Raw genomic sequence first — 57048 nt, forward strand, 5'->3', positions numbered from 1 at the left:
AGCAGGTTATGCGCCATGGTGAAGAACGCGTCGTAGCGCTCGTGCCCGAAGTGCTCGAAGGCGCCGATGCTGACGATCCGGTCGACCGGCTCGTCGAACTCCTCCCAGCCCTGCAGCAGGATCCGGGCGGAACGGCGGCTCTTCGACTGCGCGATCAGCCGATCGACGTGCTCGGCTTGGTTGCGGCTCAGGGTGAGGCCGACAACGTTGACGTCGTATTTCTCCACGGCGCGCATCATGGTGGCGCCCCAGCCGCAGCCGACGTCGAGCAACGTCATGCCCGGCTGCAGCCCGAGTTTGCCGAGGGCGAGGTCGATCTTGGCGATCTGCGCTTCCTCCAGCGTCATGTCGTCGCGCTCGAAGTAGGCGCAGCTGTACGTCTGGGTCGGGTCGAGGAACAGCCGGAAGAAGTCGTCCGACAAGTCGTAGTGGGCCTGCACGTCGTCGAAGTGCGGCGTTAACTCAGTGCCCTCCGGGGGCTCCGACGTTGTGGGCATCAGCTCAGCCTAATAGCCGTGATGGCTATGTTGTAGACAATGAACGCTCCCGTTTTCGTCGACGTCGACACCGGCGTGGATGACGCGCTGGCCCTGATCTACCTGTTCGCCAGCCCGGACGCCGAGGTGATCGGCATCGCCTCGACCGGTGGAAACGTCGGCGTGGAGCAGGTTTGCGAAAACAATCTCGGCCTGCTGCGGCTGTGCGAGGTCACCGGCATACCGGTTTCGAGAGGCTCCGATGAAACCCTGACCGGACCGATGTGTTTGCCGTCAAAAGTCCACGGCCCCAGGGGATTAGGCTACGCCGAGCTGCCCCCGGGTGGGGACGGGCTCACCGACTACGACTCGGCGGACGCGTGGGTGCGGGCTGCGAAGGCCCACCCCGGGGAGCTGATCGGCGTGGCGACCGGCCCGTTGACCAATCTGGCGCTGGCGCTGCGCGCCGAACCCGCCCTGCCGTCGCTGCTGCGCCGGCTGGTGATCATGGGGGGTTCCTATGACCACCGGGGCAACACCACCGCGGTCGCGGAATGGAACATCAGCGTGGACCCGGAGGCCGCGGCCGAGGTGCTGGCGGCCTGGGGCAAGGAAACCGTTGGGCGCCAACGGCTTCCGATCCTGTGCGGGCTGGACTTGACCCGTAAGGTCGCGATGACACCGGAGCACCTGGCCCGGCTGGCGGCCACCGCCGGGTCGACGACCACGCCGCTGAGCGAACACGACGAACGCGCAACCCGGTCCACGGCGTCCAACCCCCTGATCAGGGTGATCGAGGACGCGACCCGGTTCTACCTGGAGGCCTACCACGACCTCGGCCACGGGTATCAAGCACACATGCACGATCCGGTCGCCGCCGCCATCGCGCTGGATCCGGGGCTCGTGACGACCCGGCCGGCGACGGTGGACATCGAACTGACCGGGACCCTGACCCGCGCCATGACGGTGACCGACTGGTCGGGTCGTCGAGAACCCAACGCGCTCATCGGGATTGACCTCAAGGGTGGGACCGCAGCGGCGTTCTTCGATCGGTTCATCGAGCGGGTGGGCCCCTTCGCGCGCCGGTTAGCCGATACCCCATGAAGTTTCGTGCCATCGAGCTGATCCGGGCGGGGTGGGGCGGCGTGCTGCTGGCCGCCCCCGCCGAGGTGCTGAGCCACATCCACGGGGTACGGGTCGACCGCAAGGCGATCGTCGTCACCCGGATCCTGGGCGCTCGCCATCTGGTCCAGGCGGCGTTGTCGGGGGTCGACCCCGGGCCGGAGGAGCTGGCGGCCGGGGTCTGGGTCGACACGGTGCACTCGGCGACCGCGCTCGGCCTGGCCCTCGTCGACCGGCGCCGGGCCCGCGGCGGGGTGACCGACGCCGTGGTCGCGGCGTCGTGGGCGGGCCTGGGGTGGCGCCACCTGCGCACCGGCCAGGCCAGGACCGGCGCTCTGCGCGGCCGCGACCGGCTGGCCCGCGCCGTTCTGCGGGCGTTGCCGGGCGGCCGCGCCCTGGTGGCGCAGGCGCAGGCGGTACGCGCCGATTAACGCCACGCCCTTGACGTCAGGGACAATGAGGGTTTGTGTTGGCATGATTTGGTGGGATGAGTGGGGCTCGGCGTCAATTCGTTAGCAGCTCTCATCAAATGAAAGGTTTCGGAAGTCATGGCGGAGCTGGTTACGGGGAAAACGCTGCCGAACGTGGTCGTCACGGGCATTGCCATGACGACCGCACTGGCGACCGACGCCGAGGCCACGTGGAAGCTGTTGCTGGACAGGCAAAGTGGTATCCGCAAACTCGAGGACTCGTTCGTCGAGGAGTTTGACCTGCCGGTGCGCATCGGCGGTCATCTGCTCGAGGATTTCGACGGCGGACTCACCCGCGCCGAACGCCACCGGATGGGCTACCTGCAGATGATGTCGACCGTCCTGGGCCGGCGGGTCTGGGAGAACGCCGGCTCGCCCGAGGTCGACAGCAACCGGCTGATGGTATCCGTCGGCACGGGTTTGGGCTCGGCGGAGCAAATCGTGTTCAGCTACGACGACCTGCGCGCCCGCGGGATGAAGGGTGTCTCCCCGCTGGCGGTGTCCAAGTACATGCCCAACGGGGCCGCCGCGGCGGTGGGCCTGGAGCGGCACGCCAAGGCCGGGGTCATCACCCCGGTGTCGGCGTGCGCGTCGGGTTCCGAGGGCGTCGCCCAGGCGTGGCGCAACATCGTCTTCGGGGAGGCCGACATCGCGATCTGCGGTGGCGTGGAGGTCAGGATCGAGGCCGTCGCGATCGCGGCGTTCGCGCAGATGCGGATCGTGATGTCCACGAAGAACGACGACCCCGTCGGCGCGTGCCGCCCGTTCGACCGCGACCGGACCGGCTTCGTGTTCGGCGAGGCCGGCGCGCTCATGGTGATCGAGACCGAGGAGCACGCCAAGGCCCGCGGGGCCAACATCTTGGCCCGCATCATGGGCGCCAGCATCACCTCCGACGGCTACCACATGGTGGCCCCCGACCCCAACGGCGAACGCGCCGGACACGCCATGACCCGCGCCATCCAGCTCGCCGGGCTGTCCCCCAGCGACATCCACCACGTCAACGCCCACGCCACCGGCACCTCGGTCGGCGACGTCGCCGAGGGCAGGGCCATCAACAACGCCCTGGGCCCCCACGGCGGCAACGCCGCCGTCTACGCCCCCAAGGCCGCCCTGGGCCACTCCGTGGGCGCCGTGGGCGCCGTCGAATCGATCCTGACCGTGCTCGCGCTGCGCGACCAGGTCGTTCCCCCGACGCTGAACCTGGAAAACCTCGACCCCGAGATCGACCTCGACGTGGTGGCCGGCAAACCCCGCCCCGGCAACTACGAGTACGCGATCAACAACTCGTTCGGATTCGGCGGACACAACGTGGCGACCGTCTTCGGACGCTACTGACGCGCGCATAGCGAAGCGCCGTCCGCGGCGGACCCGTGGGCGGCGCAACGCCTGGCCCCCAATACCTTTCGTCGGCCGCGCTGACCCCGCCCTTCGGGCGCCCGCTGGGGTGCGACGCGGCGCACCCGATAACCGCGACGACCCGCCCGTTTGACCTCCGCTGCGGAGGGTAAGCAACCGATCGTGGCCGCCTGCAACCGTTGCCACTGGCACACCCGTCGGTGGACGGTCGATGGCGTTGATCCGGTTGATCCACACAGCCGAAGGAATCGAACGGCGAGCTGGCCGCTGGCCGGACCGGAGGAGGGATCATGCCGAAAACCGCAGACTTCATCGTCGATCGCCTGCGCCAATGGGGCATCCACCGAATATTCGGCTATCCCGGCGACGGGATCCTGTCGATGCTCGGCGCGCTGGATCGGGCCGGCGGCGACCCGGAGCTGATCCAGCCCCGTCACGAGGAGATGGCCGCGTTCATGGCGACCGGGCACGCCAAGTTCACCGGCGAGATCGGTTGTTGCCTGGCCACGTCCGGCGGCGGCACGATCCACCTGCTCAACGGCCTCTATGACGCGAAGCTGGACCACCACCCCGTCGTCGCCATCATCGGTCAGCAGAAACGGATGTCGCTGGGCGCGGCGTTCCAGCAGGAGATCGACCCGCTGTCGCTGTACAAGGACGTCTCGTCGGACTTCGTACAGATCTGCATGGCGCCCGAGCAGGCGCGGCAACTCGTCGACCGGGCGTGCAAGGTGGCGCTGAACAACCGCACGGTGGCGACGATCATCCTGCCCGAGGATGTGGGCGAGTCCGAGGCGGTCCCCTCGCCGCCCCGGATGCACGGCGCGGTCTACACCAGCGTCGGCTGGACCAAGCCCAGGGTGATTCCGCCGCAATCCGAGCTGGAGAAGGCGGCGCAGATCCTCAACGAGGGCAAGAAGGTGGCGATGGTCGTCGGGCAGGGCGCCGCCGAGGCCGTCGACGAAGTCATCCAGGCCGCCGAACTACTCGGCGCCGGCGTGGCCAAGACCTCGCTGGGACGCGCCGTGCTGGCCGACGACCTGCCGTACGTCACCGGACCGATCGGGCTGCTGGGTTCGACCGCCAGCCACGCCATGATGTCCGACGCCGACACCCTGTTCTTCGTCGGCACCAGCTTCCCCTACGCCGAATGGCTGCCCGAGGAAGGCCAGTGCCGCGGGGTCGAGATCAACCTCGACGGCCGGATGATCGGGACCAGGTACCCGATGGAGGCCAACCTGGTCGGGGACTCCAAAAACACGCTGCGCGAACTGGTTCCGCTGCTGCAGCGCAAGGACGACAGGTCATGGCGAGACCGGATCGAAAAGGAGGTCTCCGAGTGGTGGGCGGTGCTCGACAAGCGGGCGCACGACAAGGCCGATCCGCTCAACCCCGAGCTGGTGGCCCACGAGCTGTCAAAACGACTGCCCGACAACGCCATCCTGACCACCGACGCCGGTTCGGTCGCCAACTGGTGGGCCCGGCACCTCAAGATGCGCCCGGGCATGGCGGCGTCGCTGGCCGGAAACCTGGCGACCATGGGGCCGGGGACGCCGTATGCGATCGCCGCCAAGTTCGCGCATCCGGGCCGTCCGGTGATCGCGCTGGTCGGCGACGGAGTGTTCCAGATGAACGGGCTGGCCGAGATGATCACCGTCAAGCGCTACAAGGATCGGCTCTCCGACGGACCGCTGATCTTCTGCGTCTTCAACAACGAAGACCTCAACCAGGTGACCTGGGAGCAGCGCGCGATGGGTGGCGAGCCGAAATTCGAAGGCTCGCAATATATTCCGGATGTTCCCTACGCCGAGTTCGCCAAGCTGCTCGGGCTGACCGGCATCCGCTGCGACGATCCGAAAAAGATCGGCGAGGCCTGGGACCAGGCGCTGGCGGCCAGCGGTCCGGTGGTGCTGGAGGTGATCGTCGACAAGGACATCCCGCCGGTCCCGCCGCACATCAAGAAGATGATGGCGAAGAAGACCGCCAAGGCCGTCGTCAAGGATCCCGACCGGGTGAGCATCGCCAAGAAGGGCGCCAAGCAGAAGATGCACGAGTTCACCGAATCCATCAAGAGCGTCGGCGGTAGGGGCGACAACGAATGAGCCTGCTCAAGGCCGATCAGTCGCGGACCATCCCGGCCCGCCCCGATACGCGCTTCGTCGCCGGGATGGCCACCGTCGACAAGGTCAACGTCACCGGCCTGGAAAAACAGCTGCGCCGCCACGTCAGCGGCGAAGTGCGGTTCGACACGGCCACATTGGCGATGTACGCCAACGACGCGTCGAACTTCCGGCAGGTTCCGATCGGGGTCGTGGTTCCCAAGACGATCGAGGACGTGGTGCAGACGGTTCGGGCCTGCCACGCCTACCACGCCCCGGTGCTGTGCCGTGGCGGCGGCACAAGCCTGTCCGGGGAAACCGTCAATGTGGCGGTGGTGATCGACTTTTCGAAGTACCTCACCGACATCATCGACATCGACGCGCCACGCCGGCTGGCCACCGTGCAGACCGGGGTGATCAACGAACAGCTCAACAAGGCCACCGGCGAGCACGGCCTGGTGTTCGGCCCCGACCCCTCGTCGCATTCGCGGTGCACCCTGGGCGGCAACATCGGCAACAACTCCTGCGGGGTGCATTCGGTCCAATCGCGCTTCTACGGACCGGGACCCCGCACCTCCGACAACACCCACGCGCTCGACATCGTCACCTACGACGGCGCCCGGTTCACCGTCGGCGTCAACGAGGAGAAGGACCTCGACGCCATCATCGCCGCCGGCGGCCGCAAGGGCGAAATCTATGCCGCGCTACGGGATTTGCGTAACGAGTACGCCGACGACATCCGCAAGGGGTACGCCGACGTCGAAGAGGTGCCCCGGCGGGTGTCCGGCTACAACCTCGACGAGCTGCTGCCCGAGCGGGGGTTCAACGTCGCCCGCGCCCTGGTCGGCACCGAAAGCACCTGCGCGGTGGCCCTGACCGCGACGGTGATGCTCACCCCGGCCATGCTGCACCGCACGGTGGTGGTGGTGGAGTTCGACTCCCTCGGCGCGGCGGGCGACCTCGCGCCGGAGATGATGGAGTGGAAGCCGATCGGGCTCGAGGCCGTCGACCACATGCTCGTGCACGACCAGGAACTCACCGGAACCAATGCCGCCGGCCGGGCCGCGTTGCCGCGCCCGGACTCCCACGGCGCCTGGCTGATGATCCAGTTCGGCTCCGACGAGCCGCACGAATCACTCGATCGGGCAGAGGAATTCGTTCGCTGGCTGAAGAAGAAGAAGCACGTCGAGGACGACCGCATCGTGCTGGCCCGCAGCAAGCAGGACGGCGGGAACAGCGCCGAGCTGTGGGCGATCCGCGAAGCGGGGCTGGGCTCGACGGCGTTCCCGGTGGACAGCGGCAATCACTGGCCGGGGTGGGAGGACTCCGCGGTCCCCTGGCGGCGGGTCGGTGACTACGTGCGTGACCTGCAGCAGCTCTACGCCAAACACAACCTGCGCGGCGCCATGTACGGCCACCTCGGGGAGGGCTGCATCCACTCGCGGGTCGGGTTCGACCTGCGTCACAAGGACGGTCTTGTCAACTACCGCAACTTCATGGAGGAGGCCGGTGACCTGGTCGCGTCCTACGGCGGGTCGATGTCCGGCGAGCACGGCGACGGCCAGCAGCGCGCCGAGTTGCTGCACAAGCAGTACGGTCCGCGGCTGATGGAGGCCATGCGCAAGTTCAAGCTGATCTGGGATCCCGAGTGGAAGATGAACCCCGGCAAGGTGATCGACCCGTACCGGTTCGACGAAAACCTCAAGCTGGGCACGGATTACAATCCCCCGCGGCCGCAGGTGAAGTTCGCCTACGCCGAGGACCACGGCGACTTCTCGCATGCCGCGTTGCGCTGCGTCGGGGTCGGCAAGTGCCGGGTGCCCGAGGCGCAGGACACCATGTGCCCGAGCTACCAGGTGACCAGGGAGGAGAAACACTCCACGCGGGGCCGGGCGCGGCTGCTGTTCGAGATGCTGCGCGGCGAGGTGATCACCGATGGCTGGCAGTCGGACGAGGTCGCCGACGCGCTGGACCTGTGCCTGGCCTGCAAGGGCTGCACCAGCGACTGCCCGGTCGAGGTGGACATCCCCACCTACAAGGCGGAATTCCTCTACCACCATTTCCGGTCGCTGCGCCGCTGGCGGCCGCGGTATGCGTACGCGTTCGGGTTCATCGACCGGGCCGCGCGGTTGGCCAGTGCCATCCCCGAGGTGGCGAACTTCGCCACCCAGACGCCAGTGCTCTCCCGAATCGCCAAGGCGGTGGGCGGAATCGACCGCCGGCGGCCGCTGCCCACCTTCGCGCCGATGACGCTGCAACAGTGGTTCTCAAAGCGCCCCGTCGTCAACCCCACGGGGCCGCGGGTGATCCTGTTCCCCGACACCTTCAACAACCGCCTGCACACCGACGTCGGGGTGGCCTGCGTGGAGGCGATCGAGGCGGCCGGCTGGCGCGTCGTCATGCCCACCGGCCACATTTGTTGCGGCCGCCCCCTGTATGACTACGGCTTTCTCGACGTCGCCGAACACTATCTACACGATGTGTTACGCCAGCTGCGCAGCGAAATACGCGCCGGCACACCGATCGTCGGCATGGAGCCGAGCTGCCTGGCCGTCTTCAAGGACGAACTCAAGAAGCTGCTGCCGCACGACGACGACGCGGACCGCTTGGCGCGCAACAGCTATCACTTCGCACAGTTCTTCACCGAGTTCGACCTCGGGCCGCCCAAGGTGTCCTCCAACGGGTCGGCCGCCCGGGCGCTGCTGTGGGGCCACTGCCACCAGCGGGCCACCGGCGGTGTCGACGCAGACCAGCAGGTGCTGCAGAAGATGGGCATCGACGTGCAGCCGGTCTCCGGCGGCTGCTGCGGGCTGGCCGGCTCGTGGGGATTCGAGCAGGGCAAGTACCAACTCTCGCTGGACTGCGGCGAACAGGCGCTGCTGCCGACGATCCGACAGAACTCAGATGCCCTGGTCGTGGCCAACGGATTCTCCTGCCAGACGCAGATCCGCGACTCCGGGACGGCGAACGCGCTGCACCTGGGCCAGATCATGGCCATGGCGAACACCTCGGCCGACATCGGTTCCACGTCGCCGCCGGCCCGGCCCGAGCCCGACTCACGAACGCGCGCCACCCGGATCGCCGTGCCGGTGGCCGCGGCGAGTGCGGCCGCGCTGGCCGGTGCGGCCGTGGCGCGACAGCTCTGGACGACGCGGGGCGCGAGGGGCGCTTAGGGACCGGCACGGGGGCTTAAGCCGTTTGGTGCACGGGGTGCGGGGTACTGGACCGACTATGGCCTTCGCCGACTATCAAAAAGAGCTGTACGACCAGTCGCTGCACGGAAACCAGCCGCAGTACCCGATCAGGTTCGAGGACCTGGAGAAAAAGGCGGCGGCGGCGATGCCACCGAAGGTGCTGCAGTACGTCGCGGGCGGCGCCGGTGACGAGCACACCCAGCGCGCCAACTGCGCGGCCTTCAAACGGTGGGGGCTGTACCCGCGGATGGGGATCGCCCCCGAGGAGCGCGACATGTCCGTCGAGCTGTTCGGCATGAGGTTTCCGTCTCCGATCTTCATGGCGCCCATCGGCGTCATCGGGGTGTGCGACCCGGATGGCCACGGGGACATGCTCTGCGCCCGGGCCTCGATCCGCACCGGCGTCCCGTTCTTCGTGGGCACGCTCACCTCCGACCCGATGGAAGATATCGCCGCCGAACTGGGCGATACCCCGGCGTTCTTCCAGCTGTACACGCCGCCGGACCGCAAGATGGCCACCAGCCTGGTGCACCGCGCCGAGGCGGCCGGCTTCAAGGCCATCGCGGTCACCCTGGACACCTGGGTCACCGGCTGGCGGCCCCGCGACCTCAGCGGGGGAAACTACCCCCAGGTGCCCAGCGGGTGCCTGGCCAACTACACCAGCGATCCCGTTTTTCGCTCCCGCTTGAGCCGGGACGAAGACGCCACCGAGGCGGCGGTGCGCAAGCTGCCCATTTTCGGCGGCCCGTTCCGGTGGGACGACCTGGAGTGGCTGCGGGCGGAGACCGACCTGCCGCTGATGGTCAAGGGCATCTGCCACCCCGACGACGTTCGCCGCGCCAAAGACATTGGCGTAGACGGCATTTACTGCTCCAACCACGGCGGCCGGCAAGCCAACGGGGGGCTGCCCTGCCTGGATTGCCTGCCCGACGTGCTCGAGGCGGCCGACGGGCTGCCCGTGCTGTTCGACTCGGGCGTGCGCAGCGGGGCCGACATCATCAAGGCGCTCGCGCTGGGGGCGACCGCCGTCGGGATCGGCCGCCCCTACGCCTACGGGCTGGCCCTCGGGGGCGTCGAGGGCATCGTGCACGTGCTGCGCTCACTGCTGGCCGAAGCGGACCTGATCATGGCCGTCGACGGATATCCCTCGCTCAAGGACCTGACCCCGGAGGCGCTGCGGCCCACCTACTCGTAGCTGCCCTCGAGGTACCAGCGCCGCTGGCGATAGCACAACAGCAACGCACGCTCGCTTTCCAGCAGGATCTGGGCGCGGGCGGTGCGACCCGACCCTTGACCGGCCGCACCGCCCGCGGGCCGGTCGTCCCACCACCGCTCGTCGACCGGCCAGGGGCCGGCCCACCAGCACAGCCGCTCGTCTCGGCCCTGGCTGATCATGCGGGCGGGGTCGGCGGAGAACAGCCCGCGGTTGGTCACCCGTATCGGGTTTCCTTGGGCGTCAAGCAATTCCACCGGATCGTCCAGCAGTACCGCCGGTGACGGCTCGGGCAGCCGGCCGGGCCACGGCAGATCGGGATCGGCCCGCGGCACCGGCTCGTCGCCCAGCGGGATCAGCGTGATGCGCTCGGCCGGCCCGCGACCACCGGACAGCACCGGCACTCGCACCGCCTCCGGGCCGAGCAACCCCTGCACCCGCACCAGCGCCCGGCGGGCCCGCAGCCTGTCCTCCTCCCCCAGCCCACCCCAGAGCGGCAACTGCAGCGCCTCGGCGGATACCACCTCCACCGCCTGCAGTCGCAACAGCGTCACCGCGGCGGTGGGCCGTGGATCGCGCGCGGTGCGATTGCTCAGCCACCCGTCGAGCTGCCAGCGCACCCGGTCGGCGGTGGCGTCCTCGGTCAACGGCTCGGCGCACCGCCACACCCGATGGCGTTCTTCGCCGTTGGCGGTGACGGCGTGAATGGCCAGCCGGGTGCATCCCACGCCGGCGGCCATCAGCGCCTGATGCAGCGTTCCGGCCAGCGAGCGCCCGGCGAACGCCGCGGCGTCGACCCGGTCGATCGGCGGATCGCAGTCCAGCACGGCCTCGAGCTCGGCCGGCGGCTCCCGCCCGGAGGGCGGCCGTTCGGGCTCGCCGCGGGCCAATCGGTGCGCGGTCACCCCGTCGGCGCCGAACCGGGAGGCCACGTCGCTGCGCGACAGCGCGGCGAACTGCCCGATGGTGCGAATCCCCATCCGCCACAACAGGTCCGTCAGCTCTTCCCGGCCCGGACCGGACAGGCTCGGCTCGGTGGCGAGTTGGCGGATGGACAGCACCGACAAAAACCTCGCGTCGCCTCCCGGCTCGACGACACGGCCCGCCCGCGCCGCGAAGACCGCGGTGGACAACTGGTCGGCGATCCCGACCTGACACTCGGCGCCGGCGGCGGCCACGGCATCGATCAGTCGTTCGGCGACGACGGTCTCGGACCCGAAATAGCGGGCCGCCCCGCGCACCGGCAACACCAGGAGCCCGGGCCGCAGCACCTCGGCGCGGGGCACCAGATCGTCCACCGCCGCGATCACCGCTTCGAAGAAGCGGGCGTCGCGGTCCGCGTCGGCGGTGGTGACATGCAGCTGCGGGCACCGGGCCGCCGCCTCCCGGCGTCGCAGCCCCCGGCGCACCCCCACCGCGCGGGCGGCCGACGAACAGGCGACCACCCGGTTGGCCAGCGTGACCGCGACCGGGACGGTCGCGGACAGATCCGCGGCCGCCGCCGCCGCGACCGCGGGCCAATCCATGCACCAGATCGCCAAAACCCTTGAACCAGAGGGGGTTACCACCGGAGTTCACCCCGCTCGCGCTTGGGTCATCACCCGTCGTCCCGCACACATCCCGCTGACCTGCAGCCGCACCCCGCTGATCCGCCCGAATCCGGGGGCGGGCGTTCCCCAGTGCGGGGTGATCTCATAGCCACAGACCCGGGCCGCCAGCCGCGTCGGCGCGCCCTGCCAATCGCCTCCGGTGACCAGCAGGGTGCAGCCCTTGCTGCGGGCCCGCGCCACCACCGCCCGCGCCCGCGTCGGCGGCACCCGGCGCCCGCCCAGCCCGAGGACCACCAGATCCATGCCGTCGACGAGCACCGCGGCCACCTCGACCGGATCGGTTCCGGGATCCGGTATCACCGCGAGCCGGCTCAGGTCCGCCCCCATCTCCGCGGCGGCCAGCAGCCCGATGTCCGGTTGGCCGACGATCGCGGCGTTGCCACCGGCCGCCGTGACCGCGGCGACCATGCTCAACAACAGCGACCGGGCACCCGAGAGCACCGCCACCGTTCCCCGCGGCAGTGGCGCCGGCAGCAGGTCCGCCAGCCACTGCGGCAGCGCCAGCTGGGACTCCGAGTCAAGCAGATCGTCGGGGACGGTCGGCCCGGCCTTTTTCGAGGAGATGCTCGCCATCCGCCGTCGAAGCGATTCGAGCTGCTCAGCGCGGGTTTCTTCGCGGTGGCTGGAGGCAAAAGCCGCGGTCATGACCTGCCTCCTTCACCGAGTGTTCGAAAGTATGTTCGAAGTAAACACCGGCCCTCTGACAACCGTCAAGCAACGTGAGGGGCTGCTTTATGCGCTCGGTGCCGGTGTGGCTGATGGTGTTTTTGGGCGTGATTTTTTCGCCGGCAGCGTCCCACTCCGTCGACGTTGACCATGTCAATGGGACGGCCGCCGGCGGCCCCGGCGGCGGCCGGCGTCGCCCCACGTCTCGTCCCACAAGTCCCATCGGCCACACCAGACCCTGGCGGAGGGCGCACCGCGTGTGCCCACCTCCGAGCGACAACACGTTTCCGCTGGTCATGGGCCCACCCGAGATTGTCGCTCGGAGGTGGGCACAACGCCTGTCCGCCCGCGCAGCGACTCCTGTGGCGCCCGTTACCCATGTTGTGCGGCGCCGCTCCGCGGCCAGAGTTCTTCGCTTCCGACACCAGCTGTTCGAGCTGCACGCCGACGAGACGATCGCCCACAACGGCAGGCGGCGGCTCAGCCCAGCACACGCACCGGCACGTTGTTCCAGCCGATGACGTTGGTCATGGCAACCCGGCGCAGCCCCTCCCGCACGATCGCGTAGCGCGGCATGTGATCCAGCAGCTTGTTCAGCGCGACGGCGCTCTCCATTCGGGCCAGCGCGGCGCCCAGGCAGCTGTGCACCCCGTAGCCCAACCCCAGGTTCTGCGCCTGGCTGCGGTCCCGGTTGATGTCGAAGATATCCGCGTCGGTGAACGCCCGCTCGTCCCTGTTGGCCGAACCCACACAGAGCAGGACGGGGTTTCCGGCGGGAATCGTAGTGCCATGCAACTCAACGTCTTTCATGGTGTACCGCACCAGGTACTGTGCGGGCGCCTCCCACCGCAGCAACTCCTCGACCGCGGCGGGAATCCGGCTGCGGTCGTCGAGCAACATCTGCCATTGATCTGGGTGCTCGGCGAAAGTGACCACCGCGTTGCCCACCAACTTGGTGACCGTCTCGGCACCCGCCCCGCCCAACATCGAAGCGAAGCCGGCGATCTCGACGTCGTCGAGTTTGGTTGCCACACCGTCGCGCTCGACTTCGGCGGCGATCAGATCGCTGATCATGTCGTCCTGCGGATTGGCGTGCCGTTCTTGGATGATGTTGTAGTAGATCAGTCCGGTCTCGATGCCGGCCCGAACGCCCTCTTCGGGCGTCGCGACGTTGCCGTACTCCCGCTCCAGCGTCTTGTCCAGGAGAAGGCGGACCTTCTGGCGGAGCTCGGCGGGAACGCCGAGCAGCCGGGTGATCACTTCCACGGGAAACAACGCCGAAAAGTCCTGCACAACATCGAATTCGACGGGATCGGCCGCGGCGAGAAATCGTTCGATCTGTTCGACGACCAGCCGTCGCTGGCGTTCGATGGCGCGCGGCGTGAACACCTTGTTCACCAGGTTGCGCATCCGGCGGTGCTGGGGCGGGTCCATCATGATGATCAGGGGCGGCACGGGATTACCGGACTGCACCATCTCGAGATCGACCCCGCGCGAGGACGAGAATGTTTCGAAGTCTTTGATGGCCGCCGCGACATCGGCGTGACGGGTCAGCGCATAGAAGTCGTAATGTTCGTTGTAATAGACGGGCTCCTCGTCGCGCAGGCGCCGGTAGGTGGCATAGGGGGCGTTGAAGAAGTCGTTCGAAAACGGGTCAAAGACAACTTTCGAGGCGGTCAACGCGTCCCCCTGGATCCACCGCCGGGCAGACCGGCCGCGGCGCGAATCTCACGGCGGGCCACCGCCGGGTCGGTGTCCGGGAATACATAGTGGCTCAACGCGATTCGCGCGATCGCCCCGGCCAGGTTGCGGCTGTTGACCGCGGTGTCGAAGCCGTCCTCGCGAGCGCATTTCTCCAAGACGGGCAGCAGCCCTTCGATGATCATGGGTAACGCACGGGCCATCTGTTGATGGGCGAAGCCGGGCTCCAAGTCGAGCTGACGCCCGGGTGGCTGCTCCTCTACGAACGTCGCCACGACGTCGATCGCGGCTTCCAGTCGCGCGACTCCGGTCACCCCGATCATCGCCCTTTCCATTGCGGTGCTGAAGCGCCGGTACTCCTGCTTTCCCAGCGCGTCGATGAGATCCTCTTTGCAGTCGAAGTAGCGGTAGATCGTCGGCCGCGACACCCCCGCCAGCGCCGCCACGTCCGACAACGACAATTTCCGGGCGCCCGTCCGCAACACGAGCCGTCGCGCGGCGTCGAGTATCCGATCGCCCAGATCGCCGTGCTCGGAACCGGATCGGCGCGTTTCGGCTGTCGACGCTTTCATGCGGCCACCGGATCGAGCCGGCCGAGTTCGCGCAGCCAGGGGATCAGCAGGCGCAGCCCGTCGTCGAAGGACATCGGGTCGTAGCCCAGCCGCCTGGTGGTCAGGTTGTCGTCGGCTCTGGGCTTGCGAACGTCCTTGGCCGCGGCCTCGGCGATGGCCATCAAGGTCGGTCCGAACTCTGCCGTCAACGCTTGCGGATCCGACCGATAATCGAGATCTTCGACGCGGTGCTCGATTTCGGCGATCTCGCAGGCCCGGTTGATGCCCGCGGCGGTGCTGACGGTGTCCTGTGGCTGGCCGATCAACAGATAGCGCTCACCGGCCACCCCACGGTCCAACGCCGCGATCGAGCCCTTCGCGACGTCCCTGCCCGCCACCCACGTCACGGGAAACGCGAGATAGCGCTTGATCTTTCCGCGCATGCCGGCCAACAGCACCCGGTTGAAGCTGGTCCGGTGCAGGGCCCGCTCCACCACCGGCGCCGGCCCGAAGATCGCGCCGGGGTGACAGGTCAGCACGTCCTCGCCGGCGGCGGCACGTTGGTGCGCCTCGAGGAACGCGGCGAGTTTGGTGACCGTATAGGGGTCGTCGGGCGGGTGCTGCAGAACGGGAGCCTCTTCGAAGTCGAGGTCCGTGCTCAAATCGATGAACGTGGCCGTGCTCAGGGCGACGACCCGACGCATGCCATGGCTTTTCGCCGCGTCGAGCACGTTGGTGGTGCCGATCATGTTGACCGCTTTGAAATCCTCGAGGTCCTGACTGGCCCCGCCCAGCAGCGCCGCGCAGTGGATCGCCGCCTCGGCGCCCTTGGCCGCGCGAAGCACGTCGTCGGCGTTGCTGATATCGCCCTTGACCAATTCGACGCCGATGGCGGCCAGCGCCGCGGCCTCGTCCGGGTTGCGAACCAGCGCGCGGACGTGGTCCCCGCGCTCGATCAGCTGTTCGCAGACGTTGCCGCCGGTCTGGCCGGTGGCACCGGTGACGAAGATGGTGTTGCCCATGGCGGCGCCCCTTCCCCTGACTACATATACAACAGATCAAGTAAAAATCGTAACGCTTGACTTGCTATTACTCTATGATTAGTCCATGGCGCTCGATCCGGCAAGCATCCTTTTGACCGACCGTGTCGCCGTCGTCACCGGCGGCGGCGCGGGCATCGGTCGCGGCATCGCCGTCGGATTGAAGAAATTTGGCGCGAAGGTGGCGATCTGGGAGCGCAACCCCGAATCGTGCGCGGCGGCCGCGGCCGAGATCGGCGCGCTCGGCATCCCCGCCGACGTCCGCGACAGCGCCGCGGTCGACGCAGCACTGGCGCAGACCACGGCCGAACTCGGTCCGGTCACGATCTTGGTCAACAATGCCGGTGGCGTCTTCTGGTCCCCGATCCTCGACACCAGCGAGAACGGCTGGGACGCGCTGTACAAATCCAACCTGCGCCACGTCTACCTGTGCACCCAGCGGGTCGCGCGCGGCCTTGTTGAGCGGGGCCTGGCGGGCAGCATCATCAGCGTCACCTCGATCGAAGGCGTCCGCGCCGCACCGGGTTACGCCACCTATGCGGCGGCCAAGGCCGGGGTAATCAACTACACCAAAACCGCGGCCCTCGAACTCGCACCGCACGGGATCCGGGTCAACGGCCTGGCCCCCGACATCACCTTGACCGAAGGGATCATGCACGTGGCGCCCCCGGGCTCCGAAGAGCGGTTCGGGCTCACGGTCCCGATGGGACGTGCGGGCCTGGTCGACGAGATGGCCGGTGCGGCAGTGTTTCTCGCGTCCGACATGTCCAGTTACATCACCGGCCAGACGATCCATGTCGACGGCGGCACCCACGCCGCCGGTGGCTGGTACCACCACCCCGAGACCGGCGCCTACGCCCTGGGGCCCACCAACAGCTAGGACGAACCCATGCCACGCATCGCGCCGGTCCCGATGGATCGATTGAGCACGGCTTCGCGGCGCATCGTGGAGGCGGGCGTGGCAGACGGCCGCTACGCCACACCGGTGCCCTTGCAGATATTCGCTTACCGCAGTGCGCAATTGGCCCAGGTGGATATGGCTAGAACACACCTGGGGGCGGACACGCTGCTGGGTGGCCGGATATTGGAACTGCTGCGCATACGCAGCGCCCAGCTGGGCGAGTGCGAGCCGTGCAGCCAATCACGCAAGCACGAGTCGATCACCGAGGACGACGTGGCGTGCCTGCTGGCACCACAGCACGACTCGTTGACGCCGCAGGAACGACTGGCCGTGGAATTCCTGGACCGCCTGTCGGGCGACCATCATTCGATCGACGACGAGTTCTATCGGCGATTGGGCGAGCATTTCACCGCCGCCCAGATCGTCGAACTCGGCTTCACCTGCGCCTCGACGATGGGGCTGCACCGCTTTCTGCACACGCTCGACGTGTACGGCGAATCGATCCCGGTCATCGACTACTCCCCTGACCAGGTCGATGCTGCCCATCCGCAAGGGCAGCGCTGATCGCTTCGGGCGTCAACCCCAGGCCGCCGAGGCAGAAACGCTGCACGCGATCCCGGATCTGGTCGGGGTCCCGGCTCGCCGTCGCCCAGTGCCGTTCGACATTGGACCACACCACGCCCTGGATGGAGAGCGCCTCAACATCGGGATCGATCTCGGGAAACATGCCCAGATCCCTTCCGCGCGCGAGTTCTTGGACAAGCGGGTGCAGTATTTCGCGGTACGCGGGAGCAACGATTTCGGGGGCGGCGAACATCTGGCGTTGCGCCTCGATCGACATCTGGCGTAGGTCCGCCCGGATCTGCTGATTGAAGGCGAGGTCGAGTCGGCCGGCGATCCACGCCAACACCGCACGAACCGGATCGACTCCCGACATGCGTTGCTGCAGCCGCGCGACCTCACCGCGGGCCATCTCCAGGAACACCGCCGCAACCAGCTGATCCTTGGAGTCGAAGTGGCGGTAGAACGCCCGGGTGCTCAGCTGCGTCCTGCTGAGCAGCGCAGCGACCGACAGCGCCTGGACCCCTTCGGTCCGAACGACTTCGGCGGCGGCGGACACGATCGCGGCGTGTACCTGCGGATCGGGTTCGAGTTTCTGGCGCCCGCCGGTCCGGTCAGGCCGAAGCATCGTAGGTGGCCATGTAGTCGCTGAACGCTTCGTGCACGCGTTCCGGCGTCAACCCGTAGTCAGCCAGGTCGTAGGTGTGGGTGCCGCGGTGACCGGGTTTGTGTTCGTCCGCCCACTGGCGAACCTTGGCCCGCGCCGAGTCGGTGAACGTCAGACCGAGCTTTTCGTAGCTGTCGGCCACGGTCGCGACCGGGTCGGTTTGCAGGGCGGCAAACGACACGTCGACAAACCGGTCGTCACCGAACTTCCTGCGGAATTCCATGGCCCGCCGCATGCCTTCGGCCCACCATGCCAGCTGCTCGGCGCCGAGCTCTTCGGGATCTTTTCGGTCGCTGCTCCAGCTGCGGACGTGGGCGATGAGGCTGCACACCGACCCCAGCACCCTGGCCGGATCACGGTGGCTCCACAGGAATTTCGCATTCGGATACGCGTCGACGAACGCGTCGAGGGCGAACATGTGCACCGGGGTCCGCAGGTGCCACAGGTTCGGCTTGCAATGCCACTGCAGCAATTTGAGCACATCCTTGTGGAAGGCGTACGTCTCGCGCATGTCGCTTCCCAGCAACCACTCCACGTAGCGGGGAACGCGCACCACGCCGTCGAAGTGGAAGGTGCGAAAACTCATCCCCATCAGGTCCTGGCATTCGGTCGCGGCCTCGGGCTCGTTACTGTTCATGGCCCGGAAGTCGGGAAACATCTGCTCGATCATCGCGATGCCCTCGGCGGCCTGCGCGATCCGCGGGTCGCTGCGCTGCGTGGCCGCCTCGGGCGGCGGGGTGGGCGCCTGAGATTCCCACACCCGCAGCGACCTGAATTGTGGGTCGGCAGAAACCAATTGGCTCAGGGCGGTCGTGCCCGTGCGCGGCAGACCGAGGACGACGACCGGGCCCTCGACCACCTCGTCGGCGATCTCGGGGTGCTGCTTGTAGGTTTCCACGATCTTCAGCCGCTGGATGAGGGCGTTGCTGATGGTGGCGTGCTGCATGACGCGGCCGAGGTCGTTGAGTTCGGCTTCGGTGTTCAGGGCGTCGACGGTGCGCTCGAGGCCCTCGCGGTAGTAGGACGAGCCGAAGTCGTCGAGCCCGGTGGCCGCCCGCGCGCCGTCTTCGAGTGCGTCAGCGGAAAAGCTCATCGGTAGAACCTTTGGTGTACGGCGCGGCGGCGGGCGTCGATGACGTGCGCGCGTTCGGCGGACGTGGTCATCGTGGTGTCGGCCGGGAGCGCCGCCACGACGTCGTCGACCTTCACGATGCGCGTGTCCGGCACCGGCGCGGTTTTCGTTCGGACGCAACGCAAGAGCATCGCACCGTTGCTGTGGCCGGCGGTGTCGAGCCAGTTCGCCACTCCGGGATCCGTCGCGGAAATGACGGCGCGGAAGACCCCGTCGGGGTCGATGACCGCCTGATGTCCGTTGAGGCTGGACTGATGGCGGCCGTAGTGGATCGTCTCCAACCACGGGTTACCCAGCGAGATGCTCCAGTAGACCCCGTCGGGGGGTTGCACCTCCAGGATGAGCGCCTCGTCGGGCTCGAGCTCGAATCGCCCGACGACGGGCCGGTTTTCGGCTGCCGCTCCCATCTCCGTCATGTCCATTGGGGGAATGAATCCGTTGGCGGGCGGCATCGCACCGAAGTCGAGGAAGAACTTCAGGTTGTCGTGGACGAAGTCCCCCAGCGCGTAAAGCTGTTGGGCGACCGAGGTATCCAGCTCGACCGAACGGACTTCGGGTACCACTTCGTCGCCGACGCGCTCGATGCGCAGCGACGCGGGAACCTCGGTGTCCCAGTCGTAGAAGAAGTTCCGTACGGTCAGCGTCGGATGCTCCCCGGCCAGGAGCAACCAATTGCCTTCGTGCTCGTCGGCCGAGAGGATCGCCTCGAAGCGCCCGTCCGTGTCGACGTCGAGGTCGTCGACGAGGCAATTGGCGGTGGCCGCGATTCCGTCCATGGTTTGCAACCCGACGTAGCGGGCCGTCCCCCGGTTGCCGAAGAGCCGATAGGTCTCGCCCGCGCGCAGGCTCGCGTTCAGGTACACGCAGTCGGGGCATTCCAGGCCCCAGGTGACGACGTCGTCCATGCTGGCGCGATTGACGGCGAGCACCGGGTCGGGATCGGCGCGCAGCGCCATGTCCGTGCCGACCGCCAGGAGCACCATCAGGTGCCGCATCCCCGACGCATGGTCGAGGCGGTTCTTGTTGACCGGTGTGCTCCGGACGAGTTGTTCGGCCGCGTTCAGTCGCTCCTGCAGGTGCCCCCACGCCTGGGCGAGGTCGGCCGCCGGGCCCTCCCCCGGTGACAGCGCCGCCTCCGCGATCGAGTGCGGCAGCCAGGCCATCGGGTTCTTCCAGGCTGGTTGTGCCTGTTCACGGGTTTGCTCGGCCACGTTGTCCTCCAGCCGGCGTCGGCGCCACGACCAATTGAAAATGTTGTTTTCAATTGAGCCATGAGTACCACCCGGATGCGGGGACTGTCAATGGGGCGGCGCCGCGAGCCAGGCGCGTTACGGCCGGGCGGCTACTCCCACTCGATGGTGCCCGGCGGCTTGCTCGTGATGTCCAGCACCACGCGGTTGACCTCGGCCACCTCGTTGGTGATGCGGGTCGAGATGCGTTCCAGCACCTCGTAGGGGACCCGGGTCCAGTCGGCGGTCATGGCATCCTCACTGGTCACCGGCCGCAACACGATCGGGTGCCCGTAGGTGCGGTTGTCACCCTGCACGCCGACCGAACGCACGTCACCGAGCAGCACCACGGGGCACTGCCAGATCAGGGTGTCCAGGCCGGCGGCGGTCAGCTCCTCGCGCGCGATCGAGTCCGCCCGCCGCAGCGTGTCCAGCCGCTCCGCGGTGACCTCGCCGACGATCCGGATGCCCAGGCCGGGTCCCGGGAACGGTTGGCGCGCAACGATTTCCTCCGGCAAGCCCAGCTCGCGCCCGACCGCGCGCACCTCGTCCTTGAACAGCAGCCGCAGCGGCTCGACGAGTGTGAACGTCAGGTCGCCGGGCAGGCCGCCGACGTTGTGGTGGCTCTTGATGTTCGCGGTGCCGCTGCCGCCACCGGACTCCACCACGTCGGGATACAGCGTGCCCTGGACCAGGAACTCGACGCCGGAGCCGTCGGAAGCGTTGTCCCCCACGATGTCTCGCACCGCGCCCTCGAACGCCCGGATGAACTGGCGGCCGATGATCTTGCGCTTGCCTTCGGGATTCGTCACGCCGGCGAGCGCGTCGAGGAAGGTGTCGGCCGCGTCGACGGTCACCAGGTTGGCGCCGGTGGCGGCGACGAAATCGCGTTGCACCTGCGCGCGCTCGCCCTCGCGCAGCAGCCCGTGGTCGACGAAGACACAGGTCAGCCGGTCACCGATGGCGCGCTGCACCAGCGCGGCGGCCACCGCGGAATCCACGCCGCCGGACAGCCCGCAAATCGCATGGCCATCGCCGATCTGGGCGCGCACCTGCTCGACCAGCGCCTCGGCGATGTTGGCGGCCGTCCAGTCCGCGCCGAGCCCGGCGAAGTCGTGCAGGAAGCGGCTGAGCACCTGCTGCCCGTGCGGGCTGTGCATCACCTCCGGGTGGTACTGCACGCCGGCCAGCCGACGAGCCCGGTTCTCGAACCCGGCGACCGCCGCGCCCGCGCTGCTGGCCACCACCTCGAACCCGTCCGGCGCGGCGGTGACCGCGTCGCCGTGGCTCATCCACACCGGCTGGACGCTCGGTAAGCCCGAATGCAGTTCGCCGCCAAGGACTTTCAGCTCGGTCCGGCCGTATTCGCTGGTGCCGGTGTGGGCGACGGTCCCGCCCAGCGACTGGGCCATGGCCTGAAACCCGTAACAGATGCCGAACACCGGCACCCCGAGGTCGAACAGCGCCGGGTCGATCTGGGGCGCGCCGTCGGCGTAGACACTGGACGGCCCACCGGAGAGCACCAGCGCCACTGGGTCGCGGGCCTTGATGTCCTCGGCCGTGGCGGTGTGCGGAATGACCTCGGAGAAAACCCGCGCCTCGCGGACCCGGCGGGCAATCAACTGCGCGTACTGCGCCCCGAAGTCCACGACGAGCACCGGACGAGCGGTCGCTCCGGACGCGCCCGCCGCCTCGGTTGCCTCGATTTCCCTGGATTCGGCCACGCAGGCGAGTCTAATGGCCGCCTGCGCCGGCGCCGCCCGAGAGGCCCACGGCGAAAACGCGGTGCGTAACGCGCCGCCGCGGCGAATTCTATGCCTTTGGCATGAGGTCGGCGCCCGAGTATTGATAACGACAACCATTTTCAATTAACTGGTCCACGATTCTGCACGCCCGCCCCAGCCCAGGAGTTGCCGTGACGACGTCACCCGCCACAATCACCCCGCCGATGGCCGACCACGGGGCCGCCCGCCGATGACCGCGCCGGTGTGGATGGCGTCCCCGCCCGAGGTGCACTCCGCGCTGCTCAGCAGCGGCCCGGGGCCGGCGTCGCTGTTCGCCGCGGCGGCGGCGTGGAGCTCGATGAGCGCCGAATACGCCTCGGCCGCAGAAGAACTCGGCGCGCTGCTGACGTCGACGCAAGCCGGCGCGTGGCAAGGGCCCAGCGCCGAATCCTACGTCGCCGCGCACGCCCCGTACCTGGCGTGGTTGACGCAGGCCAGCGCGCACAGCGCCGCGGCGGCCGCCCAGCACGAGGCGGCGGGCACCGCGTATGCCGCCGCGCTGGCGGCGATGCCGACCCTGCCGGAGCTGGCCACCAACCACGTCGTCCACGGAGCCCTGGTGGCGACGAATTTCTTTGGGATCAACACCATTCCGATCGCCGTCAACGAGGCCGACTATGCGCGGATGTGGGTCCAGGCCGCCGGCACGATGGCGACCTATGACGCCGTCTCCACGGCGACGGTGGCGGCCGTACCGCCGACCGACCCCGCGCCGCCGATCCTGAAGTCCGAGGCCACCGCGCACCACGACCACGAGGAGGACGACGACCACCACGACCACGAGCACGGGTTCGACAGCCCGCTCAACCAGTTCGTCGCCCAGATCCTGCGGCTGTTCGGCCTCGACTGGGATCCGGTCGAGGGGACCCTCAACGGCCTGCCCTACGAGGCCTACACCAACCCCGGGGACCTGATGTGGTGGGTGGTCCGGGCCCTCGAACTGTTTTCCGATTTCCAGCAGTTCGGGGCCCTGTTGCAGGAAAACCCGGCGGCGGCCTTCGAGTTCATCACCCAACTCGTGCTGCTCGACTGGCCGACACACCTGGCCCAGCTCGCCAGCTGGCTCCCGACGCAGCCCCAGTTGCTGTTGCTGCCGATGCTCGTCGCCACGGCCCCCTTCGGGGCGCTGGCCGGCTTTGCCGGCCTGTCCGCGCCGGCGCCCCCGGCCCCGCCCGCCGCGGTGCCGGCCGCCCCGGCCCCAGGCGCACCCCCGAGCCTGCCGGCGGCACCCGCCATGGGCCCCGTCGCCGCGCCCGCCGCGGCCGTCGCGCCGGCACCCGCTCCCGCGCCCGCGTCCGCGGCGGCCACGGTGACCAGCCCGGCACCGCCCGCCCCACCGGCGCCGGGCGCGGTCCCCTTCACCCCTCCTTATGCCCTCGCGCCTCCCGGCATCGGGTTCGGTTCGGGTATGGGCGCGGGCGCCGGCGCCGGCGCGAAAAGGAAGGCGCCCGAACCCGATTCGGCCGCGGCCGTCGCGGCCGCGGCGGCGCGGGAGGCGGCGCGCAATCGCCGGCGCCGGCGGGCGCGGCAGCGCGGGCACGGCGACGAGTTCATGGACATGAACGTCGACGTCGATCCGGACTGGAACGAGCCGGAGACGACGGCGTCGCAGGGCGGTGCCGGAAACCTCGGCTTCGCCGGCACGGCACGCAAGGAACCCGTCGCCGCGGCGGGCCTGACCACCCTGGCGGCCGACGAATTCGGCGACGCACCCCGCATGCCGATGATGCCGGGCACCTGGCCCCGCGAGGACGGCAAGGGGGCGCCCGGCAGCGGGAAGTGAAGTTCATTGTCGACGTAATCGATTGCGGCGCAGCGTGATAATGCGTTTACGGCCAGCCCACCGCGTCCGCCGGTCCCCGCAGGCATCCGCCCCGCCGCGGCGGCGGGCACCGAAACGCTGGCGGCACGCATGGCGGACATGGTGGAGTGGGTATCGGTCAACCAGCCCCCGAGACCAGAAAGCGAGGACCGCCGGTGAGTTCAGAGCTGGGTCTGCCAGAAAAGGTGCGCGCTTGCCTGTTCGACCTTGACGGCGTGCTCACCGACACCGCCAGTGTGCACACCAAGGCGTGGAAGGCGATGTTCGACGCCTACCTGTCCGACCGGGCCCGGCGCACCGGCGACGAATTCGTCCCCTTCGACGCGGCCGCGGACTACCGCAAATACGTGGACGGCAAGAAACGCGAGGACGGGGTCCGGTCGTTTCTGGAAAGCCGCGGCATCGAACTGCCCGACGGCAGCCCCGATGACCCCGATGACGCCGAGACCGTCTACGGCCTGGGCAACCGCAAGAACGACATGTTCCAGAAGGTCCTCAAGCAGGACGGCGTCAAGGTCTTCGAGGGTTCGCGGCGCTACCTCGAGGCGGCGTCGGCCGCGGGCCTGGGCATCGCGGTGGTGTCCTCGAGCGCCAACACCCGCGACGTCCTCGAGGTCACCGGCCTGGACCGGTTCGTGCAGCAGCGGGTGGACGGCATCACCCTGCGCCAGGAACACATCGCCGGCAAGCCGGCGCCCGACTCCTACCTGCGCGGGGCGCAACTGCTCGACGTCCCCGCGGAGGCGGCGGCCGTGTTCGAAGACGCCTTGTCCGGGGTGGCCGCCGGGCGGGCCGGTAACTTCGGGTGCGTGATAGGTGTCGACAGAGTGGGCCAAGCCGAGGACTTACGCCGCAACGGCGCGGACGTGGTGGTCAGCGACCTCGCCGAGTTGCTGCAGTCATGATCACCGACGAAGCGTTTCCCGTTGACCCCTGGCACGTTCGCGAAACCCAGCTTGACCTCAACCTGCTGGCCCAGTCGGAATCCCTGTTCACCCTGTCCAACGGGCACATCGGGCTGCGCGGAAACCTCGACGAGGGCGAGCCCTACGGCCTGCCGGGCACCTATCTGAACTCCTTCTACGAGATCAGGCCGCTGCCCTACGCCGAAGCCGGCTACGGCTACCCGGAGGCCGGCCAGACGCTCGTCGACGTCACCAACGGCAAGATCATCCGGCTGCTGGTCGAGGACGAGCCCTTCGACGTGCGCTACGGCGAACTGCTCTCGCACGAGCGCGTTCTCGACCTGCGCGCCGGCACGCTGAAGAGAACCGCGCACTGGCGCTCGCCGGCGGGCAAAGAGGTCAACGTGGTCTCCACCCGGCTCGTCTCCCTGCCCCATCGCGGCCTCGCCGCCATCGAGTACGTCGTGGAAGCGGTCGGCGAATTCGTGCGGGTCACGGTGCAGTCCGAACTCGTCACCAACGAGGACCAGCCGCAGACCTCCGGCGACCCGCGGGTGTCGGCCATCCTGGAGAACCCGCTCGAAGAGGTCGACCACGAAAACACCGATACCGGTGCGGTTCTCATGCACCGCACCCGCAGTAGCGCGCTGATGATGGCCGCTGGCATGGATCACGAGGTGGAGGTCCCCGGACGGGTCGAGGTCAGCACCGATTCGCGCGCCGACCTGGCGCGGACCACCGTGATCTGCGGGCTGCGCGCAGGACAAAAGCTGCGCATCGTCAAATACCTGGCCTACGGCTGGTCGAGCATGCGCTCGCGTCCGGCGCTGCGCGACCAGGTCGCGGCCGCGCTGCACGGCGGCCGCTACAGCGGCTGGCAGGGACTGCTGGATTCGCAGCGGAAGTATCTGGACGACTTCTGGGACTGCGCGGACGTCGAGGTCGAGGGCGATCCCGAATCCCAGCAGGCGGTGCGCTTCGGGCTCTTCCACCTGCTGCAGGCCAGCGCCCGCGCCGAACGCCGCGCCATCGCCGCCAAGGGACTCACCGGAACCGGCTACGACGGGCACGCCTTCTGGGACACCGAGGGTTACGTGCTGCCGGTGCTGACCTACACCGCTCCGCACACGGTGGCCGACGCGCTGAAGTGGCGGGCCTCCACTCTGGATCTGGCCAAGGAGCGGGCGGCCGAACTGGGGCTGGAGGGCGCCGCCTTCCCCTGGCGGACCATCCGGGGGCAGGAGTGTTCGGCGTACTGGCCGGCCGGCACGGCGGCCTGGCACATCAACGCCGACATCGCGATGGCCTTCGAGCGCTACCGCATCGTCACCGGTGACGACGAGCTGGAAGCCGATTGCGGCCTGAAGGTGCTGGTCGAGACCGCCCGGTTGTGGCTCTCGCTCGGCCATCACGACCGGCACGGCGTCTGGCACCTGGACGGTGTCACCGGCCCCGACGAGTACACCGCGGTCGTCCGCGACAACGCCTTCACCAACCTGATGGCCGCGCACAACCTGCACACCGCCGCCGACGCATGCAACCGCCATCCCGACGCGGCCAAGGCGCTGGGGGTCACCACCGAGGAGGCGGCCGCGTGGCGCGATGCCGCCGACGCCGCCCACATCCCCTACGACGACGGGCTCGGGGTCCATCAGCAGTGCGAGGGGTTCACCACCTACGCCGAATGGGACTTCGAGAAGAACACCACCTATCCGCTGCTGCTGCACGAGGCCTACGTCCGGCTCTATCCCGCGCAGGTGATCAAGCAGGCCGACCTGGTGCTGGCGATGCACTGGCAGAGCCACGCGTTCACCCCCGAACAGAAGGCCCGCAACGTCGACTACTACGAGCCGCGCATGGTGCGCGACTCGTCGCTGTCGGCCTGCACCCAGGCGGTGATGTGCGCCGAGGTCGGGCATCTGGAGCTGGCGCACGACTACGCCTACGAGGCCGCCCTGATCGACCTGCGCGACCTGCACCACAACACCCGCGACGGCCTGCACATGGCCTCGCTCGCCGGCGCCTGGACCGCGCTGGTGGCCGGGTTCGGCGGCCTGCGCGACGACGAGGGCGTGCTGTCATTGGATCCCGCTCTGCCGGACGGGATTTCGCGGTTGCGATTCCGGCTGCGGTGGCGCGACTTCCGGGTCACCATCGACGTCAACCACGTCGACGTCACGTACACGCTGCGCGACGGGCCCGGCGGCGAGCTGACGATCCGGCACGCCGGGGAGGACCTCGAGCTGAGCACCGAATCCCCGACGACGGTCGCCGTGCGTCCCCGCAAGCCGCTCCTGCCGCCGCCGCAGCAGCCGCTGGGGCGCGCGCCCATGCACCGGCGGGTGCTGTCGCGGCCTCACTGAGTGTCGGCGGGCCCGAGCATCCGCTCCACTTCGGCGCCCACCGCGGCGCGCAATTCGGCGTCGGTCAGCTCTTCGATCCCGGTCGCCGAGCGCAGGACCGGCGCGAACAACCGCCAACCGAATTGCAGGGCAAGGGCATTGGCGACGGCGAGCCTCGCCTTGACCTCGTCGTCGTAGAGCGGCCGCACCCCGTCGAGCAGGGTGGCGATGTTGGGGAAGCGCTTCTGCAGCTGGCCCGCCGGATAGCCGTCGAGCACGGTGCGGGCCATCACCCGCATCTGGCGGTCCAGGGAGCGCTGCACCACCTCGGCGGGGGTGTCGGTTTCCAGCTGGGCGCTCAGGTCGTCCCCCAGGTGGTCGAGCACGGCGCCGACGAGTTGTTCCTTGGTGCCGAAGTGCCGGAAAACCAGCCCGTGGTTGACGTTGGACCGCGCGGCGATGTCGCGGATGGAGGTCGCCGCCGGGCCGCGCTCGGCGAACAGCTCGGTGGCGGCCTCCAGGATCGCCGCGGCCACTTCCGCCCGCCCGGTCGGGGGTTTCCCGCGGCCTCTTGCGGACGTTGTAGTCATCTGACTACACTACCAAACGTAGTCACTTGACTACACCCGTTTTGACTCGAGGAACACGACATGACTGCTCAAATCACCGTCACCAAGCTGGGAAGTCGCATCGGGGCCCGAATCGACGGCGTCAGCCTCGGCGGCCACCTCGACGACGCCGCGGTCGAGACGATCCGCCGGGCGCTGTTAACGCACAAGGTCGTCTTCTTTCGCCACCAGCACCACCTGGACGACGAGCAGCAGCTCGACTTCGCGCGCCTGCTGGGCACCCCCATCGGCCACCCGGCCGCGTCCGCCCTGGCCGCCAAGCACATGCCGGTGATCACGCCGATCGACTCCGAGTACGGCAAGGCGACCCGCTGGCACACCGACGTGACGTTCGCCGCCAACTACCCGGCGGCCTCGATCCTGCGGGCCGTCACCCTGCCCTCCTATGGCGGCTCGACGCTGTGGGCCTCCACCGTGGCGGCCTACCAGCATCTGCCGGAGCCGCTGAAGCACCTGGTGGAAAACCTCTGGGCGCTGCACACCAACCGCTACGACTACGTGTCCACCGAGGCGGTTCTGTCGATGAGCGACGCGCAGCGGGCGTTTCGGCAAGCCTTCGAGAAGCCCGACTTCCGCACCGAACATCCCGTGGTGCGGGTGCACCCGGAGACCGGTGAACGCGCGCTGCTTGCCGGCGATTTCGTGCGCGGCTTCGTGGGCCTGGACGACCACGAGTCGAGCGTGCTGCTCGAGCTACTCCAGCGGCGAATCACCATGCCGGAGAACACCATTCGCTGGGCCTGGGCGCCGGGCGACGTCGCCATGTGGGACAACCGCGCGACCCAGCACCGGGCCATCGACGACTACGACGACCAGCCCCGGCTCATGCACCGCATCACCTTGATGGGCGATGTGCCGGTCAACGTGCACGGCGAGCGCAGCCGGGTGGTCAGCGGCACACCGCTCGAGGTGCTGGCGAGCTAGCCGACCGAGCTGACCGGATCGACCGGTGACCAGCGCAGCGCGCCCGGGGCGGAGAGGGGCACCCGCGGGTGCGCCGGCGCTATCGGATCCAGCCGGCGATACGGCTCGCCCTGCGCAGGCCGCCGGTCGTTTTCGCCGTTGTTCGGCCACAGCGACGCGGCCCGCTCGGCCTGGGCGGTGATGGACAGCGACGGATTCACGCCCAGGTTCGCCGAGATCGCCGCGCCGTCCACCACATACAGGGTCGGGTAGCCGTAGACCCGGTGATAGGGGTCGATGACCCCGTGGTCGACGTTGTCGCCGATCACCGCGCCGCCGAGGAAGTGCGCGGTCAGCGGGATGTTGAGCAGCTCGCCCCAGGTGCCGCCGGCCACGCCGTCGATCTTGGCGGCGATGCGGCGGGTGACCTCGTTGCCCACCGGGATCCACGTCGGGTTCGGCTCGCCGTGGCCCTGCTTGCTGGTGTACCAGCGGATGCCGAGCTTGCCGCGTTTGGTGAACGTGGTGATCGAGTTGTCCAGGTGCTGCATCACCAGCGCGATCATGGTGCGCTCACTCCACTGGCGCGGGTTGAGCAGCCGCAGCATTCCGCGCGGATCTTCACGGGCGGTGTCCAGCAACTGCTTCCAGCGCGGCACGAACGTCCCATCGGGCCCTCCGGGCCCAGGGGGTCCGTCGGTCATCAACGTCTGCAGCAGCCCCATCGCGTTGGAACCCTTGCCGTAGCGGACCGGCTCGATGTGGGTGTCGGGCGTCGGGTGGATCGACGACGTGATCGCCACCCCGTGGGTGAGGTCCAGATCCGGAGAGACCTCCAGGCGCCCGGCCCCGACGATGGACTCGGAGTTGGTGCGGGTCAGCACGCCGAGGCGGTTGGAGAGCCGGGGCAGCCGGCCCTCGTCGCGCATCTTGAACAGCAGGTGCTGGGTGCCCCACGTCCCGGCGGCCAGGATCAGGTGCTTGGCGGTGTAGGTGCGCCGGTCGCGGCGCAGCCAACTGCCGGTGCGCACCGTGCGGACCTCCCACAGCCCGTCGGGGCGCTGCTCGAACCGCTTCACCGTCGTCATCGGAATGACTTGCGCCCCACCCGATTCCGCGAGATAGAGGTAGTTCTTCAGCAGGGTGTTCTTGGCGCCGTAGCGGCACCCGGTCATGCAGCAGCCGCACTCCAGGCAGCCGGTGCGCTCGGGTCCGGCGCCGCCGAAGTACGGGTCCGGCACGGTCTTGCCCGGCGCCTTGGTGCCGTCGGGGCCAAAGAACACCCCGACCGGCGTCGGCACGAACGTGTCGCCGCAGCCCATGTCGTCGGCGACCTCCTTGACGACGCGATCTGCGTCGGTGAAGGTCGGGTTCTCCACCACGCCCAGCATGCGTCGCGCCTGGTCGTAGTGCGGCATCAGCTCGTCGCGCCAGTCGGTGATGTGCGACCACTGCTGGTCTTTGAAGAACGGCTCCGGCGGCACATATAGCGTGTTGGCGTAGTTCAGCGAGCCGCCGCCCACGCCGGCGCCGGCCAGGATCAGCACGTTGCGCAGCGGGTGGATGCGCTGGATGCCGTAGCAACCCAGCTTCGGTGCCCACAGGAACTTGCGCAGATCCCAGGACGTCTCGGCGAAATCCTCGTCGGCGAACCGGCGTCCGGCCTCGAGGACGCCGACGCGGTAGCCCTTTTCCGTCAGCCGCAATGCGCTGACGCTGCCCCCAAAACCCGAACCGATGATCAGTACGTCGTAATCCGGCTTCATCGCACCAGTATGGCCTTACTCGCGGGTAACAAACCAGCGGCCTCCGCCGATGCGCGGGCGCCCGGCTGGCCGGGCGGTCGGCGTCCGGCGCCCGGCTGGCCGGGCACTCGCCGATGACGAGCTAGCTACCGACGGTCAGCCCGACCTTCTGGAATTCCTTGAGGTCGCAGTAACCGGCCTTGGCCATCGACCGGCGCAGGCCGCCGACCAGGTTGAGGCTGCCGAACGGGTCGTCGGACGGCCCGCCCAGCACCTGCCGCAGCGGCGGGCGTTCACCGACGGCGATCTGCAGCAGCGCCCCGCGCGGCAGCGACGGGTGCGCGGCCGCGGCCGGCCAGAACCATCCCTCGCCGAGCGCCTCGGCCGACTCGGCGAGCGGGGTGCCCAGCACCACCGCGTCGGCGCCGCAGGCGATGGCCTTCGCCAACTCTCCCGAGGTGTGGATGTCGCCGTCGGCCAGCACGTGCACGTACCGGCCGCCGGTCTCGTCGAGGTATTCGCGGCGCGCGGCGGCGGCGTCGGCGATCGCGGTGGCCATCGGCACGCTGATGCCCAGCACCTCGTCGCTGGTGGTCACGCCCCGGGTGGCGCCGTAGCCGACGATGACGCCGGCGGCGCCGGTGCGCATCAGGTGCAGCGCGGTGCGGTGGTCCTGCACGCCGCCGGCGACCACCGGCACGTCGAGCTCGGAGATGAACGTCTTCAGGTTCAGCGGCTCGCCGTCGCTGGCGACCCGCTCCGCCGAGACGATGGTGCCCTGGATGACCAGCAGGTCGATGCCGGCCTGCAGCAACGCCGGGGTGAGCGCCTGGGCGTTTTGCGGGCTGACCCGCACCGCGGTGGTGACGCCGGCCTCCCGGATACGGGCGACGGCCGAGCCCAGCAGGTCCGGGTTCAGCGGGGCGGCATGGAATTCCTGCAGCAGCCGGATCGCCGCCGAGGGTTCGGGCTCCTTGCTGGCGGCCTCGACCAGCTGGGCGATCTTGGCCTCGACATCGGCGTGCCGGCCGATCAGCCCCTCGCCGTTGAGCACGCCCAGCCCGCCGAGGCGGCCCAGCTCGATCGCGAACTCCGGCGACACCAGCGCATCGGTCGGATGCGCCAGCACCGGGATCTCGAACCGGTAGGCGTCGAGCTGCCAGGCGGTCGACACGTCCTGCGACGACCGGGTGCGCCGGGACGCCACGATGCTGACTTCGCTCAGTTCATAGCTGCGACGGGCGGTGCGGCCCATCCCGATCTCGACCATCTGGGCCTCAGCGCGCGTAGTAGTTGGGGGCTTCGACCGTCATCGCGACGTCGTGCGGGTGGCTTTCCCGCAGCCCGGCCGCCGTGATCCGGACGAACTGGGCCTGCTGCAGTTCCTCGATGGTCGACGATCCGGTGTACCCCATCGCCGCGCGCAGACCGCCGGTCAGCTGGTGGATCACCGAGGACAGCGGGCCGCGGAACGGCACCCGGCCCTCGATGCCCTCGGGCACCAGCTTGTCCTCGGAGAGCGCGTCGTCGGCGAAGTAGCGGTCCTTGGAGTACGACTTTCCGGTCCCGGAGCCCCGGCCCGCCATAGCCCCCAGCGACCCCATGCCGCGGTAGCTCTTGAACTGCTTGCCGTTGACGAAGATCAGCTCGCCGGGCGCCTCGGCGGTGCCCGCCAGCAGCGAGCCCAGCATGGCGGTCGACGCCCCCGCGGCCAGGGCCTTGGCGATGTCGCCGGAGTACTGCAGCCCGCCGTCGGCGATCACCGGCACCCCGGCCGGCCCGCACGCGGCGACGGCCTCCAGGATCGCGGTGATCTGCGGCGCGCCGACGCCCGCCACCACCCGGGTGGTGCAGATCGACCCCGGCCCCACGCCCACCTTCACGGCGTCGGCGCCGGCGGCGACCAGCGCGGCGGCCGCCGACCGGGTGGCGACGTTGCCGCCGATCACCTCGACGCGGTCGCCTGCCTCGGCCTTGAGTTTGCCGACCATGTCGAGCACCAGCCGGTTGTGCGCGTGCGCGGTGTCCACGATCAGCACGTCCACCCCGGCGTCGATTAGCATCATCGCCCGCACCCAGGCGTCGCCGCCGACGCCGACGGCGGCGCCGACCAGCAGCCGGCCGTCGCTGTCCTTGGTGGCCAGCGGGTGCTGTTCGGTCTTGACGAAATCCTTGACGGTGATCAGCCCGGTCAGCCGGCCGTGGCCGTCGACGATCGGCAGCTTCTCGATCTTGTGGCGCCGCAACAGGCCCAGCGCCGCGTCGGCGGACACCCCCTCCTGCGCCGTGATCAGCGGGGCCTTGGTCATCACCTCGGCGACCTTCTTGGTCTGGTCGACCTCGAACCGCATGTCGCGGTTGGTGATGATGCCGGCGAGCGCGCCCGACTCGTCGACCACCGGCAGGCCGGAGATGCGGAACCGCGCGCACAGCGCGTCGACCTGGGCCAGCGTGTTGTCCGGGCGGCAGGTGACCGGATCGGTGACCATGCCGGCCTCGGAGCGCTTCACCATCTCGACCTGGCCGGCTTGTTCGGCGACCGGCAGGTTGCGGTGCAGCACACCCATGCCGCCGGCGCGCGCCATCGCGATCGCCATCCGCGACTCGGTGACGGTGTCCATCGCCGAGCTCACCAGCGGCACCTTGAGCCTGATCTTCTTTGTGAGCTGGCTGGACGTGTCGGCGGTGGCGGGGACCACGTCGGAGGCCGCGGGCAGCAACAGGACGTCGTCGAAGGTCAGCCCCAGCATCGCGATCTTGTGCGGGTTGTCGCCCCCCGTGGGCACCGGGTCGTCGACCAGGCCGCCGACCCGCACATACGGACTGCCGACGAGGTCAGAGCTGGCTTCCAGGTGGGACGTGCCACGGGTCATCAGTGGGGCCCTCCATACGATGCGGCGTGAGAAAACCCATCCTATCGGCTCCCCTCCCGTGAGAGTTCGCTTGCTCGGGGCGCGCCGCGCACCCCGAACGGAACGGGAACGGCGGGCGGCTCCCTGCTGGCGTTATCCCGACCGGGCTGCGTAGGCTAGGGGCGTGCGCGACCACCTCCCACCGGGTTTGCCGCCCGATCCTTTCGCCGACGACCCCTGTGATCCGTCGGCGGCACTGGAAGCCGTCGAGCCGGGCCAGCCCCTGGATCAGCAGGAGCGGATGGCCGTCGAGGCCGACCTCGCGGATCTGGCGGTGTACGAAGCGTTGCTGGCGCACAAAGGCATTCGCGGGCTCGTCGTCTGCTGCGACGAGTGTCAGCAGGATCACTACCACGACTGGGACATGCTGCGGGCCAACCTGCTGCAGCTGTTGATCGACGGCACCGTGCGCCCGCACGAGCCCGCCTATGACCCCGAGCCGGACGCCTACGTCACGTGGGATTACTGCCGGGGCTACGCCGACGCCTCGCTCAACGAGGCGACGTCAGACGCCGACGGCTTCCACCGCCGTCACTGATTGGGCGCACCCGGCGTAGCCGCCGACGAGGGCAGCGTCGCGTTCGGGTTGCGCGATTCGACCTTGGCGTTCAACAGCTTCAGCTGATTCATCAGCTCCCGCTTGGCGACGGGGTCGTCGATCGACTGCACCAAACTGCTCACGTCGGTCAGCTGATTCTTGGCCTGCTCCCACGCGCCGCGGTCGATCGATTCCTGCACCTTGGCCAGGTCGGCCTTGGCGGCCAGCATTTCCTGCTTTTCGTGGACCCGCGGTTGGTCGAAGAACATCGCGTGCAGCCCGTGCAGGGGGGTGCCGGGACGGGCCTCGACCACCATGGCGCCGAAACCGCTGAGCGCGATCAGCGCGGCGGCGACCGAGGCGATGGCGGTCAGGCCGCGACGGCCCCGCCGGCGCTCGGCCAGTCCTTTCCGCAGCGCGTTGACGGCCTCCTCGGGCGTCACCAGCGCGCTGGCCGGCGGCCATCGCAGGTTGTCGCGCCAGTCCTCGAGCATCGTGGTCAGCACGTCGACGTCGGGGTCCTCGACGCTCACCGGCCGGCGCTGGGCCAGCGCATCGAGGAGCAGGTCGGTGCGGGCGAATTCATCCAGGGATTCAGGCACAGTCACCTGCCGCAATCATCTCGGACTTCAACCGCGACAACGCGCGGTGCTGGGCAACTCGGACCGCCCCCGTGGTGCTGCCGACCGCGGCCGCGGTCTCCTCGGCGGACAGGCCGACGACGACGCGCAGGATCAAGATCTCGCGCTGCTTGGCGGGCAGGATTTCGAGCAGTTCGCTCATCCGGCTCACCGAATCGGCTTCGATGGCAAGCTGTTCGGGCCCCGCGTCGGGCGACCACCGTTCGGGAATCGATTCGGTGGGATAGGCGAGGTCACGACCGGCGGCCCGATGGGCGTCGGCGACCTTGTGGGCCGCGATGCCATAGAGGAAGGCCAGGAAGGGGCGTCCGCGATCGCGATAGCGGGGCAGCGCCGTGATGGTCGCCAAGCACACCTCCTGCGCCACGTCATCCGCTGACAGGCCACCCCGATCGACCGTGCCGACGCGGGCCCGGCAATATCGCACGACGATCGGACGGATGGTCTCCAGCACCTCCCTCAGCGCGCCGTGGTCTCCGGTGACGGCCTTGGCGACCACGGCATCGAGACGTTCCCCTGCTGGAATTGTCATCGACGGTGATATCCCTAACGTTACGAACCGGACACATCGCGGGCCAACTGGGCTAACTAACGAAATGACAATAACGGGCGGGGGCCCGATTCAAGCGGAACGCCACGTTCCACCGGCGTGCCGCACCTGGCCTGCGCAGACATCCCGGATTTCGTGCAGTTGCTGTGCCGAAAACGTGACGCTTTCGATATCGATCAGCAAGCACGCCAACGCCCAACGCAACGGGAGCAGACCTAACCGGCCGGTGGTCTGCAGCGCGGCGTCCGCGACCGCGCGGGCGCGCTGGATGTTTCCCGAGCTGCACAGCGCGGCGGCCAGCACGACCTCGCTCTTGACTCGGTGCCGGGCCGACGGGACGCTCATGGCCGCCGCCAGCTCCACCGCCTCGCCGGCATGGCGGACGGCGACGTCACCCTCGCCGCGGGCCATCGCGAGCTCGGCGGCCACCCACCGCCGGCGCACCGGAATCCGGTCGGGCACGGGCGTTTTGGGGTCCGTGGCTGCCAGCAGCGGGTCGGCGCGCGCCAGCAGCGCCGCCGCGGCCGCGAAGCGCCCCACGCCCAGCGCGTCGGCCGCCAGCCCGATCAGGGCGTCGGCGCCCGCCTCGGGATCGGCGCCGGCCAGCGCCAGGGCGCGCCCGTCCCAGCGGCGCGCGACGGTGTGCCAACCGAGCTGGCGCACGAACGATCCCTGCGTGCTCATGCCCAGCGAGGCCAGCCGGCCGGCCGGCGCAGCGCGCCGCAGCGCCGCGAGGTCGCGCTGCGCGGCGCCGTAGCGCCCCTGTCCCCCGGCCGCGACGGCTCGCAGCCACAGTTGCGCGGGCGTCGTCGCCGACGGCAGCGGCCAGTCGCCGGGCCCGTCTCCGAACGCGGCGTCGGCCAGCCGCCGCTCAATCAAGGAAGTGTGACGAGTTTCAATCACAATGATGTAGTAAACAGTTTGTGGTCTTCCTGTTACCGAACAGTTAATCACTATAACCCATGGATAAATTCGGTCCGCGGGCGCGGTCGGCGCTGAGCTGGGAAATCTCGTTTCGGACAACCGCCTGGTAGCGCCCCGTCGGCGGCGCCATTTCATTCGAGATGAACGCAACGTTAATTTTGCACCAAGGAACACATACTTTGCCGGGCTAAGTGGCTATTGACGGAAATTAACCGTCGCCCCTAACGTCTACGCATGACGGGTAGTCATCGGGGACTCCACTCCACTTAATTTAAGTTGCACACAATCGCTTTCGCGAACCCGACCGCACGTGGGCGGGCCGTGCAGAGAGGGAACGAACCAATGCCACAGCCGGAGCAGCTACCTGGACCCAACGCCGACATGTGGAATTGGCAACTGCAGGGATTGTGCCGCGGCGTTGACTCAGCGGTGTTCTTCCACCCCGACGGCGAGCGCGGCCGCGCCCGCATGCAACGCGAACAGCGCGCCAAGGAAATGTGCCGACAGTGCCCGGTGATCCAGGAATGCCGTTCGCACGCCCTCGAAGTCGGTGAGCCCTACGGGGTTTGGGGTGGCCTGTCGGAATCCGAGCGCGACCTGCTGCTCAAGGGCGACATCGGCCGCGCCATCCGGCGCAGCGCCTGACCCCCGATCGACTTTCGCGGGCGGCGGCCTAGTTTTCCGGCCGTCGACGCGGCCTGGGCAGGTACTGCGCGCCGCCCTCGCCTTCCCAGCGGTGGATCTGCTTGTCCGGAACGTGCCACGGATCATGCTGCAGGAGCGTTGATTTCGCCTCGTGTCGTTCCGGGACGCCGCGTCGGGTTGCTTCCATCACCTTCATCACCGCAAGACCACCTGTGGCACAAGGCTTTTCGCCGCATGCATCTCGTACGGCAGGGCCTTAAGTACCGTCACGGACCGCCCCGTCCCACCCGGGATGGCGTAGAAACGCTGATCGCCGGGGCGGGCGCCGGCGATCGCGCGACCCAGCGGGGACGCCATCGAATAGGCCTTGATGCCGGCGGCCTCGGGGCACGGCCGGCCGAGCAGAAGCGTCTCCGTCTCGCCGGTGTCGTCGTAGCGGATGGTCAACACCATGCCCGCTTCGGCGACGGGGTCAAAGGCCGCCCCTTCGCCGACGACGACCGCGTGGGACAGCAGGCCCTCGATCTCGCAGATGCGCGCGCGTCGCACGGACTGGCGCGCACGGCGATTCGGGTTGTAGTCCATGAGGTCGTCGGGAACCTCGGCCCCGCGGCGCGAACGCAGCCCGGCCAGTTCGTCGTGCAATCGCGTGTAGTCCTGCGGCGTCATCCGGATGCGCTGGATGGTGGTCATGGCGCGTGGCGTCCTTTCGTGTCGGAGGGGTTGCCGCCAGGGGCGGGCGGGCCGGTGCACCGCCCCTGACGACTCGGGTCGCCCTGGGGGCGAAGTCTTCGTCCGTCGCTGATTCCATGGTCGCGTGGCCCGTCGCGCCGGCGCTTGCCCGAACCGGACAACGGCGCGGGGGTTCGTTGTCGCGCTCCGACAACATCGGTTTCGGTTCGATCAGCAGCCGTGAAAATGAACGATCCGCGTCCGCGGTCCGTGAACCAGACATGGACGCGGCGGGCCAGCCGCGGTCCAAAGCCGACGCGGCGTCGAGACGCGTTGCGCCGCGCCGGTCCCCGCACAACGGAGGGGATGCACTGTGGCACATGGGCGCACCACACTGGGACGACAAGCGTGGCTGGATCGGCCGAGCTACCGACTCGAGCACGTTCTCGCCTTCGTGTTCGCCGCGGCGGGTCGGCACCGGGATCGGATCAGCAATTTCTTGCACGGCACCTGGCTCGGTCACCCGCTGCATCCGGCTCTGACGTCGATTCCGATGGGAGCGCTGACGACGACGGTCGCGATGGATGCGGTCAGCGTGTTGCCGCGCCGGGCCGCGCAGTTGCACGACGCGTCGAGGTTTGCGCTGAGCGTCGGGCTCGCCGGCAGCGTCGGCGCGGCCGCCACCGGACTGACGGACTGGCAGCACACCCACGAACAATCGCGTCGAATCGGTCTCGTCCACGGCGCCCTCAATGCGATCGCGACGGGCCTGTACGCGGCGTCCTGGTGGGACCGCCGGAGCGGGCGGCACCGGCGCGGGATGGCGGCGAGCGCGCTGGGCTACGGGCTCACCCTCGGCGCCGGCTACCTCGGCGGCACGTTGGTGTTCGCATCGGGCACCGGGGTCGACCGCTCCGGCGCCCGGCTGAGCGGAGACCGGTGGACACCGGTGTTGCCGGTCGCGGCCTTGGATGGCCGGCCGCGGCGAATCGAGGTGGCCGGCGTCGGCGTGGTGCTCTATCGCAACGAAGGCCGGGTGCTGGCCGTCGGCGAGCACTGCCCCCACCTGGGCGCGCCGATGAACGACGGCTGGATCGACCGCGATCGAATCGTGTGCCCCTGGCACGGTTCCAGGTTCGCGTGCGAATCGGGAGAAGTGTTGCGCGGACCGGCAACAGCGGCGCTGCCGCGTTATCCGGTGCGGATCCGCGACGGACTCGTCGAGGTGCGCGGAGTAAAGCGATGAATGCCTACGACGTCCTGTTCGAGCACCACAGAGTTTTACGCGGACTCTGCGAGAGGATCACCGCGATACCGCCCGAGGCCGACGAGCGCCAGGCCGCCCTCGATGAGCTGCTGTTCGAGTTGGACATCCACATGCGCATCGAAGACGACCTGTTCTATCCGGCGGTAGCGGCGGCGAGCGCACTTGTCGCCATCGCCCACGCGGAGCACCGCCAAGTGTGGGATCAGCTGGCGGTGCTCCTGCGGACGGCGCCGACCGCACCGGATTACCAAGACGAATGGTCCTCTTTCGTCCGGGTCCTCGACGCCCACGCCAGCGAGGAGGAACGCGACTTGTGTCCGGCCCCAATAGATTTGAGTGAGGACTTGCTCGACAACCTCGGGAATCAAATGGTCGAGCGCATCGCCCGGCTACGGCAGTCGAGGCTCAACAGGCTGCGCGTCCGCGGCCGCGCGGCCCTGCTGCGGCGAGTCGCGCCCGTTTTTGAAATCGGCGAATTGGGTAGGCACCGCCCATGAACAAGGGCGCATCCTTCGCGGTCGCGGCGCTCACCGCGACCCTCGCACCGCTGGCCGGCTGCGCGAACCAGCAGGGCAGCCAACCCAATACGTCGCCGCTGACCAGCCCCGCCCCGGGCGCGGAGCGGCTGACCACCCAGCTCAAGACCGCCGACGGGATTCCGGTCGCCAATGCGACCTTCGAATTCGCGAACGGCTACGCCACGGTGACCGTGGAGGCCGGCCCCAACCAGGTGCTGAGCCCCGGTTTCCATGGGCTGCAAATCCATTCGGTCGGCAAATGCGAGGGCGACTTCGACTCCGCGGGAAGCGTCTACCAGGCGGCCGATCACACGGGCTACCCCGCCAGCGGAGACCTGACCGCGCTGCAGGTGCGCTCCGACGGCTCGGCGAAACTGGTCACCACCAGCAACTCGTTTACCGCCGCGGACCTGAGAAGCAGCTCGGGCAGCGCGCTGATCCTGCACCAGAGTGTCGACAACTTGGGCACCAGCCCGACCGCCGAGTCGAACAAGCGCATCGCCTGCGGCGTGATCGCCGCGGCGTCGGCGACGACGACCTCGTCGACCACCAGCGTCACGACCAGCACCACAACCGTCGCGGTGCCCCCGCCATCGATCAGCACCAGCACGAGCACGGTCACGGTCACCAGCACCCCGGCCGCGACGTCCACACCGACCACGACCGTTACGACCCCGCCGAGCCTGCCCCCGGGAACCCGCTGACCCTTTAGGCCCGAAAAACGGCGCCCGCCCCGCGGCGGCGAATTACTGTTCTGAGATGCAGACCGCGCTGTTCACCCTGGGTCTGGTCTTGTTTCTGCTCGGCCTGCTCACCGGGCTGGCCGTCCCCGCACTGAAGAACGCGCGCATGGGGTTGTCGAGCCACCTCGAGGCGTTGCTCAACGGCATGTTCCTCGTGTTGCTCGGTCTGCTGTGGCCACACATCCACCTGGCCCACGCGTGGGGAATCGCGGCGGTCGCGCTCATCGTGTACGCGGCCTACGCGAACTGGCTGACGACGCTGTTCGCGGCGGTGTGGGGCGCCGGTCGCAGATTCGCGCCCATCGCGGCGGGCGACTTTGAGGCCTCGGCCGCCAAGGAGAGCTTTGTCAGCTTCGGGTTGGTGTCGCTCTCGCTGGCGGTGGTGGTGGGCGTCGGCATCGTCATCGTCGGGGTCCTCGTGTGAAAGCCCTCGCCGACTTCTTTCGCGACACGGTCGGGGCGCGGATAGTGGTGGCCGCCGTGCTCGGAGTCGCCGTCGCCCTTGGGGTGGGGAACACCGTCGGCTGGCGGTTCGCGCTGGCCGGCTGGATCGTGACCGCCGGCGTCTACGTGGTGTGGACGCGGCTCATCCTGGGCGGAATGGATGCCGATCAAACCCGCGAATACGCGACCCGGGAGGATCCCACCCGGTGGGCATCCGACGCGGTCATCGTGTCGGCGAGCGTCGCGAGCCTGGGCGGGGTGGGTTACGTGGTCGCCGCGGCGTCGCGTTCGGGTCCCGGCGCCGTGGAAGCCGCCGTCGTCGGCATCCTGACCGTCGCGGCATCCTGGTTCGCCGTGCACACGCTGTTCACCGTCCACTATGCGCGGCTGTATTACTCGGACGAGCCGGGCGGAATCAACTTCCACGATCCGGAGCCACCGCGCTTTCGCGACTTTGCGTATGTCGCCTTCACCGTCGGCATGACCTATCAGGTGTCAGACACCGAGATCGGATTGACATCCATCAGGGCGACGGTGCTGCGCCAGGCGCTGCTGTCCTACCTGCTCGGCGCGGTCGTCCTGGCGGTCACCATCAACCTGATCGCGGGATTGGGTGCCAAGTTCTAAAGGCGAGGTCGTCGTAGCGCGCCGACCGCGGGGCATCCGTTCACTGGCTGGTGATGATGGCGGTGGTGGTGCCGGATTGCGGCCGCATCCTCACCCGAGGGGCGAGGTGCGCTGGCCGATCTTGTCGGTTGTCTCCATGGGGACCCTGTTGCCGTTGAGGAACAGGCTCAGCATGCTGAACCAGCCGATGGTGGCAATGTATTTGCGTGTCGTCGTGATCCCGAACGTGTCGAGAAGTGCTTGCAGAGTCCGATCGGTGAGGGTGCCGGACTTGAGGAGCTCGTCGGTGGCCGCGATCAACAGCTGATAGTCGGCATCGAGGCTTTGCAGGTCGCCATCCTCGGCGATCGTTTCGATTTCTGACGTCGTGAGGCCCGCGTTGCGGGCCATCTGTTCGTTCGCCTGCCACTCGTAGGGGCAGTTGAGCACCGAGGCCGCCCGCAGAATGATGACCTCGCGGTGCTTTGCGTCGATGTCGCGCTCACCGAAGACGGCTTGCACCATGCCGGCGAGCGCCGGGAAGAAGTCACCGGTGCCGCTCATCATCTTCATGACATTGAGCGCCGTATCGGGGTCATAGCCGTCACCGACCGCGCGGGCGATCTCGTCTTCCTCGGGAAGCGGGACAACAACGGAATATTGGTATGGCGTGGGCTTTCCCATGAGGTTGTCCTCTTCGGGTCGTTCCGTCGTACGGACTTCGGAACGAAAATACCCCCGGGCGTCGATCGGCCCGGGGGTATTCCGTTGCTACTCAGTGATGGTGGTGATGGCCGTGGCCGTGGTCATCGGCTTCCTCGGCGGGCTTGTCGACGACCACCGTCTCGGTGGTCAGCACCATCCGCGCCACCGACGCCGCGTTGAGCACCGCCGAGCGGGTGACCTTGACCGGGTCGATGACACCGTCGGCGATCAAGTCACCGTAGGTGAGCTTGTCCGCGTTCAGCCCGTGCCCGTTGGGCAGCTCGGTCACCTTGTGCACCGCGACCGCGCCGTCGAGCCCGGCGTTGGTGGCGATCCAGTACAGCGGGGCCGCCAGCGCCTCGGAGAAGACGTCGACGCCGAGCGCTTGATCGCCGGACAGCGAGCCGCGCAGCTGTTGAAGCGCCTTGCGCGTCTGCAGCAGCGCCGAGCCGCCACCGGCGACGATGCCCTCCTCGACGGCGGCCTTGGCGGCCGCGACGGCATCCTCGACGCTTTCCTTGCGCTCCTTGAGCGCGGTCTCGGTGGCGGCACCCACCTGGATCACGGCGACACCGCCGGCCAGCTTGGCCAGCCGCTCCTGCAGCTTCTCGCGGTCCCAGTCGGAGTCGGTGGACTCGATCTCGGCGCGCAGCTGCTTGATGCGGTTGGCCACCGCGTCCTTGGCGCCGCCGCCGTCGACGATGACGGTGTCGTCCTTGCTGACCACCACGCGGCGAGCCGAGCCCAGCACGTCCGTGCCGACCTCGCGCAGCAGCAGGCCGGCGTCGGGGTTGATCACCTGGCCGCCCGTCACGATCGCCAGATCCTCGAGGAACGCCTTGCGACGGTCGCCGAAGAACGGCGCCTTGACGGCGACGGCCTTGAGCGTCTTGCGAATCGAGTTCACCACGAGGGTCGCCAGCGGCTCGCCCTCGATGTCCTCGGCGATGATCAGCAGCGGGTTGCCGGATTCGGCGACCTTTTCCAGCATGGGCAGCAGGTCGGGCAGCGAGCTGATCTTCTCCTGGTGCAACAGGATCACCGGGTCGTCCAGCACGGCCTGCTGGGCGTCGAAGTCGGTCACGAAATACGCCGACAGGAAGCCCTTGTCGAAGCCGACGCCCTCGGTGAACTCGAGCTCGGTGCTCAGCGTGGAGGATTCCTCGACGCTGACCACGCCGTCGGTGCCGACCTTGGTCATCGCCTCGCCGACGAGCTCGCCGAGGAGCTGGTCACGCGACGACACGGTCGCCACCTGGGCGATCGCTTCCTTCCCGGAGACCGGGGTGGCCGACGCCAGCAGGGCCTCGGACACCGCGTCGGCGGCCTTGGAGATTCCCGCACCGAGTTCGATGGGGTTGGCGCCGGCCGCAACCAGGCGCAGGCCGCCCTTGACCAGCGCCTGGGCCAGCACGGTGGCCGTGGTGGTCCCGTCGCCGGCGACGTCGTTGGTCTTGGTCGCCACCGACTTCACCAGCTGGGCGCCCAGGTTCTCGAACGGGTCTTCCAGGTCGATCTCCCGCGCGACGGTGACACCGTCGTTGGTGACCGCGGGCCCGCCGAATGCCTTGGCCAGCACCACATGCCGGCCGCGCGGGCCCAACGTCACGCGTACCGCGTCGGCGAGCGTGTTCACGCCCGCCTCGATGGCGCGGCGCGCCGTTTCGTCGTACTCAATAATCTTGCTCATCAGGCTCCTTCACGCCCCAGCTCTGAGGCTCTAACGCATGCCGCCCCGGAAATCACCCGCGCGGACGCGGGGATCGCCGGGGCGGGACACGGTTCTTACTTGGAGACGACAGCCAGCACGTCGCGCGCCGACAGGATCAGGTACTCCTCGCCGTTGTACTTGATCTCGGTGCCGCCGTACTTGCTGTAGATGACGGTGTCGCCTTCCGAGACGTCCAGCGGGATGCGCTTCTCGCCGTCTTCGTCCCACCGGCCGGGGCCGACTGCGACGACGGTGCCTTCCTGCGGCTTCTCCTTGGCGGTGTCGGGAATGACCAGACCGGACGCGGTCGTGGTCTCGGCCTCGTTGGCCTGCACGAGAATCTTGTCCTCGAGTGGCTTGATGTTCACCTTCGCCACGATTGGAGCCCTCCAGTGTTTGGGTCGGGTCCGGGACGAGCCCGGACCGGGAGTTGGTGGCCGGTCCGGGGCGGGCCCGGAACCTGCCGAATTATCAGGTGTTCGGCATTCGTCCATGCCCGAGCGCCGTCGTCGCGGGTGCCGACACAGGGCGTGGCCGATTGCCACCTAGCACTCTATACACGGGAGTGCTAGCACTCAAGGGGGCCCCGCTGCTCCCCGCGTGTTCGCCCTCAGCGATCAGCTGACCTGCGCCTTCACCACCGGCAGGCCCGGGTCGCTGGGCGCGTCCAGCGGGGACGGCGGCGCCCCGGCCGCCACCAGATGCGCGGCGAACGACGCGATCATCGCCCCGTTGTCGGTGCACAGCCGGGGCCTGGGGATGCGCAACGTCAGGCCGGCCGCCGCGCAGCGCTGCTCCGCCAGCTCCCGCAACCGCGAATTCGCGGCCACTCCCCCGGCGATCAGCAGTGTCGAGACGCCGAGGCCCGTCGCGGCGCGCACGGCCTTGCGGGTCAGCACGTCGGCCACCGCCTCCTGGAACCCGGCGGCGACGTCGGCGTTCACCGCGTCCGGGTGGCTTTCCAGGTGCCGGGCCACGGCCGTCTTGAGGCCGGAGAAGCTGAACGCGTAGGGGTCGTCGCGCGGCCCCGTCATGCCGCGCGGGAAGGCGATCGCGTCGCGGTCGCCGGTGCGGGCCAGCTCGTCGAGCACTCTGCCGCCCGGGTAGCCCAGCCCCAGCAGCCGCGCCACCTTGTCGTAGGCCTCGCCGGCCGCGTCGTCGACGGTGCTGCCCAGCTCGACGATCGGCTCGCCGAGCGAGCGCACGTGCAGCAGGTGGGTGTGGCCGCCCGAGACCAGCAGCGCCACGCACTCGGGCAGTGGCCCGTGCTCGTAGACATCGGCGGCCAGGTGCCCGCCCAGATGGTTCACCGCATAGAACGGAACCCCCCAGGCGGCCGAATAGGCTTTGGCCGCAGCAACTCCCACCAAAAGGGCGCCGGCCAGCCCGGGCCCGATGGTGGCGGCGACGATGTCGGGCCTGTCCAGGCCCGCGGCCGACAGTGCGCGGCGCATGGCGGGCCCCAACGCCTCCAGGTGCGCGCGCGAGGCGATCTCGGGGACCACGCCGCCGAACCGCACGTGTTCGTCGACGCTGGAGGCCACCTCGTCGGCCAGCAGGGTGACGGTGCCGTCGGTGTCCAGCCGCGCGATGCCAACTCCCGTTTCGTCGCACGAGGATTCGATGGCCAAGATCGTCGTCACAGCGCCTCCCGCCGCATGGTGTAGGCGTCGGCGCCGCTGACCCGGTAGTAGCGCCGGCGCACGCCGATCTGCTCGAACCCGACACTGCGGTACAGCCCGATGGCCGCCTCGTTGTCGGTGCGCACCTCCAGGTACACGACGCCGCCGTCGGCGAACGTCAGCAGCTCGTCGAGCAACCGGCGGCCGATGCCCTGCCCCTGGTAGGCGGGGTCCACGCCGATGGTGTGGACCTCGTGCTCGTAGGGCGGTGTGCGGCCCAATCGCGAGATGCCGGCGTAGCCGACGAGCGTTCCGCCGACGCGCGCGCCCACGTAATGGTTGTGGGCACTGGCCAATTCGCGGTTGAACGCCGCCGCCGGCCACGGATCGTCGCCGTCGAAGAGCTGCGCCTCCAGCTCGGCGCAGCGCTGCGCGTCGGCTCGCGTCAACGCCCCGACGGTCACCGGCTCGGCGATCATTGCCGCGCCGCCAGGGGTTTGGCGTCGGGCCGACGCAGGTACAGGGCCACCAGCGGAGCCGGGTCATCGCGCCAATCCCCCACCGCGGCAACGAGTCCGGCCGGTGCCGGGTGGACGGGACCGCACACCGGCAGGCCGAACATCGCCGCGTGGTCGGGTGAGCCGGCCACCGCCTGCGCTCCGCCGTGGTCGACGTCGGCGGGGGCATCAACACCCGGTCCGCCGGTCCGGACGCCGTCGCGGTAGCGGGCCCAGTAGACCTCGCGCCGTCGGGCGTCGGTCACCACGAGCGCGTCCCCGGTGGTGTGCACGCCGATGGCGTCCAGGCTGCACACGCCGTGCACCGGGATACCGAGCGCATGCCCGTAGGCGGCGGCGGTGGCCATCCCGGCCCGCAGGCCGGTGAACGGACCCGGGCCGCAGCCCACCACGACGGCGTCGAGGTCGGCCATTGTCAGCCCCGCATCGGCAAGGGCGGCAAGCACATTCGGGGTCAGGCGTTCGGCGTGGGCGCGGGCGTCGACGGTGACCCGCTGCGCCAGCACGCACAGGTCCTCGCGCCGCACGATGCCGGCCGTCACCGCCGGGGTGGCGGTGTCGAGGGCAAGGACGAGGGTGCTCATGAACCGGCCCTGCTGTCGGCCCACCGCCAGGTCGCGATCCGCACGTCGGACCCGCTGAGGCGCTCCAGCCTGATGTCGAGGCGGCGTTCCGCGAGGCGCTCGACCAGGCCCTCACCCCATTCCACCACGACGACAGCGTCGTCGAGATCGCTGTCCAAGTCCAGCGAATCGAGCTCACCGAGCAGGTCGGCGCCCCGGTTGTCGGTGTGGTCGAGCAACCGGTACATGTCGACGTGAATCATCGCCGGGGCGTTTTCCCGTCGCGGCGGATGCACCCGCGCCAACACATAGGACGGCGAGGTGACCGGGCCATCGACGTCCATGGCCGCGGCAATCCCCTTGGCCAGCACGGTCTTTCCCGCACCGAGCGGACCGGAGAGCACCACCACGTCGCCCGCCCGCAGCTGCTCACCGAGCCGGGTCCCCAACGCGATCGTGTCCTCGACGCGCTCGCAGGTCGCGGTGCCCTCACCCCGCGGCGATCGCAAGCGCGGCGCAGCCGGGCGCGGCGGGTCGCCGCCATCAAACTCAGCCACGACGCCACAGCCTTTCCCGTATCCGCCGCAGCCGCAGCGCCGCCTTGGTCGGGGTGGCGCGCCTGACCAGCCGCACCAGGCCGCCGTTGATCGCCTCCGGCTTGTCCAGCAGCGCCAGGTGACTCGCGCCGACGACGATGACCAACTCGGACCGCGGCAGGCTGGCGGCCATCTTTCGCGAATACTCGTCCGGGGTCAGCAGGTCGTGGTCCCCGCAGGCGATCAGGGTCGGGACCCGCAGCAGTGTCCACAGCCCGGCGGTTTCGTCGTGCTTTTCCAACGCGTCCAGAAACCCCACCATGGTGGGTATCGGCGTGCTGTTCATCATCCGCTGCGAGAACGCGTCCAGGCTCCGGCTGACCTGCAGATCGCTGTAGGACGCGGCGCGCAGCACCGGGCCGATCAGCGAGCGGGATACGTTGCGGCCGCGGTGCATCAGGTTCGGCGCGGACCGCGCTGCGACCCGGACCGCTTCCAGCGCAGGGTTTTTCAGGATCTCGCCCAGTGGTGATCTCGCCACACCTTCGGCCGCCGAGGAAATCAGCGCGGCGCCCACGATTCGGCGCCCGTACTGTTCGGGGAACTGGCGGGCGTGCGACAACACCGTCATGCCGCCCATCGAGTGGCCCACCAGCACGATCATTCCGCGGGGCACCACCTCGTTCAGCACGGTCTGCAGGTCCCTGCCGAGCTGGGTCAGCGTGGAGGTCTCGGGCTCGGCCTCGCCGGATCGGCCGTGGCCACGCTGGTCGTAGAAGACCATGCGCACGTCGGGGCCCAACTGGTCGGGCAGCCGGGTCCGCTGAAAGTGGAAGGCCCCCATCTGCAGGCAGAATCCGTGCACGAACACCAGCGTCAGCGGCGCGTCGGCGGGGCCCGCGTCGCGGACCGCGAGCGGCACCCCGTCGGGCGTGGTCACCACCAGGCCGCGGTCGTCCTCGAGCCGGTTGAAATCCTCGTGGGCGTAAGGGTCTTCGACCGTGGCGCGTTGGGTGATCGAGCGGCGGGCCGAGGCTCCGATGATCGTGGCGATGGCCGTCAGCCCCGCACCACCCGCAAGCCATGCCCTGCCCCTGTAGCGCCTGCGGGTTCCGTCAGGGCTCAATGGTTCGCGCCTCGCGGTAGGTCCTGGTGATCCGCCCGCGGGGGCTGGTCACCACTTCGTAGTGGATGGTGCCGAGCAGATCCGCCCAATCCTGCGCGGTGGGTTCGCCATTTCGACCGGGCCCGAACAGGATCGCCTCGTCGCCCTCGGCGACATCGGTGGGGCCGGGTCCCAGGTCGACGACGAACTGGTCCATGCAGATCCGCCCGACCCCCGGTCGGCGCCGGCCGTTGATCAACACCTCCAGGCGGTTGCCCAGGGACCGGAAGACGCCGTCGGCATAGCCCACCGGCAGCAGCGCGAGGGTGGTGTCTCGCCGCGCGGTCCAGGTGTGCCCGTAGGACACGCTCTCGCCCGCACGAATCGACTTCACCAGTGCCACTGGGCATTTCACCGTCATCGCGGGAATCAGTCCCATGTCGCCGAGCTCGGGCACCGGGCTCAGCCCGTACACCGCGATGCCGGGGCGCACCATGTCGAAGGCGAGGTCGGTCCGCGACATCGTGGCCGACGAGTTCGACAGGTGCGCGGCCTCGTACCGCACGCCCTGATCGCGCGCCTGGGCGAGCATCTCGGTAAACCGTTGGGCCTGAAGGTCGTTGACCGGGTTGGCGGGTTGGTCGGCGTACACCATGTGCGACATCAGGCCGCGCAGCACGATGGCGTTCTCGGCGACGGCGCGGCGCAGCGCGGTCAGCATCGACGGGTAGTGCTCCGGCGGTACGCCGTTGCGATTCAGCCCGGTGTCGACCTTGACGGTGACCGTCGCGGTCCGGCCGGTGCGGCGCACGGCGTCGAGCAGCTCGTCGAGCTGGCGCTCCGACGACACGGCGATCTGTATGTCGGCCAGCAGCGCGGGCGCGAAGTCGAAGCCGGGCGGGTGCAGCCAGGCCAGCACCGGCGCGCGGACGCCGTCGGCGCGCAGCGCCAGCGCCTCGTCGACGGTGGCCACACCCAGCTCGGCGGCCCCCGCGGCCAGCGCGGCGCGCGCCGTCTGGGCGGCTCCGTGACCGTACCCGTCGGCCTTCACGACGGCCATCACCTGCGCGCCGCCGGCCTGCTCGCACAGCAGCCGCACGTTGTGCGCGATGGCGCCGAGGTCCACCAGGGCCTCGGCGAGGAGGCCCGGTGTCAGGGATATCGGCGTAGCGGCCCGCCCGGTCATGGGCGCCATTGTCCCAGAACCGCGCCACCCGCCGCCGAGCGTGGACTTGTTGGCGAGATTTCGGCGTGATCGGCGCGACAACTCCACGCTCGACGGCGCGGCGCCACCACCTCAGTGCGCGAAGTGCTGATCCGCGTAGTGGCCGCCGGGCCGGAGCTTGTCCAGCGAACTGAGCGCCGAGACGGCGTCATCGTGCAGGGCCCGGGCCAGGTCGGCGGACAGGCCCTCGCGCACCACGATGCGCAGCACCGACACGTTGGTGGCGTTGTCCGGCATGGTGTAGGCGGGCACCTGCCAGCCGTAGGTCCGCAGCTCGTGGGAGACGTCGAACTCGGTGTAGCCGCGGTCCTTGGACAGCCGGAACGCGACCACGGGGATCGCCGAGCCGTCGGAGACCAGCTCGCAGTGCTCGCTGACCCGCAACTGCTCGCCCAGCCAGCGCGCCGTCCCCGACAGCGCCTGCATGACCTTCGTGTAGCCCTCCCGGCCGAGCCGCAGGAAGTTGTAGTACTGGCCGACCACTTGGTTACCGGGGCGGGAGAAGTTCAGCGTGAAGGTCGGCATGTCGCCGCCGAGGTAGTTGACCCGGAACACCAGGTCGCCGGGCAGGTACTCCTTGCTGCGCCACACCACGAACCCGACGCCGGGATAGGTCAGTCCGTACTTGTGGCCGCTGACGTTGATCGACACCACCCGGGGCAGCCGGAAATCCCACTTGAGCTCGGGGTGCAGGAAGGGCACCACGAACCCGCCGCTGGCGGCGTCGACGTGCACCGGGACGTCCACACCGCCGCCGGCGGCCAGCTTGTCCAGCGCGCCGCAGATGTCGGCGACCGGCTCCAGCTCGCCGGTGTAGGTGGTGCCCAGGATCGCCACCACGCCGATGGTGTTCTCGTCGACGGCGTCGACGACCTGTTCGGGGGTGATGACGTAGCGCCCCTCCTCCATCGGCAGGTAGCGGGGCTCGACGTCGAAGTAGCGGCAGAACTTCTCCCAGACCACCTGGACGTTGGACCCCATCACCAGGTTCGGGGTGCGGCCCTTCCAGTCCTTGCCGATTTTCGCGCGCCACCGCCACTTCATCGCCAGCCCGCCGAGCATCACCGCCTCGCTGGAGCCGATCGTGGACACCCCGCACGCGCTGTAGGGGTCGGCGTCGTTCAGGCCGTCGGCGTGGAACAGGTCGGCCACCATGCACACGCAGCGCTGCTCGATGGCCGCGGTCGCCGGGTACTCGTCCTTGTCGATCATGTTCTTGTCGAACGTCTCGGCCATCAGCTTGCCGGCCTCGGGGTCCATCCAGGTGGTGACGAAGGTGGCCAGGTTCAGCCGCGAGCTCCCGTCGAGCATCAGCTCGTCGTGGATGAAGCGGTAGGCGGCGTCGGGATCCATTGATTCGTCGGGCATCCGCAGTGCGGGGACCGGCGCGGTGAACAGCCGGCCGGTGTAGGCGGGGGCGATGGAGTGCGTGGGCAGCGAAGGGTGTTGTGGCACTGGGGAATCCTCTCGATAGGTCTACAGGGCGGCCAGGGCGGCTCGGATGTGTGGCACCATGCGCGACGCGGAGGTGGGCGCGTCGCCGGGGCCGGGGTCGGCGGCCGAGCTCGCCGCCGCGCGCGCGTGGACGAAGGCCGCGGCCGCGGCCGCCTCCCCCGGCGGCAGGCCCGCCGCCAGCAGCGCGCCGATCATGCCGGCCAGCACGTCGCCGGAACCGGCGGTGGCCGCCCAGGACTGCCCGGCCGGGCTGAGGTAGACCGGACCGCCCGGATCGGCGACGACCGTGACGTTCCCCTTGAGCAACACCGTGGCGCCGAACGCGTCGGCCAGCTTGCGGCACGCACCCACCCGGTCATCACCGGGGGGGTTACCCGCGAGGCGGGCGAATTCACCCGCGTGCGGGGTCAGCACCGTCGGCGCGGTGCGTTCGGCGACCAGTTCGGGATGGGCCGCCAGGATGGTCAGCCCGTCGGCGTCCACGATCACCGGCAGGTCGGTATCGAGCGCGAACCACAGCGCCGCGGCCCCGGCGTCGTCGGTGCCCAATCCCGGCCCGACGACCCAGGACTGCACCCGCCCGGCCGACGCGGGGGTGGGCGAGGCGATCACCTCGGGCCAGTGGTCGAGCACCTCGCGGTGCGCGCTGCCGGCGTAGCGGACCATCCCGGAGGTCGCCGCGACGGCGGCGCCGGTGCACAGCACGGCCGCACCCGGGTACGTCGACGAGCCGGCCATCACCCCGGTGACACCCTGGGTGTACTTGTCGTCGTGGGGTCCCGGCACCGGCCAGCGCCCCGCCACGTCGGCGGCCTCGAAGCCCAGCACGTCCGTGGCGGGCAGGTCCAGGCCGATGTCGATCAGCCGCACCCGCCCGCACTCGCCGAGCGCGTGCACGGGTTTGAGCCCGCCGAAGGTGACGGTCGCCGCGGCGCGCACGGCGGGGCCGCTGGTGGCCCCGGTGGCCGCGTCGATGCCGCTGGGGATGTCGACGGCAACCACCGGGATCCCCGCGTCATCGACCGCGGCGAACACCTCGGCCGCGGCGGGCCGCAACGCCCCCGAGCCGGAGATGCCCACCACCCCGTCGATGACGAGATCGGTTGCGGGCGAGACGCTTTCGACGATCCTGCCGCCGGCCCTGCGGAACGCCGCCAGCCCCTTGCGGTGGGTGCGCTCGGGGTTGAGCAGGATCGCGTCGGCGGCCGCGCCACGACGGCGCACGAAGGTGGCCGCCCACAGCGCATCACCGCCGTTGTCTCCGGAGCCGACGACCGCGCACACCCGTCGCCCGCTCACCCCGCCGGTGCGGGCCGCCAACTCGCCGATGATCTCGGCGGCCAGCCCGTAGGCCGCGCGCCGCATCAGGGCGCCGTCCGGCAGGCTGGCCAGCAGCGGCGCCTCGGCCTGGCGGATCGCGTCTACGGAGTAGTAATGCCGCATCAGAGCCAGATTACGTGTCGCCGTCGCGGGGGCTTGGCGCCCACCATCTTTCGCCGCGGCCCGCCATCAGCTCGGGGGCACGCTGCGGCGCGCCATGGCCTTGAGTCGCGCGGGACTCAATTGCCGGCTGCGCCGGGACCGGGTGCGGGTCATCGGGTAGAAGCACAGGCCGATGAGGATCGAGGCGAAGTGCCCGATCGCGGTGAAGTCGAGGTCGACGCGGTCCATCGTGATCAGCGGGAAGCCGAAGATGATGAACAGCACCCCGAGATAGCCCCAGCGCCAGGGCCGGGCGATGTGGTAGGCCAGCACGGCCATCACGCCGACGAGGAAATAGCTGACCCCGATGTCGCGGGCGTGCACGAGGCGTTGCGACGCATCGCGTTCCTCGATCGCGAAGTAGAGGATGCCCTCGCTGATGTAGGTGGCCAGGATGTGAGAGCTCAATCCCACACTGAGCCAGCGCAGCTGACCGAGCCAATGCTCGGCCGGCGCGAGAAACAGCGTGAACAGCAGCAGGTAGGGCTCGAAGCTTTTGCCGTCGATCCACAGCAGGCTGGAAAACAGTACGTGGAGTGGATCCTTGCCCAACTCGTGAATGTTGGTGGAGCGGTGCAACAACACCGAGTGCAACTGCCGGCCGGTGAGATGGTTCTGGATGATCGTCGTGACCATCAGCACCAACAGCCAGCCGTAGGTCAGCGGCGCGGTGCTGACGAAATGCCACACCGCCAGCGTCATGCTGCGCACTCGTGCTCGAACCGATGCAGGCGCCACGACATCAACCTTCGCACGCGGGGCGCCGCGCCCCTACGACTTCGGCGGCTAACACGCCGCCACCCCTCAGCTACCCGATGGCGCGGGGACCTCGGCCGGTGGCGCGGCGGCGGGCGCCGGCGGTGTCAAATGTCGCCACCAGCAGCCGATGTAGAGCACCATCGAGGCCACCAGCGCGACCAGGACCCAGATCACGACGGTGATGTCGACCCAGCTGCCGAAGGGTGGTGAGCCGGGCAGGGCGTTTCGCAGCGGAACCACCGCGAACAGCATTGCCGCGTACCAGGTCGTCATCGGTGGCTGGAACGGCCGCCGGTCCCGCGCGGTCTGAACCGCAACGAACACAGCCAGACTGGCGATCGTGATGAGCACGCCGAGGATGACGATGGCGAACGCCGCGGTGCTCAGCGACCGCCGCAGTTGCAGCCGGTAGGGGCCGTCCGCCTGGGGCCTGGTCGCGGTGAGCTGCCACCCCGAGAGGTGGTCGACGAACGTGACGGGCACGTGTGCGGGCGCGCGGTCGGTGTCGGGGCCGTAGAAGATCTCGACTTCGATCAGCCCCGAGCGGTATTGGTCGAACGGCCAGCGTTCGATCTGCCCGGCGATGGTCAGCGGGACCGACATCAGGCCGGGGAGCATGCCCTTGGTCCAGGTGTGCCGGGACGGCATCGCCGAGGATCGGACGCGGAGGCTGAGATCCTCTTTGAGATGGTGGGTTTTCGGATCCAGCAACGCCGATCCCGGATTGAAGGCGAGGTTGACGGCGAGCACGCTGTAGTTCGACTGGATCTCTTCGACGTTGATCGTCGCCGAGGGCTCGTCGGCGCTCACGACCGGGGTTATGCCGTCCAGACGCCGGACGGCATCGCCTTGGGCGTACATCATGATCGACCCGATGTATGCCGCGACGATGAGCACGACGAGGCCCACGACGACGTATCTGATGCCGCCCGATCGCATACTTCCTCCCGCACGGACGCCGTGACCAGCTGGCCGAAATGCTTCCCAGGGCAATGTAATGGATCGGCCGCGGGTCCGTCGCCGATACGCGCGAAGCGGTGCGCGCTGCCTACTCGACGGTGACGGACTTGGCCAGGTTGCGCGGTTTGTCCACGTCGTAGCCGCGCGCCTGGGCCACGGACGCGGCGAACACCTGAAGCGGGATCGTCGACAGCAGGGGCTGCAGAAGCGTTGACACGGAGGGGATTTCGATCAAGTGGTCGGCGTAGGGACGCACGGTGTCGTCGCCTTCCTCGGCGATCACGATGGTGATCGCCCCGCGCGCCTGGATTTCGCGGATGTTGGACAGCAACTTGGCGTGCAGCACCGCGGACCCCTTGGGGGACGGCATGACGACGATGACGGGCAGATCGTCCTCGATCAGCGCGATGGGGCCGTGCTTGAGCTCGCCGGCGGCGAACCCCTCGGCGTGCATGTAGGCCAGTTCCTTGAGTTTGAGCGCACCTTCCAGCGCCACCGGGTAGCCGACGTGGCGGCCCAGAAACAGCACCGTCGGCGACTGGGCGAATTGGTAGGCCAGCGCGGCCACCGGCTTGATCGTCGCGAGGACCCGCGCGACGACGTCCGGCATGGCTTCCAGCTCGTGGTACTCGCGCGCGACCTCGTCGGGGTACTTGGTGCCCCGCGCCTGCGCCAGCGCCAGGCCGACCAGATAGTTGGCGGTGATCTGCGCCAGGAACGTCTTCGTCGACGCCACCCCGATCTCCGGGCCGGCGCGGGTGTAGAGCACCGCGTCGCACTCGCGCGGGATCTGCGAGCCGTTGGTGTTGCAGATCGCCAGCACCTTGGCCTTCTGCTCCTTGGCGTGCCGCACAGCCTCGAGCGTGTCGGCGGTCTCGCCGGACTGCGAGATGGCGACCACCAGGGTGCTGCGGTCCAAAACCGGGTCCCGGTAACGGAATTCGCTGGCCAGCTCCACCTCGACCGGCAGCCGCGTCCAGTGCTCGATCGCGTACTTCGCCAACAGCCCGGAGTGGTACGCGGTGCCGCAGGCCACCACGAACACCTTGTCGATCTCGCGCAGTTCCTGATCGGAGAGCCGCTGCTCGTCGAGCACGATCCGGCCGTCGACGAAATGGCCCAGCAGGGTGTCGGCGACGGCGGCGGGTTGCTCGGCGATCTCCTTGAGCATGAAGTACTCGTAGCCACCTTTCTCGGCGGCGGCCAGATCCCAATCGATATGGAACTCGCGGTATTCGACATCGTCGTTGCCGTCGAAGTCGGTGATCCGGTAGCCGTCCGCGGTGATCACCACGGCCTGGTCCTGGCCGAGTTCGACGGCGTTGCGGGTGTGCGGGATGAAGGCCGCGACGTCGGAGCCGACGAACATCTCGCCGTCGCCGATGCCGAGCACCAGCGGGGTGGAGCGGCGGGCGGCGACGATGGTGCCGGGGTCGTCGGCGTTGGCGAACACCAGCGTGAAGTGGCCGTCGAGGCGGCGCAGCACCGCGAGGACCGACGCGGGGAAATCGCCGGCGGTCTCGCCGTGGCGGTAGGCCTGCGCCACCAGGTGCACCGCGACCTCGGTGTCGGTGTCGCTGGCGAACTCCACGCCCTGGGCCTCGAGCTCGTGGCGCAGGTTCGCGTAGTTCTCGATGATGCCGTTGTGGACCACCGCGATCTTGCCGGCGGCGTCGCGGTGCGGGTGGGCGTTGCGGTCGGTGGGGCGCCCGTGGGTGGCCCACCGGGTGTGGCCCAGGCCGGTGGTGCCGGTCAGCGAGTGCCGCGGCATCTGGGCGACCGCCTCTTCCAGGTTGGCCAGCCGGCCGGCGCGGCGGCTCACCGTCAGGGTGCCTGCCGAGGGGCCACTGCCGTTCGCCAGCGCGATGCCCGACGAGTCGTACCCGCGGTACTCCATCCGGCGCAGCGCGGCCATGACGACGTCACAGGCGGGCTGCTGCCCGACATAGCCGACGATTCCGCACATTCTGACCAGGGTAGTGCAGGCGGCACACCGAACCCGCAATCCGGCGCTATGGTTAGGCCGCCCACCTGCGCCGAAGGCGTGCCCGGGCACCGCTACTGGGACGGCCTCGGGTGGACGTCCTGGACCAATCCGCCCAGCCCCCAGCCATTCACGTCACCGTCATAACCGGCGGAAATTCTTTCATCTGATGTGCGCGCGACGTTTTCGTTCACGTCATCGCCCCCGGGATGAGGACCTCTAGCATTCGAAATTGTCAGCAAAGATCGTCACCGACCGAAGGACGAGCTGCGTGGGGCTGCCCGGAGTTTCTGGCTACCTCGATTCCCGTTTTTGTCGACACATGAATTCAGCCGTCGATGGTTGTTCACCGGGAATTGTGCAGCGGGTCGCATTGAAATGCGTAACTTGCTCCGACCGACAACCGTGCGCCATGAGGAGGCAATCATGACCGCAGTTCGGTACGACGAAGTGGTGCCCGCCCCCTCGGCGCCGGCCCCCGGGCACGCCGCCCGGCCACGCCGGCACCCGTCCGCGGGCTCCGGAAACGCCTTGATGGACTTGACCACCCACGTGCTCACCGCCACGCTGCACCAGCTCTACGCGGCGCTGTGGCGGGCGGGGGTCATCGAGGTCACGGCCTAGTCATCTGCGCCGGCGCGCGATTGGGATGCGCTAACGTCGACGCGTGGCCCGCATCCGCAAGCTCGTCGCCGCTCTGCACCGCCGTGGTCCGCACCGGGTTTTGCGGGGTGACCTGGCCTTTGCCGGTCTGCCGGGTGTGGTGTACACCCCGGAGGAGGGCCTGAATCTGCCCGGCGTGGCGTTCGGCCACGAGTGGCTGGCCGGCGCCGCCCGCTACTCGAATCTGCTCGAGCATCTGGCGTCGTGGGGGATCGTGGCCGGCGCTCCCGACACCCAGCGGGGTGTGGCCCCCTCGGTGCTGAACTTCGCCTTCGATCTGGGCACCGCCCTGGACATCGTGTCGGGTGTGCGCCTCGGGCCGGGCAAGATCAGCGTGCATCCCGCCAAGCTCGGCGTGGTCGGTCATGGTTTCGGCGGCTCGGCCGCGGTATTCGCCGCCGCGGGAATGCCCGCCAAGCTCGCGGCGGTGGCGGCGATTTTCCCCAGCGTCACCAGCCCGCCGGCCCAGCAGCCCGCCGCGACGCTCAAGGTGCCGGGACTGATCTTCACCGCGCCGGGTGATCGGACGACGTTGAACTCCAACGCGCTGGCGCTTGCCGAGGCGTGGAAGCCGGCGACGCTGCGCATCGTCAGCAAGGCCGAGCCCGGCGGGCTGGTGGAGGGTCGGCGGCTGGCCACGGTGCTCGGCCTGCCCGGCCCGCACCGGCGTACCCAGCGGTCGGTTCGGGCGCTGCTGACCGGTTACCTGCTCTACACGCTCGGCGGCGACAAGAGGTATCGCGATTTCGCCGACCCGGACGTGCACCTGCCCGGGACGGACGCCATCGATCCCGAGGCCGAGGCGATTCCCTTGGAAGAAAAGATCGTCGCCCTGCTGAAGTGAGGTGGAGTTGATGTCGAGCGCGCACGCGTTGTACGGCCGCTGGATCACCGAACTCTGGAACGGACGGCCGGTCGCGGCCGAGCTGGTCACCGACGACTTCGTCGGTCACTGGCCCGGCCGGGAGGTACAGGGACCGGACGCGCTCGCGCAGATCATCGAGCAGACACGAAACATGTTCTCGGACTTGAGCTTCGCCATCCAGGTCGGCCCGTTGTCCGAGGGTGAGCTGGTGGCCGGGCGCTGGGTGGGCACCGGCCACGGCCCGCACGGCCCGGTCTCGTTCACCGGCAACGACATCCTGCGCCTGGCCGCCGACGGCCGGCGGTTCGCCGAGT

Annotated in this window: 55 protein-coding genes (2 of these 55 running past the window's edge); 22 read left to right on the forward strand and 33 right to left on the reverse strand. The window is 69.1% G+C overall.

What is annotated here, in order from left to right:
* Positions 1-497: the 5' portion of a cyclopropane mycolic acid synthase CmaA1 gene (gene cmaA1, locus K883_RS04200; RefSeq protein WP_014712303.1), read on the reverse strand. The gene continues 391 nt to the left of window position 1, outside the view; the window shows 497 of its 888 coding nt (coding positions 1-497); its start codon is at positions 495-497; the stop codon falls past the left edge of the window.
* A gap of 39 nt (positions 498-536) precedes the next feature.
* On the opposite strand from cmaA1, the gene K883_RS04205 reads away from it, so the two are divergent.
* From K883_RS04205 to K883_RS04230, 6 genes are all read left to right on the forward strand, one after another.
* Positions 537-1580 (forward strand): nucleoside hydrolase, encoded by a 1044-nt coding sequence (locus K883_RS04205; RefSeq protein ID WP_008260091.1) that lies wholly within the window; start codon positions 537-539, stop codon positions 1578-1580.
* Positions 1577-2029 (forward strand): hypothetical protein, encoded by a 453-nt coding sequence (locus K883_RS04210; protein WP_008260093.1) that lies wholly within the window; start codon positions 1577-1579, stop codon positions 2027-2029. Before K883_RS04205 ends, K883_RS04210 begins: the two co-directional genes overlap by 4 nt.
* Before the next feature lie 117 nt (positions 2030-2146).
* Complete coding sequence (gene kasB, locus K883_RS04215) at positions 2147-3406, forward strand: 3-oxoacyl-ACP synthase KasB (RefSeq protein WP_008260105.1); 1260 nt, start codon at positions 2147-2149, stop codon at positions 3404-3406.
* Between the two features lie 311 nt (positions 3407-3717).
* Positions 3718-5529, forward strand: coding sequence for a thiamine pyrophosphate-requiring protein (locus K883_RS04220; protein ID WP_036453772.1), 1812 nt, complete (start codon positions 3718-3720; stop codon positions 5527-5529).
* Positions 5526-8699 (forward strand): FAD-binding and (Fe-S)-binding domain-containing protein, encoded by a 3174-nt coding sequence (locus K883_RS04225; protein WP_036453773.1) that lies wholly within the window; start codon positions 5526-5528, stop codon positions 8697-8699. Before K883_RS04220 ends, K883_RS04225 begins: the two co-directional genes overlap by 4 nt.
* Before the next feature lie 58 nt (positions 8700-8757).
* A complete protein-coding gene (locus K883_RS04230; protein ID WP_036453775.1) occupies positions 8758-9915 on the forward strand; it encodes an alpha-hydroxy-acid oxidizing protein in 1158 nt (385 codons plus the stop codon).
* Here the strand turns inward: K883_RS04230 and K883_RS04235 are convergent.
* The 5 genes from K883_RS04235 to K883_RS04255 all read right to left on the reverse strand — a co-directional run bounded on the left by K883_RS04235 (position 9906) and on the right by K883_RS04255 (position 15483).
* Positions 9906-11459, reverse strand: coding sequence for a DNA polymerase Y family protein (locus tag K883_RS04235; RefSeq protein ID WP_008260110.1), 1554 nt, complete (start codon positions 11457-11459; stop codon positions 9906-9908). The genes K883_RS04230 and K883_RS04235 overlap by 10 nt on opposite strands.
* A gap of 48 nt (positions 11460-11507) precedes the next feature.
* Positions 11508-12188, reverse strand: coding sequence for a hypothetical protein (locus K883_RS04240; RefSeq protein ID WP_008260111.1), 681 nt, complete (start codon positions 12186-12188; stop codon positions 11508-11510).
* 501 nt (positions 12189-12689) lie between these two features.
* Positions 12690-13889, reverse strand: coding sequence for a cytochrome P450 (locus K883_RS04245; protein ID WP_036453777.1), 1200 nt, complete (start codon positions 13887-13889; stop codon positions 12690-12692).
* Complete coding sequence (locus tag K883_RS04250; protein WP_008260113.1) at positions 13886-14482, reverse strand: TetR/AcrR family transcriptional regulator; 597 nt, start codon at positions 14480-14482, stop codon at positions 13886-13888. Before K883_RS04250 ends, K883_RS04245 begins: the two co-directional genes overlap by 4 nt.
* Entirely contained in the window at positions 14479-15483 is a 1005-nt protein-coding gene (locus tag K883_RS04255; RefSeq protein ID WP_008260115.1) for an NAD-dependent epimerase/dehydratase family protein, read from the reverse strand. Before K883_RS04255 ends, K883_RS04250 begins: the two co-directional genes overlap by 4 nt.
* 85 nt (positions 15484-15568) lie before the next feature.
* Between K883_RS04255 and K883_RS04260 the strand changes: the two genes are divergently transcribed.
* A complete protein-coding gene (locus tag K883_RS04260) occupies positions 15569-16381 on the forward strand; it encodes an SDR family NAD(P)-dependent oxidoreductase (protein WP_008260117.1) in 813 nt (270 codons plus the stop codon).
* Positions 16382-16390: 9 nt separating this feature from the next.
* The gene (locus tag K883_RS04265; protein ID WP_008260118.1) at positions 16391-16966 is read left to right on the forward strand and encodes a carboxymuconolactone decarboxylase family protein; all 576 of its coding nucleotides are present in this window, start codon (positions 16391-16393) and stop codon (positions 16964-16966) included.
* On the opposite strand, the gene K883_RS04270 is transcribed toward K883_RS04265, so the two are convergent.
* From K883_RS04270 to guaA, 4 genes are all read right to left on the reverse strand, one after another.
* Entirely contained in the window at positions 16911-17591 is a 681-nt protein-coding gene (locus K883_RS04270; RefSeq protein ID WP_036453778.1) for a TetR/AcrR family transcriptional regulator, read from the reverse strand. The genes K883_RS04265 and K883_RS04270 overlap by 56 nt on opposite strands.
* Entirely contained in the window at positions 17578-18723 is a 1146-nt protein-coding gene (locus tag K883_RS04275) for a sulfotransferase family protein (protein WP_036453780.1), read from the reverse strand. Before K883_RS04275 ends, K883_RS04270 begins: the two co-directional genes overlap by 14 nt.
* Complete coding sequence (locus K883_RS04280; protein ID WP_036455264.1) at positions 18720-19925, reverse strand: DUF1214 domain-containing protein; 1206 nt, start codon at positions 19923-19925, stop codon at positions 18720-18722. Before K883_RS04280 ends, K883_RS04275 begins: the two co-directional genes overlap by 4 nt.
* Before the next feature lie 179 nt (positions 19926-20104).
* Positions 20105-21697: a glutamine-hydrolyzing GMP synthase gene (gene guaA, locus K883_RS04285; RefSeq protein ID WP_085976519.1), complete on the reverse strand. Its 1593-nt coding sequence runs from the start codon at positions 21695-21697 to the stop codon at positions 20105-20107.
* A 268-nt stretch (positions 21698-21965) separates the two neighbouring features.
* Between guaA and K883_RS04290 the strand changes: the two genes are divergently transcribed.
* From K883_RS04290 to K883_RS04300, 3 genes are all read left to right on the forward strand, one after another.
* Positions 21966-23558 carry a PPE domain-containing protein gene (locus K883_RS04290; RefSeq protein ID WP_036453785.1) on the forward strand — a complete coding sequence of 531 codons (1593 nt, stop codon included), beginning with the start codon at positions 21966-21968 and terminating at the stop codon, positions 23556-23558.
* 146 nt (positions 23559-23704) lie between these two features.
* On the forward strand, positions 23705-24502 hold the full coding sequence (locus K883_RS04295; protein ID WP_369751696.1) for a beta-phosphoglucomutase family hydrolase: 798 nt from the start codon (positions 23705-23707) through the stop codon (positions 24500-24502).
* Positions 24499-26865 carry a glycoside hydrolase family 65 protein gene (locus K883_RS04300; RefSeq protein ID WP_008260137.1) on the forward strand — a complete coding sequence of 789 codons (2367 nt, stop codon included), beginning with the start codon at positions 24499-24501 and terminating at the stop codon, positions 26863-26865. Before K883_RS04295 ends, K883_RS04300 begins: the two co-directional genes overlap by 4 nt.
* On the opposite strand, the gene K883_RS04305 is transcribed toward K883_RS04300, so the two are convergent.
* The gene (locus K883_RS04305) at positions 26859-27434 is read right to left on the reverse strand and encodes a TetR/AcrR family transcriptional regulator (protein ID WP_008260139.1); all 576 of its coding nucleotides are present in this window, start codon (positions 27432-27434) and stop codon (positions 26859-26861) included. The genes K883_RS04300 and K883_RS04305 overlap by 7 nt on opposite strands.
* 60 nt (positions 27435-27494) lie before the next feature.
* On the opposite strand from K883_RS04305, the gene K883_RS04310 reads away from it, so the two are divergent.
* Positions 27495-28397, forward strand: coding sequence for a TauD/TfdA dioxygenase family protein (locus tag K883_RS04310; protein WP_014712312.1), 903 nt, complete (start codon positions 27495-27497; stop codon positions 28395-28397).
* Here K883_RS04310 and K883_RS04315 read toward each other — a convergent pair.
* The 3 genes from K883_RS04315 to guaB all read right to left on the reverse strand — a co-directional run bounded on the left by K883_RS04315 (position 28394) and on the right by guaB (position 32994).
* The gene (locus K883_RS04315; RefSeq protein WP_036453787.1) at positions 28394-30142 is read right to left on the reverse strand and encodes a GMC family oxidoreductase; all 1749 of its coding nucleotides are present in this window, start codon (positions 30140-30142) and stop codon (positions 28394-28396) included. The genes K883_RS04310 and K883_RS04315 overlap by 4 nt on opposite strands.
* A gap of 121 nt (positions 30143-30263) precedes the next feature.
* Positions 30264-31391, reverse strand: a complete 1128-nt coding sequence (locus K883_RS04320) for a GuaB3 family IMP dehydrogenase-related protein (protein ID WP_014712314.1) — start codon at positions 31389-31391, stop codon at positions 30264-30266.
* Positions 31392-31398: 7 nt separating this feature from the next.
* On the reverse strand, positions 31399-32994 hold the full coding sequence (guaB, locus tag K883_RS04325) for an IMP dehydrogenase (protein WP_036453789.1): 1596 nt from the start codon (positions 32992-32994) through the stop codon (positions 31399-31401).
* Between the two features lie 163 nt (positions 32995-33157).
* On the opposite strand from guaB, the gene K883_RS04330 reads away from it, so the two are divergent.
* Positions 33158-33571: a DUF5319 domain-containing protein gene (locus K883_RS04330; RefSeq protein ID WP_007773416.1), complete on the forward strand. Its 414-nt coding sequence runs from the start codon at positions 33158-33160 to the stop codon at positions 33569-33571.
* Here the strand turns inward: K883_RS04330 and K883_RS04335 are convergent.
* The 3 genes from K883_RS04335 to K883_RS04345 form a co-directional block, all read right to left on the reverse strand.
* On the reverse strand, positions 33565-34179 hold the full coding sequence (locus K883_RS04335) for an anti-sigma-D factor RsdA (RefSeq protein ID WP_231504801.1): 615 nt from the start codon (positions 34177-34179) through the stop codon (positions 33565-33567). The genes K883_RS04330 and K883_RS04335 overlap by 7 nt on opposite strands.
* Positions 34166-34744 (reverse strand): sigma-70 family RNA polymerase sigma factor, encoded by a 579-nt coding sequence (locus K883_RS04340; protein WP_014381051.1) that lies wholly within the window; start codon positions 34742-34744, stop codon positions 34166-34168. The genes K883_RS04335 and K883_RS04340 overlap by 14 nt, the downstream gene beginning before the upstream one ends.
* A gap of 90 nt (positions 34745-34834) precedes the next feature.
* Positions 34835-35665, reverse strand: a complete 831-nt coding sequence (locus tag K883_RS04345) for a hypothetical protein (RefSeq protein ID WP_051701140.1) — start codon at positions 35663-35665, stop codon at positions 34835-34837.
* 363 nt (positions 35666-36028) lie between these two features.
* Here K883_RS04345 and K883_RS04350 point away from each other — a divergent pair, with 363 nt between their 5' ends.
* Positions 36029-36331: a WhiB family transcriptional regulator gene (locus K883_RS04350; RefSeq protein WP_036453792.1), complete on the forward strand. Its 303-nt coding sequence runs from the start codon at positions 36029-36031 to the stop codon at positions 36329-36331.
* 28 nt (positions 36332-36359) lie between these two features.
* Here K883_RS04350 and K883_RS27435 read toward each other — a convergent pair whose 3' ends face one another.
* Together K883_RS27435 and K883_RS04355 are read right to left on the reverse strand one after the other, a co-directional pair.
* On the reverse strand, positions 36360-36527 hold the full coding sequence (locus K883_RS27435; protein WP_164681170.1) for a hypothetical protein: 168 nt from the start codon (positions 36525-36527) through the stop codon (positions 36360-36362).
* Positions 36527-37024, reverse strand: a complete 498-nt coding sequence (locus tag K883_RS04355; protein WP_036453794.1) for a GreA/GreB family elongation factor — start codon at positions 37022-37024, stop codon at positions 36527-36529. The genes K883_RS27435 and K883_RS04355 overlap by 1 nt, the downstream gene beginning before the upstream one ends.
* 433 nt (positions 37025-37457) lie before the next feature.
* On the opposite strand from K883_RS04355, the gene K883_RS04360 reads away from it, so the two are divergent.
* The 5 genes from K883_RS04360 to K883_RS04380 are packed head-to-tail and all read left to right on the forward strand — an operon-like array spanning position 37458 to position 40602.
* Entirely contained in the window at positions 37458-38249 is a 792-nt protein-coding gene (locus K883_RS04360; RefSeq protein WP_081914345.1) for a Rieske (2Fe-2S) protein, read from the forward strand.
* Positions 38246-38767 carry a hemerythrin domain-containing protein gene (locus K883_RS04365; protein WP_051701141.1) on the forward strand — a complete coding sequence of 174 codons (522 nt, stop codon included), beginning with the start codon at positions 38246-38248 and terminating at the stop codon, positions 38765-38767. The genes K883_RS04360 and K883_RS04365 overlap by 4 nt, the downstream gene beginning before the upstream one ends.
* On the forward strand, positions 38764-39492 hold the full coding sequence (locus K883_RS04370; RefSeq protein WP_036453797.1) for a superoxide dismutase family protein: 729 nt from the start codon (positions 38764-38766) through the stop codon (positions 39490-39492). Before K883_RS04365 ends, K883_RS04370 begins: the two co-directional genes overlap by 4 nt.
* A 55-nt stretch (positions 39493-39547) precedes the next feature.
* A complete protein-coding gene (locus tag K883_RS04375; RefSeq protein ID WP_036453799.1) occupies positions 39548-39955 on the forward strand; it encodes a hypothetical protein in 408 nt (135 codons plus the stop codon).
* On the forward strand, positions 39952-40602 hold the full coding sequence (locus tag K883_RS04380) for a DUF1345 domain-containing protein (RefSeq protein WP_036453801.1): 651 nt from the start codon (positions 39952-39954) through the stop codon (positions 40600-40602). Before K883_RS04375 ends, K883_RS04380 begins: the two co-directional genes overlap by 4 nt.
* 90 nt (positions 40603-40692) lie before the next feature.
* Here the strand turns inward: K883_RS04380 and K883_RS26235 are convergent, their stop codons facing one another.
* The 14 genes from K883_RS26235 to glmS form a co-directional block, all read right to left on the reverse strand.
* Complete coding sequence (locus tag K883_RS26235) at positions 40693-41265, reverse strand: carboxymuconolactone decarboxylase family protein (RefSeq protein ID WP_051701142.1); 573 nt, start codon at positions 41263-41265, stop codon at positions 40693-40695.
* Positions 41266-41356: 91 nt separating this feature from the next.
* Positions 41357-42976: a chaperonin GroEL gene (groL, locus tag K883_RS04390; RefSeq protein ID WP_036453803.1), complete on the reverse strand. Its 1620-nt coding sequence runs from the start codon at positions 42974-42976 to the stop codon at positions 41357-41359.
* A 95-nt stretch (positions 42977-43071) separates the two neighbouring features.
* Positions 43072-43374 (reverse strand): co-chaperone GroES, encoded by a 303-nt coding sequence (gene groES / locus K883_RS04395; protein ID WP_007167930.1) that lies wholly within the window; start codon positions 43372-43374, stop codon positions 43072-43074.
* 240 nt (positions 43375-43614) lie between these two features.
* Positions 43615-44640 (reverse strand): tRNA (adenosine(37)-N6)-threonylcarbamoyltransferase complex transferase subunit TsaD, encoded by a 1026-nt coding sequence (gene tsaD, locus K883_RS04400; protein ID WP_014712318.1) that lies wholly within the window; start codon positions 44638-44640, stop codon positions 43615-43617.
* Positions 44637-45098 carry a ribosomal protein S18-alanine N-acetyltransferase gene (gene rimI, locus K883_RS04405; RefSeq protein WP_014712319.1) on the reverse strand — a complete coding sequence of 154 codons (462 nt, stop codon included), beginning with the start codon at positions 45096-45098 and terminating at the stop codon, positions 44637-44639. The genes tsaD and rimI overlap by 4 nt, the downstream gene beginning before the upstream one ends.
* On the reverse strand, positions 45095-45721 hold the full coding sequence (gene tsaB, locus K883_RS04410; protein WP_014712320.1) for a tRNA (adenosine(37)-N6)-threonylcarbamoyltransferase complex dimerization subunit type 1 TsaB: 627 nt from the start codon (positions 45719-45721) through the stop codon (positions 45095-45097). Before tsaB ends, rimI begins: the two co-directional genes overlap by 4 nt.
* Entirely contained in the window at positions 45718-46209 is a 492-nt protein-coding gene (gene tsaE, locus K883_RS04415) for a tRNA (adenosine(37)-N6)-threonylcarbamoyltransferase complex ATPase subunit type 1 TsaE (protein WP_036453805.1), read from the reverse strand. The genes tsaB and tsaE overlap by 4 nt, the downstream gene beginning before the upstream one ends.
* Positions 46210-46249: 40 nt before the next feature.
* Positions 46250-47299 (reverse strand): alpha/beta fold hydrolase, encoded by a 1050-nt coding sequence (locus tag K883_RS04420; RefSeq protein WP_179945083.1) that lies wholly within the window; start codon positions 47297-47299, stop codon positions 46250-46252.
* A gap of 52 nt (positions 47300-47351) precedes the next feature.
* Entirely contained in the window at positions 47352-48527 is a 1176-nt protein-coding gene (alr, locus tag K883_RS04425) for an alanine racemase (RefSeq protein WP_036455269.1), read from the reverse strand.
* Positions 48528-48638: 111 nt separating this feature from the next.
* On the reverse strand, positions 48639-50021 hold the full coding sequence (locus tag K883_RS04430) for a glutamate decarboxylase (protein ID WP_036453809.1): 1383 nt from the start codon (positions 50019-50021) through the stop codon (positions 48639-48641).
* Positions 50022-50042: 21 nt separating this feature from the next.
* On the reverse strand, positions 50043-51464 hold the full coding sequence (locus K883_RS04435) for an NAD(P)H-hydrate dehydratase (RefSeq protein ID WP_036453810.1): 1422 nt from the start codon (positions 51462-51464) through the stop codon (positions 50043-50045).
* Between the two features lie 66 nt (positions 51465-51530).
* Positions 51531-52241: a rhomboid-like protein gene (locus tag K883_RS04440; protein WP_085976457.1), complete on the reverse strand. Its 711-nt coding sequence runs from the start codon at positions 52239-52241 to the stop codon at positions 51531-51533.
* Between the two features lie 66 nt (positions 52242-52307).
* The gene (locus K883_RS04445; protein WP_014712327.1) at positions 52308-53201 is read right to left on the reverse strand and encodes a DUF4436 domain-containing protein; all 894 of its coding nucleotides are present in this window, start codon (positions 53199-53201) and stop codon (positions 52308-52310) included.
* Positions 53202-53310: 109 nt separating this feature from the next.
* Positions 53311-55188, reverse strand: a complete 1878-nt coding sequence (gene glmS / locus K883_RS04450; RefSeq protein ID WP_036453812.1) for a glutamine--fructose-6-phosphate transaminase (isomerizing) — start codon at positions 55186-55188, stop codon at positions 53311-53313.
* 444 nt (positions 55189-55632) lie between these two features.
* Here glmS and K883_RS04455 point away from each other — a divergent pair, with 444 nt between their 5' ends.
* The 3 genes in view from K883_RS04455 to K883_RS04465 are tightly spaced (at most 43 nt apart) and all read left to right on the forward strand, a layout consistent with a single transcriptional unit that may run on beyond the window.
* Positions 55633-55830: an Rv1535 family protein gene (locus K883_RS04455; protein ID WP_008260212.1), complete on the forward strand. Its 198-nt coding sequence runs from the start codon at positions 55633-55635 to the stop codon at positions 55828-55830.
* A gap of 43 nt (positions 55831-55873) precedes the next feature.
* Positions 55874-56713 carry a dienelactone hydrolase family protein gene (locus K883_RS04460; RefSeq protein ID WP_036453815.1) on the forward strand — a complete coding sequence of 280 codons (840 nt, stop codon included), beginning with the start codon at positions 55874-55876 and terminating at the stop codon, positions 56711-56713.
* 10 nt (positions 56714-56723) lie between these two features.
* Positions 56724-57048, forward strand: partial view of an ester cyclase gene (locus K883_RS04465; protein ID WP_036455270.1) — the 5' portion only. The gene runs 26 nt beyond the window's last position; 325 of the gene's 351 nt are visible here — the first part of the coding sequence; it begins with the start codon at positions 56724-56726; its stop codon lies off the right edge, out of view.

Source organism: Mycobacterium sp. TKK-01-0059 (genome assembly GCF_000709305.1).
Classification (GTDB): Bacteria; Actinomycetota; Actinomycetes; order Mycobacteriales; family Mycobacteriaceae; genus Mycobacterium; species Mycobacterium intracellulare.

Coding starts and splice junctions, on each gene's coding strand:
- K883_RS04210 (WP_008260093.1), top strand. CDS start 1,577: ATGAAGTTTCGTGCCATCGAGCTGATCCGGGCGGGGTGGGGCGGCGTG.
- K883_RS04355 (WP_036453794.1), bottom strand. CDS start 37,024: ATGACCACCATCCAGCGCATCCGGATGACGCCGCAGGACTACACGCGA.
- K883_RS04315 (WP_036453787.1), bottom strand. CDS start 30,142: ATGAAGCCGGATTACGACGTACTGATCATCGGTTCGGGTTTTGGGGGC.
- alr (WP_036455269.1), bottom strand. CDS start 48,527: ATGACCGGGCGGGCCGCTACGCCGATATCCCTGACACCGGGCCTCCTC.
- kasB (WP_008260105.1), top strand. CDS start 2,147: ATGGCGGAGCTGGTTACGGGGAAAACGCTGCCGAACGTGGTCGTCACG.
- K883_RS04220 (WP_036453772.1), top strand. CDS start 3,718: ATGCCGAAAACCGCAGACTTCATCGTCGATCGCCTGCGCCAATGGGGC.
- K883_RS04225 (WP_036453773.1), top strand. CDS start 5,526: ATGAGCCTGCTCAAGGCCGATCAGTCGCGGACCATCCCGGCCCGCCCC.
- rimI (WP_014712319.1), bottom strand. CDS start 45,098: ATGATCGCCGAGCCGGTGACCGTCGGGGCGTTGACGCGAGCCGACGCG.
- K883_RS04375 (WP_036453799.1), top strand. CDS start 39,548: ATGCAGACCGCGCTGTTCACCCTGGGTCTGGTCTTGTTTCTGCTCGGC.
- K883_RS04300 (WP_008260137.1), top strand. CDS start 24,499: ATGATCACCGACGAAGCGTTTCCCGTTGACCCCTGGCACGTTCGCGAA.
- K883_RS04275 (WP_036453780.1), bottom strand. CDS start 18,723: ATGAGCTTTTCCGCTGACGCACTCGAAGACGGCGCGCGGGCGGCCACC.
- K883_RS04365 (WP_051701141.1), top strand. CDS start 38,246: ATGAATGCCTACGACGTCCTGTTCGAGCACCACAGAGTTTTACGCGGA.
- K883_RS26235 (WP_051701142.1), bottom strand. CDS start 41,265: ATGGGAAAGCCCACGCCATACCAATATTCCGTTGTTGTCCCGCTTCCC.
- glmS (WP_036453812.1), bottom strand. CDS start 55,188: ATGTGCGGAATCGTCGGCTATGTCGGGCAGCAGCCCGCCTGTGACGTC.
- K883_RS04435 (WP_036453810.1), bottom strand. CDS start 51,464: ATGCGGCATTACTACTCCGTAGACGCGATCCGCCAGGCCGAGGCGCCG.
- K883_RS04265 (WP_008260118.1), top strand. CDS start 16,391: ATGCCACGCATCGCGCCGGTCCCGATGGATCGATTGAGCACGGCTTCG.
- tsaB (WP_014712320.1), bottom strand. CDS start 45,721: ATGAGCACCCTCGTCCTTGCCCTCGACACCGCCACCCCGGCGGTGACG.
- K883_RS04290 (WP_036453785.1), top strand. CDS start 21,966: ATGACCGCGCCGGTGTGGATGGCGTCCCCGCCCGAGGTGCACTCCGCG.
- K883_RS04255 (WP_008260115.1), bottom strand. CDS start 15,483: ATGGGCAACACCATCTTCGTCACCGGTGCCACCGGCCAGACCGGCGGC.
- K883_RS04455 (WP_008260212.1), top strand. CDS start 55,633: ATGACCGCAGTTCGGTACGACGAAGTGGTGCCCGCCCCCTCGGCGCCG.
- K883_RS04230 (WP_036453775.1), top strand. CDS start 8,758: ATGGCCTTCGCCGACTATCAAAAAGAGCTGTACGACCAGTCGCTGCAC.
- K883_RS04445 (WP_014712327.1), bottom strand. CDS start 53,201: ATGCGATCGGGCGGCATCAGATACGTCGTCGTGGGCCTCGTCGTGCTC.
- K883_RS04270 (WP_036453778.1), bottom strand. CDS start 17,591: ATGCTTCGGCCTGACCGGACCGGCGGGCGCCAGAAACTCGAACCCGAT.
- K883_RS04320 (WP_014712314.1), bottom strand. CDS start 31,391: ATGGTCGAGATCGGGATGGGCCGCACCGCCCGTCGCAGCTATGAACTG.
- K883_RS04250 (WP_008260113.1), bottom strand. CDS start 14,482: ATGAAAGCGTCGACAGCCGAAACGCGCCGATCCGGTTCCGAGCACGGC.
- K883_RS04240 (WP_008260111.1), bottom strand. CDS start 12,188: ATGACCGCGGCTTTTGCCTCCAGCCACCGCGAAGAAACCCGCGCTGAG.
- K883_RS04235 (WP_008260110.1), bottom strand. CDS start 11,459: ATGGATTGGCCCGCGGTCGCGGCGGCGGCGGCCGCGGATCTGTCCGCG.
- K883_RS27435 (WP_164681170.1), bottom strand. CDS start 36,527: ATGAAGGTGATGGAAGCAACCCGACGCGGCGTCCCGGAACGACACGAG.
- K883_RS04260 (WP_008260117.1), top strand. CDS start 15,569: ATGGCGCTCGATCCGGCAAGCATCCTTTTGACCGACCGTGTCGCCGTC.
- K883_RS04310 (WP_014712312.1), top strand. CDS start 27,495: ATGACTGCTCAAATCACCGTCACCAAGCTGGGAAGTCGCATCGGGGCC.
- groL (WP_036453803.1), bottom strand. CDS start 42,976: ATGAGCAAGATTATTGAGTACGACGAAACGGCGCGCCGCGCCATCGAG.
- K883_RS04350 (WP_036453792.1), top strand. CDS start 36,029: ATGCCACAGCCGGAGCAGCTACCTGGACCCAACGCCGACATGTGGAAT.
- guaB (WP_036453789.1), bottom strand. CDS start 32,994: ATGACCCGTGGCACGTCCCACCTGGAAGCCAGCTCTGACCTCGTCGGC.
- K883_RS04340 (WP_014381051.1), bottom strand. CDS start 34,744: ATGACAATTCCAGCAGGGGAACGTCTCGATGCCGTGGTCGCCAAGGCC.
- K883_RS04370 (WP_036453797.1), top strand. CDS start 38,764: ATGAACAAGGGCGCATCCTTCGCGGTCGCGGCGCTCACCGCGACCCTC.
- K883_RS04205 (WP_008260091.1), top strand. CDS start 537: ATGAACGCTCCCGTTTTCGTCGACGTCGACACCGGCGTGGATGACGCG.
- K883_RS04305 (WP_008260139.1), bottom strand. CDS start 27,434: ATGACTACAACGTCCGCAAGAGGCCGCGGGAAACCCCCGACCGGGCGG.
- K883_RS04280 (WP_036455264.1), bottom strand. CDS start 19,925: ATGGCCTGGCTGCCGCACTCGATCGCGGAGGCGGCGCTGTCACCGGGG.